The organism is Agrobacterium sp. CCNWLW32 (assembly GCF_037083425.1).
Lineage (GTDB): Bacteria > Pseudomonadota > Alphaproteobacteria > Rhizobiales > Rhizobiaceae > Agrobacterium > Agrobacterium radiobacter.
On sequence record NZ_JBAOJM010000004.1, the window covers coordinates 285,979 to 342,731 of the forward strand.

Here is a 56,753-nt window from a genome sequence, read left to right on the forward strand (position 1 = left end):
GAAAAAGTGACGAGCGGCTTTCCGATCATCGCGGTTTCCACCAGCGCGGCACAGTTTTCCGAACAGCTTTCCGCCCTGATCCTGAGTGATTCCGGCCAATTGCCAACCATCGTCGCACTGGCCCAGAAGGTCGGCAACAAGGACTTTTCCGAAGTTGTCGGCGAAGGCCTGGCACTTGCCCACGCCACCGCAATGCGCAATGGCAATACGATACTTGCGGCCGCCATCCAGTTGCAGACAAAAGGCGCCAACGTGCCCGCCGATCTTCTCATTGCCTTTAGCGAGAATATCGAGGGAACGGCTGCCGGCCCGGCCGCTCCTGCGGCTGCCGCGGCGGCTGCATCGCCGATCGGCGGCGCCGGCTCCTCGCCGGCCAGCGCCAACAGCATCGGCGGTTCGGGAACCGCAGGTGTCGCAGGCGGCACCGCACAGGCAGGTGGCGGGAGCGCACCCGTCGGCGGTGGCGGCAGCGGTGGCGGCGGAACAACAGGCGGCACGGGCACGTCGTTCTTCACCACGATCAATAACTTCTTCTCGACCGGCAGCACCACCACGCCTGTCAGCACAAGTCCCGTTTGAGTTTGGCTTATTTGACTTCCCGAGAGGGAAGGCTGCCGCCAGTTCTGTGATGCAACCGTGACTTGGCAGGCCTTGCGCCTGCCGAAAAGAGCGAGGCTGACAGTTGTTGCAAAGGCACGATCCCCTGACGATGGCCGATTACGATAAAAGCGGGCTGACGGCCGAGTTTATCGACATCGATGCCGCTCTTGCGATAATCCGCCGGCAATGGCGCATCGTCCTTGCCGCGATCGCGGTTGCCGGGGCAATCGGCCTCGCCTTTGCCGCGACGGCCGTGCCGGTCTATTCGGCTACGGCGACCCTGCTGATCGACCGCAACAATAGCCAGATTGTCGAACAGCTTTCGACGATCGGCGGCGTCATAGAGGATGAGGCCTCCATTCTGAGCCAGGTCGAGGTCCTGCAATCGGAAACCATCGGGCTTGCCGTTGTCGATAGTCTCAAACTCACGGAAAATCAGGAATTCAGGGCAACGCGTGCGTCGCTTCTGAGCTCGATATTTGGCACTATCCGTTCGCTCGTCAACGTTTCGCAATGGTTCTCGCCGGCAAAAAAAGAGTCTGTTGTTGACGATGGAACCCTGAAGAGATCGCTGTCGGACCAGCTGCTTAACGGCCTCAGCGTCAAGCGCATCGGCCGAACCTACGCGCTGGAGCTCACCTATAATTCGACATCGCCGGTTCTCGCCGCGCAGATCGTCAATGCCGTGGCCTCGGCCTACCTGCTGGACAAGCTGAACTCCAAATACGAGGCGACGCGGCGGGCCAGCGACTGGCTGTCCGACCGTATTGCGGAACTGCGCCAGCGCGCGCTTGATACCGATCTTGCCGTGCAGAAATTCCGGGCCGAACACAATCTGATCTCGACCGGCAATAACAGCCTGCTTTCCGATCAGCAGCTGGCCGAATCCAATAGCGCCCTTATTCTGGCGCAGTCGGAGACGGCAAAGGCGCGGGCGCGCGTGCAGCGCATCGAGCACATTCTCGCCACCGACGATGTCGACGGGGTCGTCACCGATATTCTCGACAGCTCCGTCGCAAACGATTTGCGCAAGAAATACCTTGAGTCCTCGAAGATCGAGGCGGAAATCACGAGACGCCTCGGCAGCAACCATATTCAGGCCGTGCGTCTGCGCAATGAAATGCAGGAATACCGGCGGTTGATGTTCCAGGAAATCAGCCGCATCGCGCAGAGTTACAAAAGTGATCTGGAGGTTTCGGAAGCGAAGGAAAAATCGCTTGCCGAGAGCGTCGCCAAAGCAACCGACATCAGCAACTCGGCCAGCGAAACACAGGTTCAGCTGCGCGAATTGCAGCGCGAAGCCGAAACCTACAAGAACATGTACCAGACGTTCCTGCAGCGTTATCAGGAAGCGATGCAGCAGCAGTCCTTCCCCGTGACGGAAGCGCGCGTGATTTCCAAGGCGATGCCGCCCAGGATTCCGAGCAAACCGAACAAGCCCATCATCCTGGCGCTGTTCATGATCATGGGTGCGGCAGCCGGCGGCGGCATTGCCATGTTCCGCGAATTCCGCGATCGGTTTTTCCGTACCGGCGAACAGGTTCGCGATGTCCTCGGACTGGAATTCCTCGGCAATACCCCGCTGATCCCGAACAAGCCGGTGACAGAGGCTCCGGAAAGCGGCCATCCCGGGCTGACGCTTCCCACCAGCGTTGCGCGTTACGCAGTTGACCACCCGCTCTCCTCCTTCGCCGAAACCCTGCGCAGCACCAGACTTGCCATCGATCTCGGCATTTCCGCCAAAAGCGGGGCGCGGATTGTCGGTGTTGTCTCGGCCTTGCCGAGTGAAGGCAAATCCACGATCTCCATCAATCTGGCGCAGCTGCTCGCCGGGCAGGGCGCTCGGGTCCTGCTGCTGGATGCCGATATCCGCAATCCCGGCGCCACGCGCGCCATGGCGCGTCACGCCAGCGAGGGTCTGCTCGAAGTATTGCTGGAAGGCCGCAGCGTGCAGGATGTGCTGCTTCGTGACGAAAAGACAAAGCTCGCTTTCCTGCCCACAGTGGTCAAGCAGCGTGTCCCTCATTCCTCCGAATTGCTGACCTCGGCGCAAATGCACAAGCTGCTGGCTGAAGCGAGCAACGCTTTCGACTACATCATCGTCGACCTGCCGCCGCTCGGGCCGGTGGTCGATGCGCGCGCCATGGCGGGACGGATCGATGGTTTCATCTTCGTCACGGAATGGGGCAAGACCGCTCGCAGGGCGGTGCGGAACACGGTGGAAAATGAGGTCCATATCCGCAAGAAGTGCCTCGGCGTCATCCTCAACAAGGTGGACACCGAAAAGCTGAAGCTTTATCGCGCCTATGGTTCAAGCGAATATTATCATTCGCGCTATACACGATATTACCATGACTAGGCGTGGTGGCGTGATGCGCCTGCGGAAAATCCTCGCGGTCGTGCCGGTCCTCGTCATTTCCGTCTTTGTCCTGTCTGTCGCGGCGCAGGCATTTTCCCAAAGCCGGCGTTTTTCCGATATCGTCGCATTGGCGAGAATCGCCGATGAAAATAACGGTCTTGCACCTGAACTGCTTGCAAAAACCGTCGCTGAACTTCACCCCATCGTCACCGAAAAAATCTGCCGTTCGGATATCGTCAAAGCCGGGCTAAGGCTCGTTCTGGCCGATCTCGATGCAAATGGCGCCGATCCGGCACCCGATTCCGGCGCGGCGCGCCTCGGTTTTGCCGAGACCTTTATTCGCCATTCGCTCTCCTGTTTTCCCGCAAATGGCGATGTCTGGCTGCGTCTTGCCATGGTTCGTTCACTGCGCAACGCCTCGCCCATGGAAGTCGCCGTGCTGATGAATTTCTCCCAGCTCTACGGGCCTGCCGATGCCAATCTGATCCGTGGGCGTTTCGTGATGTGGCAACAATTTCCGAAAAACACCTTGCCCGAGGCCGAAGCGGCCCGCGAGGCGGACACGGCCATCGTCTGCGGCAGGCAAGGAGAAATCCTGCGATGGACCCTGGCGGAAGTCTGCCCAAAGCCGCCATCGGAAGGCGCGACACGCCTGACGCTGCCATGATCTGAAACAGCAAGAGAACAAACCCCGTCCGTCGTTCGGGCATAACCACCACAAACAATTCCGACAAAGCCCAAAGACATGTCGCTTACCGAAGCCCGATCAGAACCGCTCTCCTCCCCGCAGCCTCCATCGGCGGCAGTTCGGGACCGTGTCCGGCCGGTCGCAATCGTCGCGTTCTGGGCGATCTTTCTGCTGGCGCTTCTCAATCGGGGCGCAACGGAAATCGAAAGCCGCATCGTTGTCACGGCCGCCATCTATCTCCTGCTGGTGCCATCGATCCTCCTGTTCGGACCTCCCAAGGCCGGTGCAGGCAAGGTACTTGCGGCGGCCTGCCTTTTGTTGGGAGCGCTTATCGTGCAGATGCTGCTGCAGGCATCCCCCCTGCCCGGCATCGCGCGCGCCAACCCGGCCTGGTCCACCGCTGCCATGTTCATGCAGAATGCGCCAGCCGCAACGATCTCACTGACGCCTGCGGATGACCGACTCGGCCTCATGAGCGCCGCCCTGCCTTTCGGCGTCTTCATGACCGGCCTTGTGATTTTCGATACCGACGAGCGTGCGGCCAAGACGCTGCGATGGTTTGCAATCGCCGGGGGCTGGCTCGCGCTGTTTTCGATCGTGCAATTCGTGCTTTTTCCCGAAGCTCTCGGCTTCATCCAGAAACGCTTTTATCTCGGCAGCCTCACCGGCGTCTTTGTCAACCGCAATACCGCCGCAACCTTCTTCGGTCTCATTCTTCTGACGCTCGCCGTATTATTACACAAAAGTCTCCTCGCTCCGGATTGGGCGAGAGTAAAGGCGCTCGTGGCAAACCGCCTGACCGTGCCGACTGAGCAGAAAAAACTCATCCGCAGAGCCGCTTTTCTCGGGGTACTAGCGGGCTTTTGCTTCATCGCATTGATGCTGACGGGGTCACGCGCCGGGATCGGATCAAGCCTCGCAGCGTTGATTTTCCTGATCCTTCTGATTGTGTTCAATTCTCCCGCCAGAACCGGCCGCAACGGGGTCTCCGGCCGGCGCAGGCAGCGTGGGACGAGACGTCGCGCCGCGCTCCTGATCGCGATCGCCATCGCCCTGTTTGCACTTTTCGCCAACCGGGTGGCGCTTCGCATGGAAACACGTTTGGAAGATGACATGCGCTTCTGCTACATGCCGGGCATCGCGCGCGCCATCGCCGACAATTGGCCGCTGGGATCGGGTCTGGCAAGCTTTACGGACATCTATGCGCCCTATCATGCCGCGCGATGCGGGGTGGACGCCGTCGTCACCCATGCCCACAATGTCTATGCCGAGGGGCTGCTGACACTCGGCGCGGCCTTCCCGTTTTACCTCGCTTTTTTTGTGCTCATCCAACTGGTGATCTTTATTCGCGGGGTACGGAAACGCAGAAATTATCGTTATGCCTCTCATCTCGGCCTTGCGGCGCTGCTGCTTGTGCTGCTGCATTCGACGCTTGATTTTTCGCTGCAGATTCCCGGCTTCGCCATGGCCTATGCCGTTTTCCTCGCCCCGGTCGTCACGCTTTGCCTGAACCCGCCCGGAATGGAACGGGAAGGACGCAAAAGGCAGAGACAATCTCCGGCCGAAGCTGCAATGCCGGCACCGATCCATTCAAGCCGGACGGCACAAACTCCGCTTCGTCTGCCATGACAGGAGTTTGGCATTGGTTCGCGGATGCAACATAATTGTCGTGATCTTAACGCCATGGGCGCAGGAATTTGAGCATGCGGATATTGCAGATAACCTCGCTATTTGCTCCGGATCGGGTGGGCGGTGCGGAAATATTCGTGGAGGACCTCGCGCGTGGACTTGCCGATAAAGGACACACGATCGCGGTGGCCGCCATCTCCCGTAAAGAGCAGGCAGCGGAACAGCGCGACGGTTTTGCCATTCACCGCCTAGGGCACACCACGCCGTTCTTCATCGGCGACTGGGGGCAACAACCGGAATGGAAGCGGAAATACTACAAGATCGCCGTGCAGCTGGATCCGCGCCTCGTTCGCCGGCTTGCGCGTGTCATCGATGATTTCCGGCCGGACGTGGTCAATACCCACTCGCTCTCGGAACTGACGCCGCTGATATGGCCGATGATCCGCAAACGCGGCATTCCGCTCGTTCATTCGCTGCATGATTTCACGAGCATGTGCACCAACGGATCGCTGTTTCACGACGGGCATATCTGCGATGGCAGAAGCAAAAAATGCCGCGCCTTTTCTTACCTCCATCGGCGTTGCCAATGCGCGGTTGATGCGGTTGCCGGCGTTGGTCGCGATATCGTCGAGCGCCATGTGCGGGCCGGCTTTTTTACCCAGGTGCCCGAAAACCGCCGCACGGTGATCTGGAATGCGATTTCACCACCGGCTTCGCCGCAACCGCGCCTCCCCCGCGCGCCGGGAGAGCCGCTCGTCTTCGGTTATCTGGGCCGCATCGAAGCGGCGAAGGGAGCGGACCTGCTGATCGAGGCCCTGCAGCTCCTGCCGCCGCAAGGCTGGCGACTGGTCATGGCGGGCCGCGCGCCTGATGGTATCGAGGCCTATCAGCAAAAGACAGCCGGCCTTCCGGTAACGTTTCCGGGCTATGTGGAGGCCGATCATTTCTTCGCCGGCATAGACTGCCTCATCGTCCCGCCCTTATGGCCGGAGGCTTTCGGACGTACCGTCGCCGAAGCCATTCTGCGCGGCGTACCCGTCATCGGCGCAAATCTTGCGGGCGTTGCCGAACAGATCGGCGCGGACAGGCCGGAACGCCTGTTCGCGCCGGGCAATGCCGCCGAACTGGCCGCGCGCATGGCGGAGGCCATGCGCAATCCCGCCATGCTCGAGGAAACCCCTGAAACCCGGGAGCGAATTCGGCAAGGTGTCGCACCCGAAGGGGTCGTCGCAGCCTATGAAAAGCTCTATTCGGATGTGCGTAGAACCGACGACGCATGAACCGTCACTGTCGAGACAAGGCGCTTGGGCATCCCCTGGTCTCAACGCCGCGCTTGAAAAAGCTGCGCGTAGCTCTCCGCCGCCTTCTGCCACGAATATAATTTACGGTTCTCATAACCTGCCTGGCGAAGATTGTCTGCGAGTTCCGGATTCCCCAGAAGCCGCTCAAGCGCGTCAACAAGGCTTTGAGTGTCCGCCGGATCGAAAGTCAGGGCGCCATTGCCGGCGATCTCCGGCGTTGCGGAACGGTTGGAGCAGACGACCGGGCATCCCAGCTGCTGCGCCTCCAGCACAGGCAGGCAGAACCCCTCATAGGTAGAGGGTACACAAAGGCAGGCGGCATGCCGGTAAAGTTCGGCCAGCTGCCGATCATCTATGCCGGAAAGCCGGATCAGCCGGGTTTTCAATTCCGGATCAGCCAGCGCGCAGGCGATTTCCTCCGCCTCGTCGCGGCCGACATGCACGACACGCAGATCCGGCCATTTTTTTCCGAGTATGGCAAAGGCTTTGCCAAGGAGGGAAAAATTCTTGTTGGAAGTCGCGTTTCCGACCACCAATATGTAGCGCCCGGCAACAGGCGGTACCAAACCAAGAGTCTCGGGATCGACATTTAGCGTACTGTCGGAATGAATGGTAAGGCTCTTATTGGCAGCGGCAGGATAAAAACGCGCCAGATCCTTCCGCGTCGCGTCGGATACGCAGATAACCTGATCCGAGCCGGCCATCATCAGCTTGAAGATGAAATCGGTCGTCAGGGTTGCCCGCCAGCCGATCTGTTCGGGAATGGTTTTGAAATAAAGATCGTGAACAAGGGTGAGACGCCGTTTGCCGCCGAGGGGACTTCCGAAAGGATCGGCGTTAAACAGCACATCAATGCCATGCTGGCGGCAAAGCGCGGGCAGCATGGCGGCCTGATGCACCACGTCAAAAACCATGATGCGGGGCCGCGGAGTCTCGATAAGCTGCAATCGGCTGTCGCGCAGGCTTTCTGGCAGTTGCGCCCGCGTCCACGGAGAGCGCAGAATATAATCGTCACCTGTCTGCTCCAGCAGCCGCTCCAGCAGGCTGAAGGTGACGCGGGCGACACCTGAAGCCTTACCGCCATATTGGCTCGGCATGTTTACGAGAATGCGCATCCTGGCCCTTCCGCCTGCCGGCATTGCCTGTTCCTGTCGATCACCGAACGGAAGCTCACGCTGCCTCCTCCAGCAGCGCGGAAACGGACCTGCAGGTTTCCTCCAGCGAGAAACGTTGGCTCACATCCTCCCTCCCCTTTTGCGCCAGCCTTTCCGCCAGAGCCGGATCGGACAGGACGCGGCCGAGCGCTGCGGCCAGCGCAGATGGCTCTCCCGGCGGCACGAGAAGGCCCGTTTCGCCGTCACGGATGATTTCGGTAACCCCGCCGCCGCGCGTGGCGACAACCGGACGCCCGCACATCATGGCCTCGACAACCACCCGGCCGAAGGGCTCGGCAACAATTGAGGTGTGAGCAACCGCATCCATCGCCGCCATCAGTTCCGGCACATCCGAGCGGAAACCGAGGAAGCGGACACGGCCGTCGAGACCGAGACTGGACGCCTGTTCGCGGATGCGCGCCTCATAGGCCTCCTGCCCGAAAAGCGCTCCCCCGACGATCACCGCCTGCACGCCCTCCATCGCCGCAATCGCCTCCAGAAATACATGCTGTCCCTTCCATTCGCTCAGCCGGCCAAAAAGGCCGACAAGCGGTTGCGGACCGAGGCCCAGTTCCGCTCGCAGCCGCGCGGCCTTGCCCGGCTCGTAGACCTTTGCCCTGGCGGGATCGAAGCCGTTGTAAACGATGCGAACCTTATTCGCCTCACCGCCGGCTTCGATGAAAGCCCGGCCCGTCTCCTCGGAGTTGACAGCCACCAGCCTGGCGAAAAGGCGCGCAAATGCCAGCGAAGCCCGACGGTTGGTGGTGCTGAAAGCGGGATCGGTGACGATATCGTGCAAAATCCAGACGAGCGGGCGACGGCTGAGCTTCGCGGCCAGCGCGCAGACAAAAAGCGCCTTTTGCGAGTTGGCGCAGATCACATCATAATGCCGCGCCTCCCGGCTCAATTGCCAGGCGACCGCCATCACATCAGCCGCTCCGCGTAACAGGGCGCCGAACGACGCATTGCGGCGGATCGACAGCATTTTTTCTCCGGCGGACAGCATGACCGGAGGCCGCCCGGCGTCAACCAAATCATCTGCGGCCGCACCACCACTGAGAAAACAAGCGCGCCAGGAATGCGGTCCACCCTTGACGAGATCAGCCAGAAAAAGTTCGGCGCCGCCCTTCTCTCCGGTATGGCTGACAAAAAGAGCGGATGTCATGGCGTCTCCCCTGCCGTAGGAGAGAACCCACGATGCGTCTGGTTTTGATTGCGGGCATGAACAGCACACCTGCGAAAAGAACCATCCTGCGCGATAGCGACAGGGATATCTTCGTCGGAGATTACAGAGAAATGCACGTTGCTAGATAAAAATACCAGCATCAGAACCTTTATTAGTAATAAAATTCAAAAATAGCAAAAGTAAAATACAAATATTCTATTTTCATACTTCAGACGAAATGCAAGAAAAATTCATGACGTTTGTTTTTATGCGCTGATCGCCATTCCGCTCCGGCATTTTTTCCCCGTGCCTCACGGCGGAATTATCCTGAGGCCAGACCAGGAGAACGAACGATGACAGCGCTCGGATACAACATATGCATATATATGGCACGAACGGAAGAGGTGGCAGCATGATCGGCGTAACGCTCGGCATCCGCCCCCGGACCATGGGCGCCATCGGTCTTTCCTTGACGGCGTTCTCTGTCCTGCGCGCCCGGCTGGCAGCGGGTCAGAATGCCACGCTGTTCGTGAACGGCGACAGCACCGCCCATGCCGAAGCCGGACCATTTCATCAATTTGCGATGATGCTCGGCGAACTGCACGATACGACGGTGGTGTTACATCGCTGGGCGGAATGGGAAACGAATGCCGCCACCGGGCCAAAAGCCTATGCGGAACCGGTCACGCTGCGCGCCGGTAAGGGGGCGAGGCTGGCGGTCTATCTCGCAACGCTGCCCGGCGGCATGGCGGGTTACATGCTCGCGGAACAGCGCGCAGCGGCGCTGAACATCCCCCGTCCGGATCTTTGCATCCTGCATCAGGGCCATAATATGCAGACCTTCGAGGTGCCTGGCGGCATTTTGAGCTCCGGGCGATCCACCCTGCTCGGCCCGCTCGGCATGACCGAATGGCAATGGCCGGGCACGCCACAGCTCATCACCACGCAGAACCCGTGGCGTGATGGGACGGGTTACGACAAGGTCTATCAGGCAATCCTCGATTTGGCCCGAGCACATCCGAACCTTACGCTGGTGGATACGCATGCGGCGTTTCTGGCGAAGGCCAAGGACGCCGCCCTTTATCGGGACAATATCCACCCGAACGATGCTGGATCGCGGCTCATTGCCCGAACCCTGTTCGATTCCTACCTCGCTTCGGCATCCGACAGCGGTTTTCAGACACCTTGCTGGCCGAAGCTGCCTGCCGCCAATCTCATAGGGAATGGTGACTTTACCGACTGGTCGGGCTCCGCTCCGACGGGCTGGGGCCTGATTGCGCCGGGCTCAGTTACCAAAACTACCGACGTCATTTTTTCTCCATCCTTCACCAGCAGCCTTGCCCTACATGCAAATGGCAGCCAGACGGCAGGACTCACTCGCTATTTCCGCAACGCGGAGGCCGCAGCAATGATCGGCAAGACCGTCTCCTTCGCCGTGCTTTACAGGAATAACGAGAGGCAGCGACTTCCATATGTCACGATGGTCGTGAAAAGCGGCGGCGCAGTCCGGACGATCGCTTGCTCCGCCCTGCAATTTGGAGGCGCCAACATCTCCGGTAACAGCGGCTGGATGTGGGCGATCGCCAACGGGATCGCCATAGATCCAGACATGAGCCCGACCGGGTATAATTTTTATCTGCGCATCCTTCCCGCATTCGGCACCAGCGCGCCCACCTCAAATGAGCCAGTTCACATTCAGCGCATCATCGCGGTCGAAGGGGATTTGCCGAAAGGCAATCTTGTCTAATGGAGAAACGGATAAAATTATCTTGCGTGGCGACGTCATCGAGCCCACTAATGGTCGCCATATTATATTTATTGCCGCGCGGTAACGCCCCTCTCTAAGGGACCGTCGAAATCCGCCTACAAAAGATAAAGGCCGCGAATGAAAAAACGAAAAAATCATGCGGCATCGCGCCTGCCCGCCCTACCGGGTTTCGTTTTGGCAATGCCGCTTTATCCTTCAAAAACAATCAATATTCCCGGCATCTTTCTGGCTATATTCGTTTTTTCCATCGGTTTCTTCATTCAGTGCAACGTGGTGACCAGCAATATCGGCCTGCGTTTCCTCAACATTACCGACATGCTGGTGCTGATGACGCTGCCCGTCATTGCGCTGCTTTACATTCGCTGCCTGACACCGTCGATCGCCCTGTTTTACCTCCTGCCGCTGACGGTCCTGTTTGCACTGACGGCCCTGTTTGCCGACGCGCGTGGCGATGGCGAATTTTATACGACGGCGATGACCTATTTTTATGCGGTCTATTTTCTCTTCTTTGCCTACATGCTGTTCAAGGAGAACCTTCTCGAACTGTTCTGCTGGGGCATGTTCGCGGGCTTCATAGCCGTGACTATCCTGCTTTTCCTTGACATCGTCATTCATGACCAGCTCGCCTCCATCGGATTGTCCTTCATGTTCGATGAAGCGGGCGTCCTGGAACTCGCGGCAAAAGGTGAAATAACGCCGCTGCTTTTGCGCGTCGAAAAGGCAGGCGGCATCTGGCCTGTGGGAAACACCGCTGGACCAGCCTTCGCACTGGCCGGAGCAGCCGCTGCCTATCTCGCCGAACGCCAAAGACGGCCCGCGCTGTTTGCGGTGTTTCTGCTCATATACCTGGCAAGCTTTACGCTCACGCTCAACCGCTCGGGTGTGTTTGCCGTGCTCGCCATCGGACTTTATTTTTACGTCCGGAATTTTTCGGTCAAAATGCTGCTCAGCACGTATTTCGGCTTTGCTTTATGCGCCCTTGTCATCGCCGCCGTTCTGCCGCTCGGCGCTTTCGACTTCGCGGGAGAGGTATTTTCGAAACGTTTTCTCGAGGACAGCAATAGCAGCAACAACTTGCATGAGCGGTGGGAGACGATCACCGGCGGTTTTCAGGTCATGTTCCTGCATCCGTTGGGCATCGGATTTACCGCTCGATATGAAGAGCTTGCGCGTATCGCAAAGATCGGTACGCCCCATAACGGCTTTATGGCCACCGCCTACGCTTCCGGCCTGGGATTTTGCATGATGAGCGCCTTTGCGCTGTTTTATGCAATTTTCCGAAAACGCAAGATCGGCTTTTTCGTCTATTCGGCGATCGGGATCATTATCGGCTATCAGTTCGAAGAGCTGAATTTCAATCCCGTCTTCATGGCCCATGTGGGGCTTGCCCTCGCCTACGCCGCCATAGATCTGGACTTCAGGCTCTTCCTGAAGACCACAGTGATGCGGATGCTGGGAACAGCAGATGACGCTCGCCACCGAGAAGAAGGAATCGTTATCGGTAATCCGGGCCTCAGCCCCTTATTGTCTGACGGCAGATAGCAACAAGAAGGCCCTTATTTTTGAGGGCCCATTTTACCCAGTCCGGCCCGGGCGTCAGGCGACTTCGATGATTTCGATCTCCCTGCCGCCCAAACTGACCAGATCACCAGCCATTTTTCCCGTCAGCACCCTTGCAACCGGGGAGACATAGGACATCGTTCCGGCAGCCGGGTCGGCCTCATCTTCGCCGACGATCCGAAACCGTTGCGTTCGTCCGTCATCGCGGCTGAACGTCACCAGACTGCCGAAGGCGACGACGCCGTCCGCTGGCGGATCAGGCATCAGTTGCGCGGTGCGGACCCGCTCGGAGAAATATCGCAGATCCCGCAACGGATTGGCGGAAATGCGCCGTCTTTCATTGATGTCTTCAATGGCATTGGCCGCCTCACAGGCTTCGCGCGCCAGCCGCAACTGCTCTTCCAGCGCCTTCAGCCCGGACTGCGTTACCAGATTGGGATGAGGCGAGATTACCCGATCCGGCAGAACGGTTTCGGCTGCGGTTTCCGCGCTGTCTTCCTTGGTAAAGGCTACGCTCAATCCTGATACTCCATTCCTCAGATGCCGCGCGGACATCTGCAATCCGCCCCGATCTTGCCATCACCCGCAGGGGTACAGCAAGAGCGCGCAGATGGTTCAAAACCCGACATATAACAGGCGGAACCGACCGATGACAACGCGCCCGTTCAACGGCTGAATGCAACCGCAGGGGAACATACCCCTTATATTTCGGCCTAACAGGAGGCTTTTTGCCCTGTTAGGGTGTGCAGCAGGAGGAGTGAGGACACCAACGCTAACGGACAGGAGACGGTTCATGGCCCGGACAGTAGTGAATGCGCTTGGAGACACACTCTATTACAGCGGCAGTTCCACCGGATTTTTCTCCGCCACGGGCTCCGGCCCGCGGCTCGCCGGCACCGCCGGCAATGATTCCATGTGGGGTGACAGCTCCGTCAACGTGACCATGGCGGGCGGCACCGGCGACGATATCTATTATCTCTATTCCGGTATCAATCGTGCCGTCGAAAATGCCGGGGAGGGCATTGACACCATCGATACCTGGATGAGTTACACCTTGCCCGACAATTTCGAGAATCTCAGGGTAACGGGTGACGGTCGTTACGCCTTCGGCAATTCACTCGACAATATCATCACCGGCGGATCGGGCAGCCAGACGATCGATGGCGGGGCCGGCAACGACGTACTGATCGGTGGCGGCGGGGCCGACACTTTCGTTTTTACGAGCGGTAACGGTACAGATCTCATCATGGATTTCAGCGCCAATGACACGATCCGGCTGAATGGTTACGGTATCACATCCTTCGATCAGCTGGCCGGCAACGCCACGCAGCAGGGCAGCGACCTGTGGCTCAATTTTTCAAATGGCGAGGCCATCGTTCTTGCAGGAAAAACCATAGACGACCTTCAGGCCGACCAGTTCGAGCTCAGCCTCGATCGATCCTCTCTCACCCAGACCTTTGCCGATGAATTCGACGCGCTGTCCCTGCACAGCGGCAATCAGGGCACCTGGGACGCCAAATATTGGTGGGCACCCGAAAAGGGGAGCTCGCTGACGACGAATGGTGAGGCGCAATGGTACATCAACCCCTCTTATGCCGGCACGTCGGAGGTCAATCCGTTCAGCGTTGCAAACGGCGTCCTGACGATAACCGCCGAGAAAACCGCGCAATCGATTGCCGATGAAGTCGAGGGTTACGATTATACCTCCGGCATGCTGAACACCTATTCCTCCTTCAGCCAGACCTATGGATATTTCGAAATTCGCGCCGATATGCCGACCGACCGGGGCGCCTGGCCTGCCTTCTGGCTCCTGCCCGAAGACGGCTCCTGGCCGCCGGAACTCGATGTCATCGAAATGCGCGGCCAGAATCCCAATACGCTCATCATGTCCGCCCATTCCAACGCCACCGGTGAACAGACATCGGTCATCAACAATGTCAGCGTGCCGAGCACGGAAGGGTTTCACACTTACGGCGTGTTGTGGGATGCCGAACACATAACCTGGTATTTCGACGATGTCGCCGTGGCGCAGACGGAGACGCCTGACGATATGCATGACCCGATGTATATGGTCGTCAACCTTGCCGTCGGCGGAACCGCGGGAACACCATCGGATGCTGATTTCAGCGACGGCTCGCAGATGATGATCGATTATATCAGGGCCTATTCGCTCTCCGACTGGGCAGCGTAGACCAAAAACACCGGCAGTCGCATCGGGACTGCCGGTGTTTCAAACATCAGCCTGTCGAATTACACCTTGTTCAGGCCATCACTCGGCTGCGAGTTGGGTGCGGGCGGCATTAAGCGACATCAGATGCCGCGCCGTTTCGAGGCTTGCCGGCTGCTCGGCGCGGTAACGGCGGCCGATTTCCATCATCAGCACGGTATCGGGCAGGAACGAAAGTTCGGAGAAGATGCCCTGCCAGTCGATATCGCCCCAGCCGAGCGGCATGTGCAGATCGCCGATGCCAAGCGCCGTGTTTTCCTGGGCAAAATAAGGCTGATAAAAGCCCTGCGGGCGGCCGAAGGAATCGTGCACATGCAGATGGCCGGCAACCGGCGCCATGGCGCGAAGCTCATCGCGGAAATCGAGGCCACGATAGGTGGATTCGAGATAGGCATGGCTGAAGTCGATCAGCGCCACGACATTGTCGTGACCGACAGCCTTCACGGTCGCAGCCACTTCGGCCGGCGTCTGGCGGTATTGGCCGGGCTCGGTGGAGAAGATATTCTCAAGGGCGATACGCACGCCATAGGGCCTGCAGAACTCCGCCAGTTCGAAAAGCGCTTCCCGCTCGCGGCTGTCGGCATCGGCCCGTTCGGCGATCTGGTCGGCACGCAGGGCGCCGCTGTGCTGGACGAGGATGCCTGCGCCGATACGGTCACAGAGAACGGCAAGCGCCTTGGCCGCATCGATCTGGTAACGGCATGTCACCGGGTCCATGAAATTCGAAGAGACGAGACCGTGCACGGTGTAGCGGAAGTCGAACTGCTTTGCGAGCGACACGAAACGGTCGGCGCGCTCCTCGATGATCCGGCCGCCAGCGATCATATCGAGGCTTGTTGCGGCGATTTCTACGGTGTCGCAGCCAATTTCGGCAAGCGCGCGAAGATCGCTTTCAAGGGTGGCCAGTTCGCCATCGTCCGAGCCGGCGTTGAAGCCGGTACCTATAAGATTGCTCATGTCATGATCTCCAAGGGGAAGGAAGGTTATGCGAATTCAGGGAGCTGCGCGGTACGGCGCATCGTATCGAACAGGTCCGGGCGGTCGATGTTGACGTAGTCTACCCCGGCCAATGCGATCTCTTTATGAAGGTCGATGTCATCACCGCCGTAATAGACCATGATTTCGAGACCGGCCTTGCGGCATGCCGCGACAAGACCGGGCCGCCGCATCTGTGCCGGCGTGATCTCTATGATCGAGGCATGGTGCACGGCCGTCGCCAGCGAAGGCGACTTCGCAATGTCGAGCGTCATCATCTTGCGGAATTCGGGTGCGATGGCCTGCAGACCGCGGCGCATTTCCTCGGAAAAGGAGAAAAAGAAAGTATCGCGCAACATGCCGAGATCGCGCACCAGGGCGGCGACCTTGACGGGATCGCAATATTTCAGCTCGACATAAACGCCGCAGCGGCCGCGCAAATGGCGAAGATAGGCATCAAGACGCGGCACCACAGCGCCCTTGAAGTTTTCCCCGAACCAGCTGCCCGCATCCAGCGCATCGATCTCGCTCGACAGGGCATGGCCGATAGGCCCGGTACCGTCGGTCGTGCGGTCAAGCGTTTCGTCGTGAAAGACATACAGTATGCCATCCGCACTCTCGCGCACATCAAGCTCGATATAATCCGCACCCTGCTCTAGAGCGAGATCGGCGGCGGCAAAGGTGTTTTCGGGCGCGAAACGGTTGGCGCCGCGATGGGAGACAATTTTGGGCATGGAATGTCCTGTCAGTTTACGGGTTCCGGCTGACGCGCCGGCGTGGTCGAATTGTGGGAAAGATCGGCGTGCAGTCCGGCAATGCGGTTGCCGGCTGCGTCAAAAACAAGGGTCAGACCGGATTTGCAGCTGATGCCAACCCGCTCACCGGGCGCATGCCTTATCGTCTCGCCATATTCCAGCGCATGGATGACACCTGCGGGTGTGTCGATGCTGTAGAAAACCTCGCGCGCCATCGGCTCGACGGTGGCGACCGCCCCTTCAAGCCACGCTTCGGCTGGCTTGGTAAGGGTGATATCCTCGGGGCGCAGCCCGAAGGTGATCTCACCGTCGCAACGGGCATTGATGTCGAGGCGGGCATCGCCGATCCGCAGCTGCTCGCCCTGCGCCTGCCCCTTCAAGAGGTTCATCGGCGGCGTGCCGATGAACCCGGCGACGAACAGGTTGTTGGGCCGGCGATAAAGATCGTCTGGCGTACCGATCTGTGCAATGGCGCCATTATTCATGCAGATGATCCTGTCCGCCATGGTGATCGCCTCGATCTGGTCATGGGTGACGATCAGAGTGGTGATCTTCAGCCGCTTCTGCAGGTTTTTCAGCTCGGCCCGCATCGTGATGCGCAGGGTCGCATCGAGATTGGAGAGCGGCTCGTCCAGAAGCAGGATATTCGGTTCCTTGACCAACGCTCTAGCCAGCGCCACACGCTGCTGCTGACCGCCGGAAAGCTGCGAGGGCCGCCGGTCGAGCAACGCGCTGATCTGCACGAGGCTTGCCGCCTCCTCCACCCGCCGCGCCGCCTCCTCGCGCGGCACATTCTTGAAACGCAGCGGAAAGGCGATGTTCTGCCGTACCGTCAGATTGGGATAAAGCGCATAGGACTGGAAGACGATGCCGACATTGCGGTCGCGCGCATCGATGCGGTTGACGTTGTGGCCGTCGAAGGCGATCTCTCCGCCGGTCGGCGCGTAAAGCCCGGCGAGCAGGAAAAGCGTGGTCGATTTTCCGCATCCCGACGGGCCGAGAACGGCGACGAATTCGCCGTCTTCGATCGTCAGCGTCATGGGTTGCAGAACCCGGGTGTCACCCCAGCTTTTGGTGACTTTGTCGAGGGTGATCCTGGCCATGGCGATTATCCTTTGATCCCGCCGAAACTCATCTGGGTGATGTATTTCTGGGTGAAGATGTAAATGATCAGCACAGGCAGCAGATAGATGATGCCGACAGCGGCGATCATGCCGTAATTCACGCCCACGCTGTCCTGTGCCACGAAGAAGAGGTAGAGGCTCATCGTCATCTGGCTTTTTTCGATGAGCAGGGTCTGGACAAAGACATATTCTTCCCAGCCCCGCAGAAAGGTGAAGGTGGCGACAGCTATCAGCCCGCTTCTGACCTGCGGCAGAACCACCATGCGAAAGGCCTGGAAACGGGTCGCGCCATCCGTGACGGCACTCATCTCGATGTCCCAGGGGACATTGTCGAAGAAGCCCTTGAGAACGAAGATCGCAAAGGGCAATTCCAGCGCGCTCATGACCAGCACGACACCGAAGAGATTGTTGAGCAGCCCCATGTAGTGCAACTGCACGAAGATCGCGACAGTCAGCGCCAGTGCGGGAAATGCGTGGAGCAGCAGAAGTCCGCGCAGGATGTTTTCACGTCCGGCAAAGGCAAAGCGCGACAGTGCATAGGCAGCCGGCGTGGCGACCAGCGCAACGATCAGGGTCTGGGAAGCGGCAAACAGCAGCGAGCTGCGCATGGCTGTCCAGACGGACGGCATCAGCGCAATGCGGGTATTGCCGGTTTTCTCGATGTCACGGCTCCACAGGAAGCTGTAATTCTCGATGGTCAGATGCGGCAGCACAAGCACGAAGACCAGCGCCGCCACCACGACGCCGAGCGCGAGCCAGAGCAGTGCGGGGTTGCGCAGGCGTGCTGAAAACAGCGCGATCGCAATCGCCCCGAAATAGGCCAGCGCGGCAATCGCGCCGCTGCGCCACAGCACCAGCCGGCTGAGATTGTCGTCGGAACTGGTCAGCGATTTCACCAGCAGCCAGAGATAGGGCAGGAGAACCGGGACGGAGACGACCGTGAGAAACACGAGGATGACGGGAAGGAAGCCGACACGATGGGCGCGGCTGCGTCTTTCAAGATGCGCCCAGTCCGGTTTCAGATCGGAGGCGCGCCGGGCGTGGCTTTGAACGAGCGTCATCACAGCACCTCGATTTTGGCGGGGGCAAAGGTCGCGCGCATGTTGCTGACGCGCCATTGAACGAGGGTCACGGCGACGCCGATGGCCATCAGGCCGAGCGCCAGCGCCGCGCCATAGGCGTAAGCACCGTTTTCGAAGGCGCGCCGGTAGATATAAAGCGCATAGGTGGTGCTGTCGTAGACAGGGCCGCCGCCGGTGATCAGCAGGATATATTCATAGGTCGTCATCAGCGACAGCGCCTGATAGAGCGTGATGAAACGGATCGGAGCCGAAAGCGCCGGTGCGATAACGTGGCGGAGCACGCCCCATTCGCTGGCGCCATCGACGCGCGCCGCATTGGCGAGATGCGAGGGTATCGAGCGGATCGATGATGTCAGGATGACCATGGCGAAGGATGCGCCGACGACGCCGTTCGCCACCACCACCAGAAACAGCGGAAAGTCGTTGCGCAGGTTGAGCGCCGGTGCGCCGAGCATACCGAGGAACTGGTTGAGCAGGCCGGAGGAGGTCGGATCGGCAATCCATATCCAGAGCACGCCGTAAAGCACGGCCGGGCTCATGCGCGGCAGCAGCCACAGGCCGCGGAAGAAATTGCCCAGCCTGTCGGGTATCGCCGTCGTCGTGACCGCCAGAAGCGCGCCGAGGCCGATATTGAAGAGAAACAGCGTTGCGCCGACATAGATGAATGTCGTCAAAAGCACGACCGGCAGGCGTACATCACGCTGCACCATGCGCTGGAAATTCTCGACCGTGAATTTGCCGACCTTCAGATTCGCGCCCATATCGGTAAAGGCGATCACCAGATTGACGACGATCGGCGCCAGGAAAAAGACGCCGAGCAGGGCAAGAGCCGGCGCCAGATAAAAAATCGGCCGGGCCGGACGACGCGCCCTGAGCTGGAACTGAGACATTGGGATATACCGGTGGGAACACGGGAAAGCCGCCCGGCGTAACCGGGCGGCGTGGTGTCTGATAAAACTCAGTTGCTTGCGGCTTCGCGGATTTCGATATCCGCGCCAAATTGCAGTTCGAGTTCGTCGGCGATGAAATCGACCGCCTGTTCGGCCGTCATCTTGCCGGTCTCGACCGCCTGCAGGCCGCTGAACAGCACCTTGTTGTAGCTGCCGAACTTGGTGTGATTAGGCACGAACCGTGCGTCCTTCATCATCGGCGATGCGGCGGAAAGAACCCAGTTGTCGCGGTATTTCGGCATGGCCGTCTGCGCGTTGCTGATGGCGGTGTGATAGGAAGTGACGGCGTGCTCGTTGTTGAAATAGGGCAAGGTCGCCAGCGCCACGAGATCGGCGGCAATATCGGCATTGGCACTCTTCGGGTTGACGGTATAGAGCAACGGATGCGACAGGTTGACCGGTTTGCCGCCCTTTTCGGCTGCCGGTGCGGAAATCCAGCCGATCTTGTTGAAATATCCTTCGCGATCGGTCGGCCAGGTTGCGCCGTTCTTGTCACCAACCTGCCAGGCAACGGCCCACACGCCCTGATGGAAGATGAAGGCCTTTTCCTGTTTGAAGGCGGTCTGGATGGCTTCCCAGCTCATGGCGGTATTGTCGACCGGCGTGACGCCCTGCTTGGCGTTGCGCTCATACCAGCCGAGCGCCTTCACCATTTCCGCCTTGGGGAAGACAAGCTTGCCGGTCTTTTCGTCCATGAACTTCACGCCATAGGACTGAAACACCATCAGATAGTCGATACCGACATTCGGGCGATGCAGCATGCCATATTGAGCGGCCTTGCCGTCGACCACTTCCTTCGACAGCGCGGTCAGATCATCGAGCGTGAATTCACCGGCATCGACCTTGGCCGGCAGGCTTTCGATAAAGGCCTCGTCCTTGCCGATCTTGCGCAGCATGTCCTTATTGTAGAAGAACATGCGGATTTCCGCGTCCTGTGGAATACCGTAAATCTTGCCGTCGGTGCCCTTGGCCGAATTCCAGAGGACCGGAAGAATATCGCCATAGACCCACGGGCCGGCGGCGATCCTGTCTTCCATCGGCATGGCATAACCGTCCTGCGCGAACTGGCCAATCCATTCATGCGGCAGAATGTAGATATCCGGCCCCTGCCCCACCGAAAATGCCTTCAGCGTATCGAGAGCGAAACCGTCCCAGCCCTGCACGCTGCTATTGTTCGTGTCGATGACGATGCGCTTGTCGACGCCGGCGGCCTTGAACTGCGCGTTCATGATGCCGGCCGCCGCTTCAATGTTGGTGACGCGGGCGGGCGCGTTCTTGTCGGCGAGCGTCCAGAGTTTGACGTTGATGTCTTCGGCAAAGGCAATGGCCGGCAAAAGTGCGCCGATGGCGACCGTGGCCGCCAGGGAAAGAGATTTAAACATGAGGTGCATTCCCGTTGAAACTGATTATTTAATTAAGTTGCTTAATTTACAGCTTTATGACATTTCCGGCACTAAAGCTGGGAGAGCAGAACTTTGGCTGAGAAACGAAACGGCGGATTTGCGGGTATCGGCGCGACACAGGGCGCACTTCTGGGTTACATCAGGCGCAAGGGCTCGGCATCGCGGGTCGAACTTGCGGAATATTGCAACGTCACACCGGCGGCCGTGAGCATGGTGACTCGCAACCTGCTGGAACGCGGTCTTATCGAGGAAGGCGCGCGCCGGCAGGAAGGCCGCGGCGCTCCCCATATCGACCTCATGCTCAAGAAAACCGTCGGTTATGCCCTCGGCGCCCATGCCAATCGTTATTCGGTGATGCTGACGCTGCTGAATTTCGGCGGGGAGATCGTTGGCGAATTGCAGATGCGCGGTTCCTATGACGCGTTTTCCGATGTCCAGCGGGCACTTGAGGAAGGATCCGAAGAGCTGCTTTCAAAAAACGCGATTAGCCGCAACGACCTGATCGGTGCGGCGATTGCCATGCCGACCCGCTTTCGCAACGAGGCGATGTCGCTCGATCTTGCTGACGAGGTCATTTCCTGGGCGGGCTCCGACCTTTCCACCATGCTGCGCGAGGCGCTGCGCTGCCCGGTGATTATCGAAAACGACGCCAATGCGGCGGCCATGGGCGAACTCACGCTCGGCAATACGGCGGGGCACGAAAATTTCGCCTATCTCTACCTATCCGAAGGTATCGGCGGCGGCATCATCATCAGGAACGAACTTTATCGCGGTTTTCTCGGCAATGCCGGCGAGATCGGCGCCCTGCGTGGTCGCGGAAACTCACGGCCCTCTTTCGAAGATTTGGCGGCCTGGTGCCTCGAGCATGTCGGCGAAAAACCCTCCGGACGGGCTCCTGACATCTGGACGGACTACCTGTCCCGCAACACCGCCGTGCTCGACGCGTGGCTGGACCGGGCCGGGCCACAGGTTGCCCGCCTTGGCTTTGCCGTCAGCGCGGTATTGGCGCCCGACGCCATCTATGTCGGCGGCACCTTACCGAAAATGGTGCGCGAAAAACTGGCGAAGTGGCTGGATTATGAGGTTTCGGACCCGTTCAGCGGCGCTAAGGTCATCCAGCCACAAATCCTGCTGCCCGGGGTCGTCGCAACGGACCCCGTGGCCTTCGGCGCGGCGGCAATGATCCTGCACAGTATTGGCGAAACGGACTGAGGGCGTGCAAAGGGTGGCGACGGATGTTTCACCCCCCGAGATTGTGCACCATGAAATAAATCAGCCAGCAATGCGCGATCGCCAATATCGCCCAGGCCCATTTTGCCGCCCTGATATCGGAATCGACGACCCTGTTGCGGATCTCGGTCCTGGCCGGCGTCTCCTCCCGCGCTTGATCATCTCCGAGGGCGGGTGAGGGCAATGTCCGGGAAATCGGTTCGCTGACAACATAAAGCCTGTCATTGCGCAGAGGCGGGCACGACTCGTCATCAACGCTCTCCGCATCGGAAAGCGTATCGTCGCTGGAAGCGCAATTCACCGCCGCAAGTTGCGGTGACATCCCCCTGTTACGCACTTTACCTCTATTGAGCATCATAATTTTCCACACAATAAAAATAAAAATATTCCCTGACGACCTCCGATAAAGCCGCGCTTTACCGGGCATGCCGCAATCTGTGCAGTCCACGCCTTCACGCCCCAAAGACGTCCCCGCGATCAGGGCACCAGGGCTCCCGGCAGACCACGCCCGCCCGCATAGGGCTTTGTCTCCCGCTGGATCAGGAAGACGGATTTTTCCACCGGCAGCGGCTCGATCGTCCGATAACGCTGAAACCGCTTTGAGTATTCGAACCGGATGAACCTGTCGTCGAACTTCCCCGCCAGAACGCGATAGCCGTTGACGAATTCATTCAGGATTTCCAGCTCTTCTCCCCACACCCAGCCGCCGTAGGACGTTCCTTCATTCGACCGCAGCACGATCTCGAAAAAATGCCCGCCCGCCACCAACGGCATACGAAAGAGGATATCGAGATTATCCTCGTCCTCCTCATCGCCTTTCTTCGCCGACAGCCTGGCATGCGCGACCTTCGCATGGACCAGCGCCGAGACCGGATAGAACGGACGGCCCTTGAACCACATGAATTCACTGACCGCATATCCGACATCGTCGGCACGCTGATAAGGTTCGATGCGCGGCTCGAAGGCCATGTAGCTTCCGTTAAACGCTATCACTTTCGAAAAATCCCGATGCCTGCCTGCCGCATGTCCGCTGTTTTCCACCCGTCATTCATGCTTCTGTCTGCGACAATAGGCAGGCCGCGTCACACCAGCGTCAAATGGAATGCTATGATGACTTTCAATTTCCCGGGCACGTTGTTAGATGATGATTCATGAGGGGACGAAAGTGGCTGGGAACGCTGAACTGATACCGATCCGGCTTTTTGGCACCCCGCGCTGTGATGCGGTGCGGGAGGCATTTTTTCCGTCCAAGGGCTTCGCCCTCACTGCCGCCCTTATCCTTGCGCCGAACCAGTCCCTTTCCCGCCAGCATGCCGCATCGCTGCTGTGGGAAAATGTCGAGCAGAAAAGGGCTCTCGGCAATCTGCGGCAGCTGATCCTGCGCCTGCAGAAGCTTCCCAACGAGGATGAGGCGATCCTTCTGACCGAAGGAAACGATCTTAAGGCCGGCAAGCTGGCGCAGCGAACCGACCTTGCCATCTTCCTTGCCGGCGCAAGGGCCGAAGACCCGATGCGGCGGCTCAATGCGCTGCTTGAATTCGGCGGCGAGTTGCTGGAGGGGTTGGAGGCCGGACAGGATCATCTTTATCTCTGGCTGCTTTCCGAGCGCCGTCGTCTCAGGGACCTGTTCTTTTCCAGCTACACCCAGCTTCTGGAAGAATTGACGCGTTTTGGTCGCGCCAGTTCGAACGATATCGCCAGGCTTGCCGAATGCGCCTGCAAGATCGAGCCGGAGCGCGAAGAAACCTACCGCGCCGCCATGGCGGCCTATGCGCGGATCGGAAACATCAGCGCCTGCGAGGGCATGCACCAGCTTCTGATGGAGCAGCTCCGCCAGGAGGGGCGTTCCCCGGAAGCGGAAACCGTGGCGCTGAGGCGGAGAATACAAAGTCTGACCGCCACGATAACGGTCGCCGCCGAGCCGGAAGAGGGCAACCGCCGAAAATCCCAGACTAAACCCCGCGTCGCATTCGTTCGCCCGGCAAGGGTTGACGGGCAACCGGTCTCGCCGGTCATGCAGGCCTTCGTCGAGGATGTCGCCAACAGCCTTGTCCGATACCGGACCTTCACCGTCCTTTCGCCGCACAGCACCTTTGCACTGGCGCATCAGCGGGCCGATGACAGCTACGCCATGCTGCGGGCGGATTACCGTATCATTTCGACCGTGTTCGACGAAACCCGCATGTCGGTTGCCTTGATCGAGGATGCAAGCGGTGAAATCGTCTGGTCGCTGGAGGCAGTCCTGACCGAGCGGCATATCCACGCCGCCTTCCGGCTGCTGTCCAAACAGGTGGCCGCAGCACTTGCCCGCGAAATCGAGCGGCTTCAGGTGGAACCCGACCGCAACCATAGCGGCGAGGCCTATCGGCAATTGCTGGAGGGCCAGCAGCTTCTGCGCGGCAAATGCGACCTGCCGCTTCTTCGAAGAGCCCGCTCGATGTTCCGCAAGGCGGTCGATCTCGACCATAGCCTGGCGGTTGCCCGCGCCCGTGTGGCGCAGAGCCTGCAGCTGGAATGGCTGATGCTTGGCGGCAATGATCCCCATCTCCTGCATCGCGCCAAGGCGGAAGCGGATTCCTCCGTCGAGATCGACCCCGCTCTTGGTGTCGGCCACTGGATGTGCGCAGTGGTGGCGCTCTACCAGCGGGATTTCGACATCTCCGCCGAAAAATTCTTCGAGGCGGAGGCGCTGGCGCCTAACTCCGCCGACCTCCTGCTTCAGCATGCCGATGCGCTCGCCCATTTCGGAGATGCGGAAATCGCCTGGGAGAAATTTCAGCAGGCCATCGACCTCAATCCGCTTGCGCCCGACATCTACTGGTGGGCCGGCGCCAGCATCGCGTTCAAGCGCGAGGATTACGGCACGGCGGTGGAACTGTGCGGGCGGATGGAAAATGACGAGCCGGCGCTGCGCGTTCTGACCGCAAGCCACGCTTTGCATGGCGATTTGGTCGCCGCCCGCGAAACCGGCAGCAGGCTTAAGGAAAACTATCCGGGTATGACGGCGAGGGAGATCAGCAGCCTGTCTCCAGACCGGGACCCGGTAGCGAATGAAAAATTCTATCACGCACTTCGATTAGCTGGGATCAAATAGGAGATATTATGTCCTCGCATTTCTTCATTGTCGGAAAAAAGGGTTTCGGCGTTCTCTTCATTCGCACGGCGCCGCTGCGGGTTGCGTCCGTGTCGCATGAGACGATTGCCGCCTATGAAGCCAACCATCCCGGCGTGGATGGTTATGCCCGCGTGGCAGCGGCCGCAAAGTCCATGCTCGTTCGTCAGAACGGCCAGCCTGAAGCGGAACTGGACCAGGTTCAGATTCAGGGCATCGAAGCCCTCGTCGCCGGTGGCGCCGTGGTTTCCGAAGCCGATTTCGCCTTTATCGGCGAAGTGAGCGACGCCGGCTGGGATTTCAACCGCATGGTACAGGCGCCGATCGAAGCCGCCCTCAAGGCTGTCGGCCCGGCCGGCTCCGTCACCGGCGAGCTGTTCGACGCCATCCTTGCCGACGACGGCAACGCGGCACCCTGATCGCGGTCGCGCAGCCTTGACCGGCGCCGATGCTCCCATGTCAGCGACCGCGGCTTCAAGGCAGGCAGACGCTTCATTCTTCGATCCCGGACTGCTTCGGCGGTTCGGGATTACCCGTGTCGGCGATGTCACCGGCCTCGACATCATCGGCATTCCCGTCTGGTTCGCCACCCGGCCCAATTCACGCGGGCTGTCGGTATCGCAGGGCAAGGGGCTTGTCGCGGAACAGGCCCGGCTATCGGCGATCATGGAGGCAATCGAAGGCGCGGTTGCCGAAGACACCCGCAAACATATCGCCATTTTCGGCTCCATTCAGGAGATGCGGGACAAAGGCGTTCCCCTGGTTCCTTTCGAAACCGTCGGCCGGGTCGATCCGGACACTCTCCATCCGCAAAAAGAACGCGCCTGGGTAAAGGGAACATCCATTCGCCACCAGCGGGAGGTTTTTGCCCCTTATGAACTCGTCGGCATGGATTTCCGCGTGGATTTCCCATGGGACCGGCGAGCCTTGCGCATGAGTTCCCAAGGGCTCGCGGCCGGATTCGACCATGACCATGCGGTTCTCCATGCCCTGCTCGAACTCATTGAAAATGACGCCTGCTTCCTCGTCGACACTTTCGAAACACGCGCCATCGCACCTCAACCGATCCTCATTCCGGCGGGCGTCGATCCTTCCCTTGACGGTCTTGTTCAACGCCTGTCGGATATCGGGCTGCTGCCGTCCTTCTTCGACATGACGAATGGGCTTGGCGTGCCGGTGGTGATGGCGAGCCTGTCCCGCTCTCTTCAGGCTAAGGACGGGCCGACCACCCGCAGCGCCGCGGGCGCGGCCTGCCGGCTTGATATGCATGGCGCTGCGATTGCTGCGCTGCTGGAGGCGATCCAGTCGCGATTGACCGATATCAGCGGCGCGAGGGACGATCTTTCCCCTCTCCGCTACCAGCGGGATATGGTTGCGGCCGGGCCTTCGGCCTCCGGCGCACCGCCGGTGGAAAGGGTGCCGGTCAATCTCGATTTTGCAGATAGTGCCGTGTCTTCGCCGCCATGGCGCCAGCTTGCGACGCACCTTTTCGCCGGCGGCATCGAGGATATCTATGTCTTTCCTTTGGAAACGGACGTAGCCGGCCTGCATGTGGTGCGGGTTCTGGCAAGTGGCCTTGCCCCGGCCGGCGGCGGGCTCCAGCACATCTCGCAGCGCACCCTCGATCACTTGCTGACTGTCGGAGGCCTCGGATGAAGCCGGTGGTTTTTGCAGGCCCGTCCATCCACGGCATCGCCGGCGAACATATGTCCGGCCTCGATCTTCGCGGTCCGGCGGCTTGCGGCGATATTTTCGATGCGGTCCGGCAAGGCATCGGGGCAATCGGGCTGATCGACGGGCTTTACGGCGATTGCGCCGCCGTCTGGCACAAGGAAATCCTCTATGCGCTGTCCAGCGGCGTCAGCGTTTTCGGCGCCGCCAGCATGGGTGCGCTCCGGGCGGCGGAATGCGCTTCCTTCGGTATGATCGGCATCGGTGAGATTTTCGAGGCCTACCGGAACGGGCAACGTTTTTCCGATGCCGATGTGGCGGTGAGCCATGCACCCGGCGAACTCGCCTACCGCCCGCTGACAGTCGCGCTGGTCGACGCCGAAGCGACGCTTGCGGCCTGCCGTGAAGCGCTCACCCCGGAGCAATATGACGCGCTCGCGCGTGCCGCCAGCAACCTGCATTTTACCCGCAGGACATGGCGCTCCATCGCTGCCGAAGCCGGCCTCGGCTCTGTGACGGCAGATTTGCTCGCGGCCAATGCGGTTTCCGTCAAGAGAAACGATGCGACGAGGCTTCTGGCGGTGCTCTCGGGCGAGACGCTGCCATTCCCGCCGCCATCATGGAAACTGCAGAACACGATGTTTTTCCAGCAATTGACTGCACGGCAGACGGCAGGGGACAAGACGTCTTGAACGCCGTCCAGTCCACGGCACTGCCTTTGGTGCCCGATTGCGGTGGGCTGATCCGCACGATCGCGTTCGCATTGCCTGCCGCCTTTTTTGCGGACAACGGACCCGCTGACACCGTTTCTCCGCTCATTCCCATCGGAAACCTGCTTTCAGCCCTGCCTGCGGATATCGCTGCCGCTATCGTGGTCGATCGCGCCTGTGTTGCGCCCGCACAAAGCTGGCTCGACGGCCTGCCAACCCACTGCCCCACCGAGTTGATACCCCTTGCCGGAAACGACAGCGTTTCGCATCCATGGCTGCAGGATATGCTCCATGTGCGGAGAAATGATCGCGACGGATATGCCAGTGCGGAGTTTGTTTTGGCGGCGGAAAAGGCCGTCGGGGTCAGTCTGGCCGAGCATCTGGGAGCGGCAACTAGGTATTCCGATGTCGCCTTGGCGGGGGGCAATCAGCTCGTCGGCCCGGATTTTCGGCTGGTGGGCCATTCTAGCCTGCAGGATGACAGTGGGATCGGAAGAAATGCGGCCATCCCGTCGCAACGATGGCGAAAGGTTGAGGCTCTCGACGACCGAAGCGTGTTCAGTTTCGGGTATCGGCCGGAGGATCTCGGCACTATCCCGGCATCTCTGACTCCTTCCGCGACTCCAATTTGCGGAGCGGAGATTGCCGGCGAAAGAATGCACCAATGCGGCTTCCACGTTGACCAGTTCGTTTCCGTCACCGGTCTGAGAAGCGGGGGCCGGCCGTTATTGCTCGTTGCCGATCCCGTCGCGCATGGCGGATGCAATGCCCGCGCCGCAACCGATCTGAAACGAAAGCTGGACGCCTCGGCCCTTTCGCTTGTGCGGCAAGGCTTTGCGATTGAACGAAATCCCATCCCGGTTTCACCGGCCATCGATACCAACAAATGTCTGCCCAGACTTTACAACAATGTCCTTCTTGAAAATGTCACACGTTCCGGTCAGAAACGGCCATTCGTCTGGATTCCGCATTTCGGCGATAGGGAAGCGCTTGAGGAATTCGACGCGATGAATCGGAAAATTTGGGACAGATTCGGCTTTCAGGCCATCGGTGTGGCCGGATGGAGCCATCTTTCAAGCCGCAACGGTGCGTTGCGTTGCGCGACAAAAATAATAAATCGCGGCCCGGACACGCGATTATGAACAAAAAACCGTGCTATTTTGTCAATAAAGCTTCATAATACCCGTGGAAATTGTGTTGAATGTATACCTTCAACAATATTAATTGATAATCATCGGATTTAAGAACCTCAACCGGAGGAATTTGTAATGCAGGCCAAACTACCCAGCCCGATCGACGTCCATGTCGGCGCACAGATCAGAATGCGCCGCAAGTCGCTCGGCATGAGTCAGAGTGCGCTGGCCGGGCGATTGGGCATCACCTTCCAGCAGGTCCAGAAATATGAAAAGGGCGCCAACCGCGTCGGCGCGTCCCGCCTGCAGGCCATTGCATCGATCCTCGGCGTGGAGGTCAGCTCCCTGTTCGCCAATGCCACGCCCGATGGCGACCCGTCAAATCCGGCTCTTGGCACGATCAACGCCATGCAGACCTTCGTGGCTTCGAATGAAGGCTTTTCGCTCAACCAGGCCTTTTCGCGCATCAAGAGCGCCGCCGTGCGCAGAAGCATCGTCGCCCTCGTGACATCGCTTGCGGCGACTGAAGCGGCGGAAAATGCCAGCGCGCCGGCAGACAAAAACGACAATTGACGCAGGTGTGACGCTCGCGTGACGCTCGATGTGGTCAAAAATGAACAACGCAACATCAAAGCGTTTTCATACTGTCGACTGTCGAGAGGGAATCATGGTGGCGTCTACCACAGCTATACTTGAACAGGACAATGCAGACGAGATTCTGGCGCTCGGGCGGATGGTTTCCTATCTTTGCCAGCGCTCGAAGTCTCTGGAACTGGGCATGTCGACCTATTTCCTGGAAATGGCATTGCTGTCGCTGGCCCAGGACATCAATCAGCAGGGTCTGCCGCTGGTAAACGCAGAAATCAATGTCAGCGCCTTGGCACAGGCCGACCTGCATTGAACGTTTTCGCAACGGCATGAACCTGCAGGCGTGATCGTTTCCGCGCCGGCCTCCAGTCGTGAAAGCCTGGGAACGTCTTGTCTGTCCGGCTGGCTCCATCCAGCAGGAGAGTCATTCACATATCTTCCTCCACATTTTATTGGCGCAAGCCATGAGTGAGGCCCGGTTTTGCCAGGCCTCACTTCATATCAGGGCGCCGCGCGGCGAAGCTCGACGGCGGCGGCAACCATGTTGACGAGGGCCGGCCTGACCTCCTCCCACTTGCGGGTCTTCAGGCCGCAATCGGGGTTGATCCAGAGCTGCCGGTCGTCAAGGCGCTCCCGCGCCAGCGCCAGAAGATCGACCATTTCTCCAACATCAGGCACACGCGGCGAATGGATGTCGTAAACGCCGGGACCGATCTGGTTCGGATATTTGTAAGTCCGAAACGCATCCAGCAACTCCATCTTCGACCGCGAGGTCTCGATGGAGATCACGTCGGCATCCATCGCCGCAATGGCATCGATGATCTGGTTGAATTCGGAGTAACACATATGGGTGTGCACCTGTGTGCGATCATCCACGCCGCCGGAGCAAATACGGAAGCATTCCACCGCCCAGCCGAGATAATCCTGCCAGTCCCGGTGCCGAAGCGGCAGGCCTTCGCGAAGAGCTGCCTCATCGATCTGGATCATTTGTGCACCGGCTGCCTCGAGATCGTTGACCTCATCGCGGATGGCGAGCGCGATCTGCCGGCATGTCAGGCTTCTGGCGATATCATCGCGGACAAAGGACCAGTTAAGGATCGTCACCGGTCCGGTCAGCATGCCCTTGACGGGCTTGTCGGTGAGCGACTGGGAATATTCCCACCAGCGGACCGTCATCGGTTTCGGCCGCGACACATCACCGAAGATGATGGGCGGACGCACGTAACGCGAGCCGTAGCTCTGCACCCACGCATGCTGGGTGAAGGCGAAACCGGAAAGCTGTTCACCAAAATATTGCACCATGTCGTTGCGCTCGAACTCGCCATGCACGAGGACGTCGAGACCGATATCCTCCTGCCAGCGAATGGTTGCTTCGGTTTCTTTCTGCAGGAAGCTTTCATATTGCGCATCTGTCAGGACACCCTTCGAATGCGCGGAGCGGGCCTTTCGCACCTCCGGCGTCTGCGGGAAGGAGCCGATGGTGGTCGTCGGGAAAAGCGGCAGCGCAATAGCCTGCGACTGCACCTTCTGCCGCTCGGTAAAGGCATTCGCCCGCTTCCTGTCGGCATCGCCGATCGTTGCGATGCGGTTCTGAACGGCCACATCAGTCACCTTTGACGAGGATGCGCGTGCGACAACTGCCCTGGAGGCGGCTTCCAGTTCCGCCGCGACGATGGCCTTGCCTTCACCGAGCGCCCTGCCGAGCGTGGCAAGCTCGCCGAGCTTCTGGGTCGCAAAGGAAAGCCAGCTTTTCAGATCGGCATCGAGACCGGTTTCCAGTTCAAGATCGACCGGAACATGCAGCAGCGAGCATGAAGGCGCGATTTGAAACGCTTCCGCACCCCGCACGGCAATTGCAGCTTCCAGCCGGTCGATAATCGCGGCGAGATCGGCGCGCCAGATATTGCGGCCGTCGATGACACCGAGCGACAGGACACGGCTTTCGGGCAACGCCTTCAGCACCGCCTCGAACTGACCGGGGCCACGCACCAGATCGACATGAAGACCCGCGACCGGAAGTGCGGCAACGACCTCCAGATTATCCTCGAGACCGCCGAAATAGGTGGCCACGAGGATTTTCAGATCCGGGGCGGCTTTCGACAATTGCTGATAGGCCACAGTCAGCGCGTGGCGTTCCCCCTCGGAAAGGTCCAATACAGCCACGGGTTCGTCGATCTGCACCCAGTCGGCGCCGGCCGCACGCAGGCGGTGTAGCAACTCTTCGTAGACGGGCAACAGTTTTGCCAACAGATCGAGCGGCTTAAAGGCTGCCTCACGCACCTTGGCAAGCTTCAGGAACGTGACCGGCCCGAGAATGACCGGGCGCGTATGAATGCCGAGCGCCTTCGCCTCGAGAAAATGATCGACCGGCTTTTGCGAGGTGAGCGCGAAATGCTGATCCTCGGAGACCTCCGGCACCATGTAATGATAATTGGTGTCGAACCACTTGGTCATCTCCAGCGCCGGAACGCCCTGACCGTGGTGCGCATGTCCTTCATGCACATGACCGCAACTTGCATGCGCCTCGCTCTGGCTGCCGCGCGCCATGGCGAAATAGGTCGACATGGACACCTCTCCGCCCGTCCATCCGTAGAGGGACGGGATGGCACCGACCATCGCAGCCGTATCGAGGACGTGGTCATAGAGGGAAAAATCGTTGGACGGGATATGGCTAATCCCCTTTTGCTGCTGAAGCGCCCAGTTTTCGGCGCGCAGCTTAGCGGCGGTTTCGAGAAGTACTGCTTCGGAAATCTTTCCCGACCAGAAGCCTTCAATCGCGAATTTCAGTTCGCGACGGCGGCCAATCCTCGGAAATCCGAGCGATGCGACTGGAATGGTCTTGTTTGACATTGTCATACCCCAGATGGTTGTGGGGGCATGGGTAAAGCGGACGCGTGCGGGCCCAGCCGTTGCCGGGCCAACGAGCAACCACCGGGACACCCCGCCCGTGGACGTTATTTTGCCCTGGCAGGTCTCCTGGCTCGCGGGTCGTCACCTTTGCCCGTCTTCCCGGGGCTTTCACCCCAGTGACGTTGATGGACAAAGGCTCACCGCTTACAGTTGCGGGGGCAGCTCCGGTATTGCCGATCCAACGGCGCACCGGATTCCCTCTTAGCTCCGGGATTGAAACAATCAGGCCCGGAGAACCATGACACCCGCATTTCTCACCACGGGCGTCACGATGTCAATAGATATAAAGAAATCTTTATATCTTTATTTCATTCGAAGACAGATGTCAGGACACGACCGCGCCCGGACCTGCCACAGCACCTGATGGCACCTTGCCCAGAATAATCATGCCGAGAACCTCGTCCTTCGTCACATCTTCCGTGCGGGCATGGCCGACCACCTTGCCGTTTTTCATCACGAATACCCGGTCCGCCAGATCAAAGACGTCGTGGATATCGTGGCTGATGAGGAAGATGCCGATGCCCTGCCGTTTCAGCTCCTTGACGAGATCGCCGACCTGCGCGGTTTCCTGCGGCCCGAGTGCAGCCGTCGGTTCGTCCATGATAAGGATGCGGGCGTCAAAAAGGATGGCGCGGGCGATGGCAACGGATTGCCGCTGACCGCCGGACAATGCCTTCACTGGTTCCTTGAACCGCCGGAAATTGGGGTTGAGACGCCCCATGACCTCGCGGGCCGAGGCCTCCATGGCGACATCATCAAGCGTGCCCCATTTCGTCTTCAGCTCACGGCCGAGATAAAGATTGGCCGCCGCATCGACATTATCCGCCACTGCCAGCGTCTGGTAGATGGTTTCAATGCCGTATTTCTTGGCGTCGCGGGGATTGCGGATATCCACATCCTCGCCGTTGATGAGGATATCGCCCCCATCCCGCCGGTATGCGCCGGACAATATCTTGATGAGCGTCGATTTGCCCGCACCATTGTGGCCGAGAAGGGCGACCACCTCGCCGGGGAAAAGATCGACTGAGGCGTTTTCCACCGCATGGATACCGCCGAAGGAAATGGAAATATTGCGCATTTCCACGAGGGGCGTGACTTGGTCCGTCATTGGGGTTCTCCTCGGTTCTTACTTGGCGCGGGCGCGGTAGATGGTGTCGAGCCAGACGGCGACGACCAGAACCACACCGACGACGATGCGCTGGAAAGGCGTATCGATGCCCACGAGCACCATGCCGGATTGCAGCGATTGCATGACGAGCGCGCCGAGCATCGCGCCCGCTATGGTGCCGACGCCGCCGGCGAGCGAGGTGCCGCCGATGACCGCCGCCGCGATCGTATAAAGTTCGTCCAGTTCACCCTGGGCGTTGGTTGCCGCATTGAGGCGGGCAGTGGAGATTGCCGCCGCGATGGCGCACAGAACGCCCATCAGCGTGAATATCTTCACCGTGACCCAGCGGGTCTTGATGCCGGCGAGTTCGGCCGCTTCCGGATTGCCGCCGATGGCGAACACATAGCGTCCGAAGCGCAGCCGCGTGGCAATGAAAGTCATCACTGCACCAACGGCGAGCGCCATCAGCACCGGTATGGCAATGCCGTGCGGAATGAACAGGCCACCATCCGGCCAGGAGATGCCATTGGCATCGGCATAGTTGCGGGCGATGTTGATCGGCCAGGGATAGCTGTTGACCACCGCCACGAAACCGACGACGACGAAGCAGCCGAGCGCCACCAGAAAATATTCCGCCCAGACCGGCCGCAGCGGAAAGCCGAAACGGCGGCGCTGGTGGCGGGAATTGAGGATTGCAGCGACAATGGCGACGCAGGCGACGATGGCAGCGACCCAGCTCCATGTCGCGCCAATCGAGCCGCTGGTGCCGCCGCCCATCAGGCGGAAGGTGGAATCCATCGGCGCCACGGTGCGGCCGCTGGTGACGAACCAGGTGCCGCCGCGCCAGACCAGCAGGCCGCCGAGCGTGACGATGAAGGACGGCACATTCAGGAAGGCGATGATCGAACCCTGCAGCATGCCGATGGCGCCGCCGACGAGAATACCGACCAGAAGCGTGACGATCCATGTCGCCCAATGTTCGAAGCCGAGAAGCTGCGGCAGGATTTCCGCCTGCGTGACACCCATGATCATGCCGGAAAAACCGAGGATCGACCCGACCGACAGGTCGATATTGCGGGTGACGATGACGAGCACCATACCGGTCGCCATGACAGCCACGGACGCGGTCTGCACGGAAAGGTTCCAGAGGTTTCGCGGCGTCAGGAACAGGCCGCCGGACAGGATATGAAATCCGATCCAGATCAGAAGAAGCGCGCCGACCATGCCGAGCAGGCGGGTATCAAGCTCCGTTGCGCTGATGAAGCGCGCGATGGAGCCTGTCTTTTCCGTCTTGGCGGACGCTGGGGAATTGGATTGGGTCATATCGGCCATGAACTGCCGGTGCTCCTCACATCTTAAAAGGCGCTGCGCCATGAACCATGGCGCAGCGCCCGAACCGGGACATAGTCGATCAGTTGCAGGCCTTGACGGATCCGGCCTTCACACCCTGGCAGGCCGTTTCCTTCTTGATCCAGCCGGCATCGATCACGACGTTCAGATTGTCCTTGGTGATGGCGATCGGCTTGAGGAAGACCGACTGCATCGTGACCTTCTTCGGGCCGCCGTCAAAGGCGGTGACGCCCTTGATTTCCGTCATGTTCTTGCCGCCAGCAAGCGCGAGCGCAATACCGGCCGCTTCCTTGCCGAGTTCGCGGCTGTCTTTCCAGACGGAAACCGTCTGCGTGCCGAGTGCGACGCGGTTAAGCGCGGCGAAATCGGCATCCTGGCCGGAAACGGGCACCGAACCCGCCATGCCCTGCGCGGCAAGAGCAGCGATTGCGCCACCGGCCGTGCCGTCGTTCGACGCGACGACAGCATCGACCTTGTTGTTATTCTTGGTCAGGAACTGTTCCATGTTCTTCTGGGCATTTTCCGGCTTCCAGCCATCGGTATAGGCTTCGCCGACATTCTTGATCTTGCCCCCGTCGATGGCGGCCTTCAGCACTTCCTGCTGGCCGGCGAAAAGGAAGTCCGCATTCGGATCGGAAGATGAGCCCTTGATGAAGACGTAGTTGCCTTCCGGCTTCACCTTGAAGACTTCGGCAGCCTGAAGACGACCGACTTCCTTGTTGTCGAAGGTAATGTAGAAGGCGTTCTTGTTTTCGATCAGGCGGTCGTAACCAACGACCGGAATACCCTCGGCAACGGCCTTTTCAACGGCCGGGCCAATCGCGTCGCTGTCCTGCGCCAGGATGATCAGCGCGTTGGCGCCCTGGGAAATCAGCGATTCCACGTCGGTCAGCTGCTTTGCGGCGGATGATTGCGCATCGGCGGAGATGTATTTCGCGCCGGCCTTGTCGAGCGCTGCCTTGATGGCCGCCTCATCCGTCTTCCAGCGTTCTTCCTGGAAATTCGACCAGGAAACGCCAACGACGAGATCAGCAGCAATAGCGGCAGTATGAAGGGAAACGAGTACGGCCGTACCCGCCAAAAGCTTGGCAAAAGAATTCATGATGTCCTCCCGGTAAGGGCGAAGCCTGCACCTCCATGCAGGGAAAACGCCCGGAAAAAGCTGTCGGTCTCTGTGGTTTCACAATTTTCTCGACAGTCGAGAAAATTAATGTCAGAGATTCCCCATGCTGTCAACAACGGCTGCGGGCAGCATCCGGGTGCCTTGATCTTGCTTCTGGCATGCGCCATCAGAGGGGATCAGCACGACAGGAAAAAGGCCGTTCAGGGAGCATGCCCCAGCCCATGTCCGCCATTGCAAGTACGGAACTGGTGCGCCAGAAAAACAGCCTGTCGGTGATGGCGGCACTGCGTCTGCACGGCAGCCTTTCCCACACCGACATGTCGACTTTCACCGGGCTTGCCTCCGCAACTGTTTCCGCCATCACCATGGAACTCGAACGTGCGGGGCTCATTCTCAGGAAAGAGCAGCTTGCCACGGCCGGCCGCGGGCGGCCTCGTATCCTCTTCGGGCCTGATGGTGCCTTCTGCCACGTCGCCATCGTCATCATCTCCTCGGACAGCGTGCAATATTCGCTGGTCGATTATGCCGGCAAGCTGGTGGATCGCTTTACCGAGCAGAGGATCACGGCTGAAAAAGGCTCGTTCGGAGGTTCGATATTGGCGGGCCTTGCGAGGCTTGCGGACCGCTCGCGCATCAACCGCCACGACATTCTTCAGGTCTCGATTAGCAGTAAGGGGCTTGTGGATGCGGCAACGGCAGTGCTCGTCTGGTCGCCGGTGCTCGGCAACGAAAAGATAGATTTCCAGCAGCTTATTTCGCAAGACGGCCGCACCCGCGTGACGCTGAACAACGAAACGCTGCTGGCCGCAAAAGCCATCTGGATACGGGAGCACGCAAAGGACGGTCCAGCACCGGATGCGCTTGTCACCCTGTCGCTCGGCCACAGCATCGGGCTAGGCATTGCCCGTGCCACCGGCGGCGCGATCGAGGTCAGCGCGCCCAACTTCGGGCATATGCTGCATCTGGCCGATGGTGCGTTGTGCCGTTGTGGCACCAGAGGCTGTATCGAGGCCTATTCCGGGTTTTATGCAATCCTGCGCTCGGCTTTCGAGGCCCCACCGCAGGCAGAACCGGCAAAATTCGTGCCGATCGCCGAGGTGGACAAGATCGCCGCTTCGGCTCGCGCCGGGGGCCGAATGGCGCGGTTTGCCTTCCGCACCGCCGGCCTTGCGCTCGGCAACGGTCTTTCACGCCTCTTCAGCCTGCACGGCCATATGCCGGTTTTCATCACCGGCCCCGGCACCCGTTATTTCGACCTTCTGGAAAGCGGCCTGCGCGATGGACTTGCACAGTCACAGGCAGTGCGTTTCGGCGGCATGCCGAAAATCGCAATCGCCCCTCACGAGCCGGAGTTGGTGTTCGAAGGGCATATGGAACACGCCCTTTCCGCCGCCGACGACTACATCTTGAGCGCCGACGGCCCCGAGAGGCCGCCGAGGAGTTCGGGGAATTGACCTAAAACCTGGCGAAAGCTCAGGCCCGCTCCGCCACGGCTTCGGTCTTTTGCCTACCGCCTGTCAGCATGGCAACGAATTCATCGAGACCGGCGGCCTCGTCCTTGCTCAGGCGCAGGCCCTGTTTCGTGCGGCGCCAGAGAATGTCCTCGGCCGCAAAGGCCCATTCGTGCTCAACCAGCCAGCGCACTTCGCATTCGTAAAGCGTGCCGCCAAAATGCCGGCCGAGACTGGACACGTCGGTGGCGCTGCCCAACAGTTCTGCAGCCTTCGTGCCGTAATTTCTGACAAGCCGCTCGGCGTGGCGTCCATCAAGGAAAGGATATCGGGAGACGAGCGCCCGAACCTGCACCTCATATCTTTCCGCGCCGAAATCGCCGCCCGGCAGGTGGGAGCCCGCCGTCCACGGCTTGCCCTTTTCGCCGATCGCCGCGCCGATCTTTTCCAGCGCATGTTCCGCCAGCCGCCGATAGGTGGTCAGCTTGCCGCCGAAAATATTGAGGAGCGGCGCTTCGCCGTCGGCCTGTTCGACCTTCAGCACGTAATCGCGTGTGGCTTCCTGCGCTTTCGAAGCGCCGTCATCAAAGAGCGGCCGCACGCCGGAATAGGTCCAGACGATGTCTTCCGGCCGAACCGGCTCGCTGAAATAGTCGCTCGCCGCGTTGCAGAGATAGGAAATCTCTTCCTCGGAAATGCGAACCTTGGCCGGATCGCCCTTGTAATCTCGGTCCGTGGTGCCGATCAGCGTGAAATCCCGCTCATAGGGAATGGCGAAGATGATGCGGTTATCAGGGTTCTGGAAGAAATAGGCGCGCGGATCGGAAAACTTCCTGCGCACGATGATGTGGCTGCCCTGCACGAGCCGGACATTGTGAACATCCTTGCGCCCGAAGACGCCGGAAAGCACGGTATCCACCCAGGGACCGGCAGCGTTGACCAGCATGCGCGCTTTATGCGTGGCCGAACGACCGGTTTTTTCGTCCAGCGTCTCGATGAGCCACAGCCCGCCTTCGCGCCGTGCGGAAACGACCCGCGTGCGGTTCATGATCGTCGCGCCGCGATCCGCCGCATCGCGCGCGTTGAGAACCACGAAACGGGCATCATCCACCCAGCCGTCGGAATATTCGAAAGCCCTGGCAAAAGCCGGCTTCAGAGGCTTGCCCGCCGGGTCCTTGCGAAGATCGAGCGTACGGGTCGCCGGCAAAAGTTTGCGGCCGCCGAGATTGTCATAAAGAAACAGGCCGAGCCGGACCATCCAGGCCGGGCGTACTCCGCCCTTCTGAATGGGCAGAACGAAACGCATGGGCCAGATGACATGCGGAGCCATGGCCCAGAGGATTTCCCGCTCCATCAGCGCTTCACGTACGAGGCGGAATTCGTAATGTTCGAGATACCGCAAACCGCCATGAATGAGCTTGGTGGCCGCCGAAGACGTGCCGGAGGCAAAATCGCCCTTTTCCGCAAGCGCCACGGAATAACCCCTGCCCACAGCATCGCGGGCAATGCCGCAGCCATTGACGCCGCCACCGATGACAAAAAGATCAAAAATGTTTTCGCCGGACATGAAGCCTCCGCGACAATGCAGGGGAGAAACCCCTTATGGAAAGACAATTATATAAAAACGAAAACAAAACGAATGTCAAAAGAAAACAAACGAACCATCGAACGCAAATGAAAGCGCCGCCGTGAGCGGTGCGTCACAACGTCAGCCTCCTAGGAGATTTATGTTTCAGCCGTGTGTCTGAGAAACCTGCTCAAGCTCATAGAGCACGCCGCCCATATCCTTCGGGTGCAGGAAAAGAACGGCATTGCCATGAGCGCCGATCTTCGGCTGGCCATCACCCAGAATTCGAACGCCCTTTTTGAGGAGGTCATCCCGGGCCGAGGCAATATCCGGCACCTCGAAGCAGAGATGGTGCGTCCCGCCGCCCGGATTTCTTTCGAGAAAGGCGGCAATCGGCGAATTTTCTCCGAGGGGGTGAAGGAGTTCGATCTTGGTATTCTCAGTCTGAATGAAAACCACGGTCACGCCGTGTTCAGGCAGGGATTGCGGCTCGGAGACATCTGCGCCAAGCGCCCTGTATCGGGTGACGGCGGCTTCGAGATCGGGCACCGCGATGGCGACGTGATTCAATCTTCCGAACATGGTCGTCTTCCCCTCACACGTTCCGCCTGACGCCTTCGAGCAGGTCGAGAACCTTGTTGGCCGCGTCCATGACATTGGTGCCGGGTCCGAAGATCGCCGAAACCCCGTGGTCGAGCAGGAACTGGTAATCCTGCCGCGGGATGACGCCGCCGACCACGACGATGATGTCTTCCGCACCCTTCTGTTTCAGCGCCTCGACCAGCTGCGGCGCAAGCGTCTTGTGACCGGCGGCGAGCGACGACATGCCGACCACATGAACCCTGTTCTGAACGGCGAGATCCGCCGCTTCAACGGGAGTCTGGAACAAGGGGCCGGCCAGCACATCAAACCCGATATCGCCAAAGGCCGAAGCAATGACCTTCGCACCGCGATCATGCCCGTCCTGTCCGAGCTTGGCGACCATGATGCGCGGTTTGGTGCCGATCCGTTCAGCAACGCCGGAGAGGCGGGCTGCGAGCGTGGCGAGTTCCGGCTCATCCTTATAGGCCTCGCCGTAGATATCAGTCACCACCTCCGGCACGGCGGCATGGTCACCGAAGACCGCACGCAGTGCATCGGAAATCTCTCCCACTGTGGCGCGGGCGCGGGCGGCGACAACGGCGGCTTCGAGAATATTGCCCTTGCCGCTGCGGGCGATCTCGGAAAGTGCTGCCAAGGCGGAGGTCACGTCCTTGCCATCGCGGCGACGGCGCGTCTCCTCAATGCGGCGGATTTGCGCGGCGCGAACGGCGGCATTGTCGATATCGAGAACATCGATATCTTCCTCGTTTTCGAGACGGTAACGGTTGACGCCGACGATGACCTCCTCGCCCTTGTCCACCGCCGCCTGGCGGCGCGTTGCCGCCTCTTCGATCAGCCGTTTCGGCAGGCCTTCCGCCACCGCCCTGGTCATGCCGCCAAGCGCCTCCACCTCCTCGATCAATGCCCAGGCTTTCTCAGCCAGTTCATCGGTCAGGCTCTCGACATAATAGGAACCGGCCAGGGGATCGACGACCTTGGTAACGCCTGTTTCATGCTGGAGGATAAGCTGGGTATTGCGGGCGATGCGGGCGGAAAATTCCGTCGGCAGGGCAATCGCCTCATCGAAGGAATTGGTGTGTAGCGACTGCGTGCCGCCAAGCACGGCGGACATGGCCTCAAACGCGGTGCGGACGATGTTGTTATAGGGGTCCTGCTCCTGCAGCGAGACGCCGGAAGTCTGGCAATGGGTGCGTAGCATCAGCGACGAGGCCTTCTGCGGTTTGAATTCTTCCATGATGCGTGACCAGAGCAGGCGCGCGGCGCGCAGCTTCGCCGCCTCCATGAAGAAATTCATGCCGATGGCGAAAAAGAACGACAGGCGGCCGGCGAAATCATCGACATTCAGCCCCTTGGCCAAAGCAGCCCGCACATATTCGCGCCCATCCGCCAGCGTGAAGGCAAGCTCCTGCACCAGCGTCGCGCCCGCCTCCTGCATGTGGTAACCGGAAATGGAGATGGAGTTGAATTTCGGCATCTCCTTCGCCGTATATTCGATGATGTCGGCAATGATCCGCATCGAGGGTTCGGGCGGATAGATATAGGTGTTGCGGACCATGAACTCCTTGAGAATGTCGTTCTGGATGGTGCCGGAAAGGGCGGCGCGGGGAACGCCCTGTTCTTCGCCCGCCACGATGAAACTGGCGAGCACGGGAATGACCGCGCCGTTCATGGTCATGGACACCGAGACTTTTTCGAGCGGGATGCCGTCGAACAGGATTTTCATGTCCTCGACGCTGTCGATCGCCACACCAGCCTTACCGACATCGCCCTCCACGCGCGGGTGATCGCTGTCATAGCCGCGATGCGTGGCGAGGTCGAAAGCCACGGAAACACCCTGCTGGCCGGCGGCGAGCGCCTTGCGGTAAAAGGCATTCGAGGCTTCGGCCGTGGAAAAACCGGCATATTGGCGGATGGTCCAGGGCCGCCCGGCATACATGGTGGCGCGCGGGCCGCGCGTGAAAGGCGCAAATCCCGGCAGGCTGTCGAGATGGGAAATCTTCTGCAGATCGTCAGCCGTATAGAGCGGCTTGACCTCGATGCCCTCAGGCGTGTGCCAGACGAGTGTATCCGGTGAGCGCTTCAGCTCTTTTTCGGCAAGATGAAGCCAATCCCGCACCGTTTTTTCACCCGACATGCATCTCTCCCCTTCTGCATTTCATTCTAGCACTGTGGCCGGTGATCGTGACGAAAATCGAACGGCCGCCCGCAGGCCCGACCCCGTAAACCGCTCCGGCCCGCATCCGTTCCGGAAAACGGCAGCGGCTATCACTCGAATTCGAGAATGACTTCGTCCACCGCGAGGCTGTCGCCCGGTTTTGCCGCCACCCTGGCAACGCGACCGCGTTTTTCCGCGCGCAGGATGTTTTCCATCTTCATGGCCTCCACAGTCGCCAGCGCCTGCCCGGCCTCCACCTCGTCGCCTTCGCCCACCGAAATACCGGTGATGACACCAGGCATGGGGCAGAGCAGCAGTTTCGATGTATCCGGCGGCAGTTTTTCCGGCATCAGCAGCGCCAGCTCCGCCACGCGCGGGCTGCGTACGCGGGCAAGAATATCCATGCCGCCCCAGCGCAGGCGAACCGCCGCGCCGGCAAGATCAACCTTGGCGGCGATAACTTCGCCCGCCACCGTGAACAGACCCAGACTCTGGCCCGGAAGCCAGCCGGTATCGATGGCCAAAGCCGCCCCGTCCTCAAAACGGACCACCGTGCCATCCGGACCGGTTTCAACGCTGACCCTTTGGTGCAATGCGCCAAATGAAACCACCCAGTCATGGCCGACAATGCGGCGGTGATTACCGATGGTGCCGGAAATTTCGACCGCGCGGTTCTGTACGCGCTGGTTGATGATGGCGGCAATGGTGGAAAGCTTACGCGCCTCGGCTTCATCCGGCTCGACGCCGGAAAACCCTTCCGGAAATTCTTCCGCGATAAAGCCCGTCGTGAGCCTTCCGGCCCGGAACCGCTCATGCTGCATGACGGCCGACAGGAAGGGCAGATTGTGGCCGATGCCCTCCACCTCGAAACGGTCCAGCGCCTGCCCCATGGCGTCGATGGCCGTCTCGCGATCCTGGCCCCAGCTGCACAGTTTGGCGATCATCGGATCGTAATACATCGAGATTTCGCCGCCTTCGAAGACGCCGGTATCGTTGCGGATGACCGTTCCGTTCTCCTGCGCACCTTCCCGCGGTGGTCGATAGCGCGTCAGCCGGCCAATGGAAGGCAGGAAGTTGCGATAGGGATCTTCGGCATAAAGCCGGCTTTCAATCGCCCAGCCGTTCAGTTTCACATCCGCCTGTGCGAAGGAAAGCTTTTCACCTGATGCCACACGGATCATCTGCTCGACCAGATCGATGCCGGTAACAAGCTCCGTCACCGGATGTTCCACCTGCAGGCGGGTGTTCATTTCCAGAAAATAGAAATTGCGTTCACCATCGACGATGAATTCCACCGTGCCGGCCGAATGGTAACCGACCGCCCTTGCCAGCGCCACGGCCTGCTCGCCCATGGCCTTGCGGGTCGCTTCATCCAGAAAGGGTGACGGCGCTTCCTCGATGACCTTCTGGTTGCGGCGCTGGATCGAGCATTCGCGCTCACCGAGATAGAGGATGGTGCCGTGCTTGTCGCCCAGCACCTGAATTTCGATATGGCGTGGCTGGGTGACGAATTTCTCGATGAAGATGCGATCGTCGCCAAAGGAGGATTTCGCCTCGTTTTTCGAGGACTGAAACCCCTCACGCGCCTCGGTGTCGTTGAAGGCGATGCGCATGCCCTTGCCGCCGCCGCCGGCGGACGCCTTGATCATGACGGGATAACCGATCTGCGATGCGATCCTCACCGCCTCATCCGCATCCTCGATCAGCCCCATATGGCCGGGAACGGTGGAAACGCCCGCTTCCGCGGCCAGTTTCTTCGAGGTGATCTTGTCGCCCATCGCCTCGATCGCGCCGACAGGCGGGCCGATGAAGGCGACGCCCGCCTTTTCCAGAGCCTCGGCGAAGGCAGCATTTTCCGACAGGAAACCGTAACCGGGATGGACCGCATCCGCCCCGGTCTTCGCGATCGCCTCCAGAATTTTATCGATGACGATATAGGACTGCGACGAGGGAGCCGGGCCGATATGAACGGCTTCATCCGCTTGTCTCACATGCAGCGCATTGGCGTCCGCATCCGAATAGACCGCGACAGTGGCGATGCCCATCTTCTTCGCCGTCTTGATGACTCGGCAGGCAATCTCGCCGCGATTGGCGATGAGGATTTTCTTGATCATGCGGTTATTCTCCCCTCGCATCGTCATCATCGTCGCGGAATTTCTTTTCATAGGGCATCATCAGGATCGCCGAGGCGGTGGCCGCCGCGCCGAACAGGGACGCGATGGGCACGACCACCAGCAATACCGGCACAACCGGATTTGCGGCGCGGCCGATGCGCGCGCCCAAACCGCCAATGTCGAGAAAAATCAGCGCTGCACCGACGCAGACGCCGATCAGCACGCCGACCGCCGCATTGAACGCCATGAAACGCAGCATCTGCCGGTGATCGAGCCGGGCAGCTTCCGGCGTCATCTTTGGCTTTGGATCACGACTGCCCGATGCTCTGCCCGCGTTACCGCCGCGACGTTGCCTCACCCAGCGTCGCAGCCATTGCAGGTCCATATGGAGTATGTCGACAATCATGTTCCTCCTCCCCCTCAGGAAAAATGCCGTCGCCTGCCCTCAAATCTCGAAAAAATTCTCGAATGATTCCGGGAAATTCTGCCGGGCAACGCGCTCATCGATGACCAGCATCGCCTGATAGGAAAGCGGATCGAAATTCTTTTCCGCAGGTATGACCTCACGGCCGAAAAGCAGGTTGAGGCGGGCGGCGTCGAGATTGCCGCGCTCGAAGGGCTCGGCACCAAAATGGTGCCAGAGTGAGTGCAGGAAGGCGGCATCGATGCGATGCTCCTTGGTATCGTTGCGCGCCCGGCGGGGTATCATCTTGATCGGTGTTACCCCTTTGGGGTTGGCGCGACGGATGGTGAACTGGACGCCCGTGCTCGGCATGCCGGAGGGAAATCCCTTGTGTTTGGTCATTTCGGGCAGGTTCGCCATCTTTAGTCCTTCCAGAACATTTCCAGTAAAAGCGGAATCGCTTTTACGTCCGGAAATGCGTCAATTCAAATAGTTAGAGCGCTTTTAGCGCTCTAATCTTTTCGTTATGCCTTGCCGATCCTGTCCTCAGTCTTCGTTTCGAAGTCGGAGGCATCATGGCGTTCATGCAATTGTTCGGACGGATCGCCCGAGGTTTTGTTGACGATCACACCGCGCTTGACCGCCGGGCGCTCGCCGATTTCAAGCGTCCAGCGCATGACGTTCTTATAGCTGTCCGCTTCAAGGAACGCACCGGCATCGCCATAGGCCTGACCGAGCGCGATCTTGCCATACCACGGCCAGACGGCCATATCGGCGATCGTATATTCCGAACCGGCGAGATAACGGTTGTCGGCGAGGTGCCGGTCCAGCACGTCGAGCTGGCGTTTGACCTCCATGGCGTAACGGTCGATCGCATATTTGATCTTCACCGGCGCATAGGCGTAAAAATGGCCGAAACCGCCGCCGAGGAAGGGGGCGGAGCCCATCTGCCAGAACAGCCAGTTCAGCGCCTGCGTGCGGGCATTGCCCTCCTTCGGCAGGAAGGCGCCGAATTTTTCCGCGAGATAAACGAGAATGGAGCCACTTTCGAAAACACGCGTCGGCTCAGGGGTTGAATGATCCATCAGCGCCGGGATCTTGGAATTCGGATTGACGCCGACGAAACCGGAACCGAACTGGTCGCCTTCGCCGATCTTGATCAGCCACGCATCATAATCTGCGCCCTTGTGGCCGGCAGCCAGCAATTCTTCCAGCATGATGGTGACCTTCTGGCCGTTCGGCGTCGCCAGCGAATAAAGCTGCAGCGGGTGCTTGCCGACGGGCAGTTTCTTCTCATGGGTGGGACCGGCGATCGGACGGTTGATATTGGCGAACTGGCCGCCATTGCCCTTATCCCAGGTCCAGACCTTGGGCACTTCATATCCGGCGGGGAAATTATCTGCGGAGGAATTTTCGGCCATGAAAAACTGTCCTTGTGCGTTTCGGGAGGACATCCGGAAATCCGGGCGCCTGAACATCCATATAGTAAGGTGGCCGAAGCATTTTTCCAGCCCTGCAGCAAATCAGAGCGGAATGGTGTCGTGTTTCTTCCAGCGGGTTTCGACGCTCTTGTTGCGCAGCGACGCGAAGGCGCGGGCGATGCGGCGGCGTGAGGAATGCGGCATGATGACCTCATCGATGAAACCGCGTTCCGCCGCCACGAAGGGATTGGCGAAACGCTCCTCATATTCTTTCGTGCGCGCGGCAATCTTCTCGGGATCGGCAAGCTCGGAACGATAGAGGATTTCGGCCGCTCCTTTTGCTCCCATCACGGCGATTTCCGCCGTCGGCCAGGCGTAGTTCACATCCGCACCGATATGTTTGGACGCCATCACGTCATAGGCGCCGCCATAGGCCTTGCGGGTGATCAGCGTCACCATCGGCACCGTCGCCTCCGAATAGGCGAAGAGAAGTTTAGCCCCGTGCTTGATGACGCCGCCATATTCCTGCGCCGTTCCCGGCAGGAAACCCGGCACATCCACCAGCGTCAGCAGCGGAATGTTGAAGGCATCGCAGAAGCGCACGAAACGGGCGGCCTTGCGCGAGGCGTCGATATCGAGGCAGCCGGCCAGCACCATCGGCTGGTTGGCGACAACCCCCACCGTCTGGCCTTCGAGGCGAATGAAGCCGGTGATAATGTTGCGGGCAAAGGCTTCCTGCAGCTCGAAGAAGTCTCCCTCATCGGCCAGCGCGTGGATCAGTTCCTTCATGTCGTAGGGTTTGTTGGAACTGTCAGGGATCAGCGTATCGAGACGTGCCTCCAGCCGCGCCGGATCGTCATGAAACGGCCGGACAGGTGGTTTTTCGCGATTGTTGAGCGGCAGAAAATCGAACAGCAGCCGCACATGTTCCAGCGTCTCGATGTCGTTTTCATAAGCGCCGTCAGCGACGGAGGATTTTCTCGTATGGGTGGAGGCACCGCCAAGCTCTTCCGCTGTGACGATCTCGTTCGTCACGGTCTTCACCACATCCGGCCCGGTCACGAACATGTAGGAGGTATCGCGCACCATGAAGATGAAATCGGTCATGGCAGGCGAATAGACAGCACCACCCGCACAAGGCCCCATGATAACTGATATCTGCGGCACGACGCCGGAGGCGACGACATTGCGCTTGAACACATCGGCATAACCGCCGAGCGAGGCCACACCCTCCTGGATACGCGCACCGCCGGAATCGTTCAGCCCGATCACCGGCGCACCATTGCGCACCGCCATATCCATGATCTTGCAGATCTTCTGCGCATGGGTTTCCGACAGCGAACCGCCGAGCACGGTGAAATCCTGCGAGAAAACATAGACCTGCCGGCCATTGATGGTGCCCCAGCCGGTGACGACGCCGTCACCTGCAATCTTCTGGCCCGCCATGCCGAAATCCACCGCCCGGTGGGTGACGTACATGTCGTATTCTTCGAAGGAACCTTCATCCAAGAGCACGTCGATACGCTCGCGCGCCGTCAGCTTGCCCTTGGCGTGTTGCGCCTCAATGCGCTTGACGCCGCCGCCGAGCCGCGCCTCTTCCCGCCGCGTTTCCAACTGCTCCAGAATGCCGGGCATGTTTCCTCCATGCGTTGTCATTACGATCCATAGCCCAGAAAATAGTCTGCCAGAAGCCTTGATCGTGCGCGTATGCGTGCCATAAATATTTGCAATATTTAATTTTGCAAAGTTGCAATATGGCGACGGAAAAACTCTTCATCGGCCGCAAGGTGCGCGGCCTTCGCGAAAACGCCCGCGCCACGCAGGCGCAATTTGCCGAGCGGCTGGGCATCTCCGCGAGCTACCTGAACCAGATCGAAAACAATCAACGCCCGGTTTCGGCCAGCGTTCTGGTGACGCTCGTGGAAAAATTCCAGCTTGATATGGCGGAACTGGCGACGGGCGAAAGCGACCGGCTGGTTTCCGCCGTGCGTGAGGCGCTGAAAGATCCGCTCTTCATGAACTACGAACCGGGCCTTCAGGAACTGAAACTGATCGCCCAGAACGCGCCGGGTTTTGCCCATGCGCTGCTGCGCGCCCATCAGGCCTATCGCCAGAACAGCGAGCAGCTGGTGCAGCTGGATGACCGGCTGGGCCGCGGAACCGCGCAGGTGGAAAGAACCCCCTATGAGGAGGTGCGCGATTTCTTCCACTTCGTCGACAATTACGTCGCCGAGATCGACCTTCTGGCCGAAGAGCTGGCGGAAGAACTGGAGATAGAAGGCGGCGAGACCTACGGCATTCTGGCCGCGCATCTGCGCAACCGTTACGGCATCCATATCACAAGAACGGAGGCGGCAGGCGGGTTGATCCGGCATTTCGACCCCGCCGGCAAAACGCTCGCTCTCAGCTCCTACATGGCCGCGCCGACCCGCTGTTTTCAGCTTGCATTGCAGATCGCCCAGCTTCACGCCGGCGCGACGGTGGACAGGGTGCTGGCCGGTGCCGGATTCCGCAATGTGGAAGCGGCGGAAATCTGTCGTATCGGACTGCACAATTATTTCGCCGCAGCCCTCATCCTGCCCTATGGGCAATTTCATCGGGCGGCTCAGGAACTGCGTCACGATCTGGAGCTTCTCGCCGTGCGCTTCGGCGCGAGCCTTGAGCAGGTGGCCCACCGGCTGAGCACCTTGCAGCGCCCGGGCATGAAAGGCGTGCCGATCTTTTTCGCCAAGATCGACCGCGCCGGCAACATTACCAAACGCCACAGCGCCACGCGGCTGCAATTTGCCCGTTTCGGGGCGGCCTGTCCGCTTTGGAATATCCATCAGGCTTTCGAAAGCTCCGACAGGATCGTGCGGCAACTGGCGGAAACGCCTGACGGCGTGCGCTATCTTTCCATCGCCACGCAAATCGAGAAAGCTGGCGCGGGTTTCGATACGGAAAGACCACGTTACGCCATCGCGCTTGGCTGCGAAATTTCCCATGCGCAGAATTTCGTTTATGCCGATACGCTCGATCTCGGCAATGCGGCATCCTTCAAACCGATCGGCATTTCCTGTCGGGTCTGCGAAAGGGTGGATTGCGTGCAACGCGCCGTACCGCCGTTGAAACGCAAGCTGCATTTCGATCATCTGTCGCGTGGCGCGCTGCCCTACCGGATCGCCGACTTCTAGCGCCGCGGGAACATCACGGCAAAGGCACCATGGCGCGCCGCATAATGTTGGCATAATAGCCCCAGAAAAGCCGGGCGGCGACGGAGCGCCAAGGCGACCAGAGTGCCGCACGCTCCGCCAGCCATTTCGCTTCCGGCCTCACCTCCAGATCAAGCGCGTGGGCCACCGCCGATCTCAGCGCCACATCGCCGACCGGGAAAATATCCGGATGCCCGCCGCAAAACATCAGGTAGACTTCCGCCGTCCACGGGCCGATGCCACGAAGCGCTACCAGCTCGGAGAACGCCGCACCCGCCTCCTGGCGCACCACGCCGTCAAGGTCGATCTGCCTTTCCGTAACGGCGCGCGCCAGCCCTTCCAGCGTCGTCGCCTTGGCCCGGGAAAGGCCGAAGCCAGCGCGCAATTCCTCGGGTGCGCCGAGATAATTTTCCGCCGTGACCACGCCGCCGGTGCCGGTAAGGATACGCGCCCATATGGCGTTGGCGCTGGCGCGCGACACCATCTGCGACACGACGATATGGGCAAGGCCGGCAAAGCCGGGCTCGTGAATGCGCAGCTCCAGCGGACCGGCTTTTTCGATAATGAGGCTGAGAGCCGGATCGAGGTGGGCGAGATGCTCCAGCCCTTCGCTGATGTCATCCATCCCGGTAATGATTTTCATATCCGTCATTCCATATGCCGCCAGCCGGCTGGTGGGGCGCTTTAAAACATGGCAGAAGAAACCATGCCTTCGCCTTTCCGTCAAAAACCGGTTTACCGTTTTGCGCCAAGCCCCAACGGCCTGCTGCATCTCGGCCACGCGCTTTCCGCCTTCCTGAACCATGACATGGCGCAGGACAATGGCGGCCGCTTTCTGCTGCGCATCGAGGATATCGACCAGACGCGCTGCACGCCGGAGCTGGAACAGGCGATCCATGATGATCTCGGCTGGCTGGGACTTTCCTGGGAAGAGCCGGTGCGGCGGCAATCGGAACATTTCGATGAGTATCGCGCGGCGCTGGACATGTTGATCGACGCGGGCCTCGCCTATCCGGCTTTTCTCAGCCGTGGGGAAACCAAGGCCATCGTTCGTATTTTTGAGGCGGAGGGAGGGCTCTGGCCACGCGATCCTGATGACGCGCCGCTTTACCCGGCCATAGACCGGGAGAGGCCAAAGGCGGAGCGGGATGCGCTGCTCGCCTCCGGCCGACCGCACGCCTGGCGGCTCGACATGGAAAAGGCGATGCACGCCGCCGGCATCCCTCTGTTCTGGCAGGAGAGCGGCGACGGCGGGACCGGGCAGATCGAGGCCCTTCCCGCGCTCTGGGGCGATGTGGTGCTGTCGCGTTCCGACGCGCCTTCGAGCTATCATCTCTCCGTTGTGGTTGACGATGCGCTGCAGGGCATCACCCATGTGGTGCGCGGCATGGATCTCTTCCACGCAACCGCCATCCACCGGCTGCTGCAACACCTGCTGGACCTGCCGCAGCCCGCCTATCACCATCACCGGCTTATTTTGGGCGCAGACGGCCGCAAGCTTTCGAAAAGCGAAGGCAGCACCGGCCTTTCCGCCCTGCGGGCGGAAGGGGCGACGTCCTCAGATATCCGCCGGCTTGTCGGTCTCTTCTAGCGCCCGCTCCCGGCGCGCGCCGCTGCCGCCGATATTGCGGCGGATGATCTGCCGCACCTTGTATTTCATCAGCGCGGCATTGACCTCCGCACCGAGCATGAAGATGACGCCGACCATATAAAGAAACACCAGAACCACCATGACGGAGGCAAGACCGGCATAGGTGGCGGCATAATTGGCGAAGGTGGAGAGATAATAGGCGAAGATCGCCGCGCCGATGACCCAGAAGATCATCGTCAAGAGAATGCCCGGCCAGACATCCCAGATACGGCGTTTGCCGGCGGGCAGCCAAAGATGCGCGGCCACCAGCCCCGCCGTCAGAACCACGATGGTGCCGTAAAGACCAAGGCTGGAGATGGTGTTCAGCACATCCGTCAGCCACGGGAACCGCTGCTCGGCAAAAGAGGTGGCAACCGGCACGGCAACAAGCACGATGCTGATGCCGGCAAAGACGACCACGGCGATCAGCACATAAAGCAGGCTGAGCAGGCGGGTGATATACCACCATCGCGTTTCGGTGACACGATAGGCGCGGTTGAGCGAAATTCGGAGCGCCTCGACGCCATTGGAAGCAAAATAGGCGGCGGCCAGCACCGAAATCGTCAGCAGCCCGCCGCGCGGAATGGTCAGCACCTGCTGCACCTGCGCCGCCAGCGGCCCGGCAATCGCCTCAGGCCAGGTGTCGAAAATCAGATGCACCGCCGTTTCGGAAAACTGGTCAGCGCCGAGAAAACCGGCAAGCGCCGTACCGAAGATCAGAAAGGGGAACAGCGCCAGCAGGATGGAAAGCGCCATATGGCTCGCCATCGCCCAGCCGTCATCCTCGGCGAAATGGGAATAGGCATCGAAGGCAACCTTGCCTGCCAGGCGCACTGCGGCAACCATGTCACCTCCATTCATCGGCATTTCATTTGTAACTTCGTCCCGAATATGGGAAATCAGCTTCGCTTTGTACAGCGCGCAAGCCCGGCTTTCGGTTCCGTCACTGAGAAGGATTTTGCGCAATGCGTTTTCCATGGGCCGGTCAAACGGGCCAGAGCGATAGTCGGTTTCCCGGAGCGGCAGATGTCTGAAAAGCCCGTCATCATCATCACCGGATGTTCCTCGGGCATCGGCGCTTATTGCGCCGGCGCGCTCCACCGGGACGGCTGGCGGGTTTTCGCCACCGTGCGCCGTATCGCCGACATGGCCGCGCTTGAAAATCAGGGCATCGAAACCCTGATCATGGATTACACCAAGCCCGAAACCATCGCCGCGCTGGTGGATACCGTCGCCGCCCGAACCGGCGGCCGCATCGATGCGCTTTTCAACAACGGCGCCTATGGCCAGCCGGGCGCGGTGGAGGACCTGCCTGTCGAAGCGCTGAGAGCCCAGTTCGAAACCAATGTCTTCGGCTGGCACGATCTGACACGGCGGGTCATTCCCTTCATGCGCGCCCGCGGCGTCGGCCGCATCGTGCATTGCTCCTCCATTCTCGGCCTCGTGCCCTATCGTTATCGCGGCGCTTACACCGCTTCGAAATTCGCGCTTGAGGGGCTGGGCGTCACCTTGCGCATGGAGCTTCAGGGCAGCGGCATCCATGTGAGCCTGATCGAACCCGGTCCCATCACCTCGAAATTCACCACGACGGCGCTTGCCCATATCAACGAGCATATCGATCTCGAAAATTCGGCCCATGCGGCGGAATATAAACGCCAGCTGGCGCGCATGGATGGCTCCGGTCCCGTCAACCGTCACAAGCTTGGTCCCGATGCGGTTTATGCCGTGCTGAAACACGCCCTGACGGCGGCAAAACCGAAGCCGCATTATCCCGTCACGGTGCCAGCCAAACAGGGGCTTATCCTGAAACGGCTCTTGCCTGCCGGACTTTTCTATCGTCTGCTGCGCAGATTCGATTGAGGAGGAGTAATACCGCATGTCCGGCTTCACCACCGTTCTGGCCCTTATCGTCATGGGCCTCGTCGTCATCGTGCTGATACGCGGCCTCTTCAACATGCTGAAGGGGCAGGATGCCAACCGGTCCAACAAGCTGATGCAGCTTCGCCTTCTCCTGCAGGCCGTCGCCATCGTGCTGATCATGCTCACCCTCTGGCTCACCGGCGGTGGCCGTTGACATGGTGAAACTGAATAAGATCTACACCCGCACCGGCGACAAAGGGACGACCGCGCTGGTTTCCGGCCCGCGCCGGCTGAAGCACGATCTTCGCGTCGAGGCCTACGGCACGGTGGACGAGACCAATTCGGCCATCGGCGTCGCGCGACTGCATACGGGCGGGCTGGAACGGCTGGATGCCATGCTCTTCCGCATCCAGAACGATCTGTTCGATCTCGGCGCCGATCTCGCCACGCCTGATAGTGGAGAGCCGCTTTCTTATGAGCCGCTGCGCATCGTCGAAAGCCAGGTCACCCGGCTGGAAAATGAAATCGACGAACTCAATGCCGCCCTCGAACCGCTGACCTCTTTCGTGCTGCCGGGCGGCAGCGCGGCAGCGGCCAATCTGCACTTGGCGCGCACCGTCTGCCGCCGGGCGGAGAGGCTGATGGTAGAGCTTTCCGTTTCCGAGAATGAGATCGTCAGCCCGGCGGCGCTGAAATATGCCAATCGCCTGTCCGATTTCCTGTTCGTCGCGGCCCGTTTCGCCAATGATGCCGGCAAGGCCGACATATTGTGGGTTCCGGGCAAGAACCGCTAGATCGCATCACTTGCGCAAATGAAGGACGTTCCATGTTCATACCGCTGCACGATGCGAACTCCCTCAAACATATCCGGCTGCAATATGTCACCATCGGCCTGATTGTGGTCAATGTGCTGGTCTGGCTGTTTACCGGCGTGCTTGCCAGCGATACCGAGGCCAATGCCGCAGCGCTCGGCCTTGGTTTCATTCCGGCCGTGGTGTTCGACTACGCCTATCTGGAACCGGCCCTGCAGGTGGTGCCCGACGATCTGACCGTTGTCACTTACGCATTCCTGCATCTCGATTTCTGGCATCTGGCCGGCAACATGCTGTTTCTCTGGGTCTTCGGCGACAATGTCGAGGACGCGCTTGGCCATTTCCGTTTCCTGATCTTCTATCTTGCCTGCGCCATTGTCGGCGCGCTGTTTCACGGCGTCGTCTCACCCACATCGGAAGGGCCGCTGATCGGCGCTTCGGGTGCGGTTTCCGGTGTCGTCGCGGCCTATTTCCTGCTGCATCCCAGGGTGCGTGTCTGGGTGCTGGTTCTCATGCGTATTCCGCTTCCTTTGCCCGCCTTCATTCCGCTGGCGCTGTGGATTGGCCAGCAGTTCCTGATGCTGGCGCTGGGGCTTGAAGAAAACGTCTCCTGGGGCGCCCATGTCGGCGGCATAATTGCAGGTGCGATCCTGGTGGTTTTCATGCGCAGGCGAGGCGTGCCCCTGTTTGACCGAACCATTGTTGCGCCGAGGGCGGCGCAGTTCAAGAATACGTCGCAAACAACAGGGTTGTCGCAAATCGAACGGGGCTATGACGGGGGTAGATGAGACCCTGCGTCAGAGATAGAGTATTTACGTTAACGTCAACGTAAGATATGCCTTACGTGCATGTGATAATGAAGATTGCTCCGTTGTATTTGCGGGAAAAATGCTTATCCATGTCGCCAACCTGTTTTTGGAGGTCCGCGCGGTCAACTGGCCAAAGCGGACAGGAGTTTGAGGAAAGCCGCCGATGAAAATCCTTGTCCCCGTTAAACGAGTCGTCGATTACAACGTGAAAATCCGCGTGAAAGCGGATGGTTCTGGCGTTGAGCTTGCCAATGTGAAGATGTCGATGAACCCGTTCGACGAAATCTCGGTGGAAGAGGCCCTTCGCTTGAAGGAAGCCGGCAAGGCCGAAGAAGTCGTGGTCGTCTCCATCGGCCCGGCCAAGGCGGAAGAAACGCTGCGCACCGCGCTCGCCATGGGTGCCGACCGCGCCATCCTCATCGAGACCGACGAAACGGTTGAGCCGCTCGCCGTCGCCAAGCTGCTGAAGGGTGTCGCTGAGGCTGAACAGCCCGGTCTCGTCATCGTCGGCAAGCAGGCGATCGACGACGACAGCAACCAGACCGGCCAGATGCTGGCCGCCCTTCTCGGCTGGGGCCAGGGCACGTTTGCCTCCAAGGTCGTACCATCAGATGGCAAGGTCGCGGTCACCCGCGAAGTCGATGGCGGTTTGCAGACGATCGAGCTGAAGCTTCCCGCCGTCGTCACCACCGACCTGCGCCTGAACGAGCCGCGTTATGCTTCGCTGCCGAACATCATGAAGGCGAAAAAGAAGCCGCTCGACAAGAAGGCTCCGGCCGATTTCGGCGTCGATGTTTCGCCGCGCCTGAAGGTGCTGAAGACCGAAGAACCTGCGGGCCGCAAGGCCGGCATCAAGGTTGGCTCGGTTGCCGAGCTGGTCGAAAAGCTTAAAGCCGACGGCGTCCTCTAAGGTTTCGGAAAAGGGAGATATTCTTATGGCCATTCTTCTTCTGGCAGAACACGACAACGCAACCCTTTCCGACCTGACGGCGAAGACGCTGACGGCGGCAACGCAGATTGGCGGCGACGTCCATGTGCTGGTTGCCGGCGCCAATGCCAAGGGCGCTGCCGACGCTGCCGCGAAACTCTCCGGTGTTTCCAAGGTGCTGCTCGCCGAAGACACATCTTATGCCAACGCGCTCGCCGAACCGCTGGCAGCGCTGGTTGTTTCGCTCAGCTCCTCCTATGACGTCATCATCGCCCCGGCGACGGCATCCGCCAAGAACGTGACGCCGCGCGTTGCGGCCCTTCTCGACGTGGCCCAGGTCTCGGAAATCATCGAGGTCGTCAGCCCTGATACCTTCAAGCGCCCGATCTATGCCGGCAACGCCATCCAGACGGTGCAGGCAACCGACGCCAAGAAGGTCATCACCGTGCGTCCGACCGCCTTTGCGGCAGCGGCCGAAGGCGGTTCGGCACCGGTCGAAACCATCGGCGCGGCGGCAAACCCCGGCCTTTCCAGCTTCGTTTCCGATGCTCTGGCGTCGTCCGACCGTCCGGAACTGACCTCTGCGAAGATCATCATCTCGGGCGGCCGCGCACTTGGTTCTTCCGAGAAGTTCAAGGAAGTCATCCTTCCCGTCGCCGACAAGCTCGGTGCAGCCGTTGGCGCATCGCGCGCAGCCGTCGATGCCGGTTATGCGCCGAACGACTGGCAGGTGGGCCAGACCGGCAAGGTGGTTGCCCCGCAGCTTTACATCGCCGCCGGCATTTCGGGCGCCATCCAGCATCTGGCCGGCATGAAGGACTCGAAGGTTATCGTCGCCATCAACAAGGATGAAGAAGCGCCGATCTTCCAGGTTGCGGATTACGGCCTCGTCGCCGATCTGTTCGAAGCCTTGCCGGAACTCGAAAAATCGCTGTAATTTAAGCATAAATTGGAGGCGGCGCGTTTTTTAAACGCGCCGCCTTCTCTTTTTCGGCGATATGCGTAACATCGCCGGCAATAACGCAGACAAAATCCCTGAGAGGAGACCAACCTATGACCGCCCCCTTTAAAAACATCGGTGTCATCGGAGCCGGTCAGATGGGATGCGGCATTGCACATGTCTCCGCCATCGCCGGTTACAGGGTCCATATCTACGATCTTTCCAAGGAAGGCATCGAGGCCGGTCTCGCCACGATCAACGGCAATCTCGCCCGCCAGGTCACCAACGGCAAGCTTTCGGACGACGCCCGCAAGCAGGCGCTGGCGCTGATCAGCGGATCGACTGATATCAATGATCTGGCAGCCATGGATCTCGTCATTGAGGCCGCGACGGAAAATGAAGAGATCAAGCGCAAGATTTATGCGCAGGTCTGCCCGGTCCTGAAGCCCGAAGCGCTGCTCGCCACCAATACGTCTTCGCTCTCCATCACTCGCCTTGCATCCGCCACCGATCGTCCCGAGCAGTTCATGGGCATCCACTTCATGAACCCGGTGCCGGTCATGAAGCTGGTGGAACTGGTGCGCGGCATCGCCACCAATGAAAAGACTTTCGACGCGGCAAAGGATTATGTGCGGACGCTGGAAAAGGCGATCACCGTCGCCGAGGATTTCCCGGCCTTCATCGTCAACCGCATCCTGCTGCCGATGATCAACGAGGCGATCTACACGCTCTATGAAGGCGTCGGCTCGGTGGAAGCCATCGACACCGCCATGCGCCTCGGTGCCAACCACCCGATGGGACCGCTGCAGCTTGCCGATTTCATCGGTCTCGACACCTGTTTGTCGATCATGCAGGTACTGCATGACGGTCTCTCCGACAGCAAATACCGTCCCTGCCCACTGCTGGTCAAATATGTCGAGGCCGGCTGGCTCGGCCGCAAATCAGGCCGCGGATTCTACGACTATCGCGGCGAGACGCCGGTCCCCACGCGCTGAGCCCGGACCAATATCGTCTCTGCCTTCGGCTGAACTCTCAGGCAATCAGCAGATAAGTGACCGCTCCGGCGCCGGCGGCGAGGACGGATGCGGCCGTGAGCAACCCGCAATAAACGAGCGTTCCGGAAACGGCCGCGACGAATACGCGGCCTACCGCGTTTGCGGCGAGAGCGGCGAGAATTGCGCTCGCCACGATATC

At 60.0% G+C, this 56,753-nt stretch carries 52 protein-coding genes and 1 riboswitch (2 of these 53 only partly in view); of the genes, 26 read left to right on the top strand and 26 right to left on the bottom strand.

Annotated elements, in window-relative coordinates:
* The 5 genes from V6R85_RS11740 to V6R85_RS11760 all read left to right on the top strand — a co-directional run.
* A protein-coding gene (locus tag V6R85_RS11740; RefSeq protein WP_111833901.1) for a hypothetical protein crosses the window boundary here: on the top strand, positions 1-579 show its 3' portion. 333 nt of this gene lie to the left of the window's left edge; the window shows 579 of its 912 coding nt (coding positions 334-912); its start codon lies off the left edge, out of view; it ends in the stop codon at positions 577-579.
* A gap of 130 nt (positions 580-709) precedes the next feature.
* Positions 710-2,959 (top strand): polysaccharide biosynthesis tyrosine autokinase, encoded by a 2,250-nt coding sequence (locus tag V6R85_RS11745; protein ID WP_111833902.1) that lies wholly within the window; start codon positions 710-712, stop codon positions 2,957-2,959.
* A 13-nt stretch (positions 2,960-2,972) separates the two neighbouring features.
* On the top strand, positions 2,973-3,626 hold the full coding sequence (locus V6R85_RS11750) for a hypothetical protein (protein WP_087745879.1): 654 nt from the start codon (positions 2,973-2,975) through the stop codon (positions 3,624-3,626).
* A gap of 78 nt (positions 3,627-3,704) precedes the next feature.
* Positions 3,705-5,276 (top strand): O-antigen ligase family protein, encoded by a 1,572-nt coding sequence (locus V6R85_RS11755; protein WP_099087287.1) that lies wholly within the window; start codon positions 3,705-3,707, stop codon positions 5,274-5,276.
* A gap of 74 nt (positions 5,277-5,350) precedes the next feature.
* Positions 5,351-6,556 (top strand): glycosyltransferase family 4 protein, encoded by a 1,206-nt coding sequence (locus V6R85_RS11760; RefSeq protein ID WP_111833903.1) that lies wholly within the window; start codon positions 5,351-5,353, stop codon positions 6,554-6,556.
* Positions 6,557-6,597: 41 nt separating this feature from the next.
* Here V6R85_RS11760 and V6R85_RS11765 read toward each other — a convergent pair whose 3' ends face one another.
* Together V6R85_RS11765 and V6R85_RS11770 are read right to left on the bottom strand one after the other, a co-directional pair.
* Positions 6,598-7,692, bottom strand: a complete 1,095-nt coding sequence (locus V6R85_RS11765; protein ID WP_099087289.1) for a glycosyltransferase family 4 protein — start codon at positions 7,690-7,692, stop codon at positions 6,598-6,600.
* A gap of 55 nt (positions 7,693-7,747) precedes the next feature.
* Positions 7,748-8,896, bottom strand: coding sequence for a glycosyltransferase family 4 protein (locus V6R85_RS11770; RefSeq protein WP_111833904.1), 1,149 nt, complete (start codon positions 8,894-8,896; stop codon positions 7,748-7,750).
* 412 nt (positions 8,897-9,308) lie between these two features.
* On the opposite strand from V6R85_RS11770, the gene V6R85_RS11775 reads away from it, so the two are divergent.
* Together V6R85_RS11775 and V6R85_RS11780 are read left to right on the top strand one after the other, a co-directional pair.
* Positions 9,309-10,643, top strand: coding sequence for an SGNH/GDSL hydrolase family protein (locus V6R85_RS11775; RefSeq protein WP_162695479.1), 1,335 nt, complete (start codon positions 9,309-9,311; stop codon positions 10,641-10,643).
* Between the two features lie 138 nt (positions 10,644-10,781).
* The gene (locus V6R85_RS11780) at positions 10,782-12,206 is read left to right on the top strand and encodes an O-antigen ligase domain-containing protein (RefSeq protein ID WP_162694578.1); all 1,425 of its coding nucleotides are present in this window, start codon (positions 10,782-10,784) and stop codon (positions 12,204-12,206) included.
* 54 nt (positions 12,207-12,260) lie between these two features.
* On the opposite strand, the gene greA is transcribed toward V6R85_RS11780, so the two are convergent.
* Positions 12,261-12,743, bottom strand: coding sequence for a transcription elongation factor GreA (gene greA, locus V6R85_RS11785; RefSeq protein ID WP_003509544.1), 483 nt, complete (start codon positions 12,741-12,743; stop codon positions 12,261-12,263).
* 274 nt (positions 12,744-13,017) lie between these two features.
* Between greA and V6R85_RS11790 the strand changes: the two genes are divergently transcribed.
* On the top strand, positions 13,018-14,415 hold the full coding sequence (locus tag V6R85_RS11790; RefSeq protein ID WP_035213495.1) for a family 16 glycosylhydrolase: 1,398 nt from the start codon (positions 13,018-13,020) through the stop codon (positions 14,413-14,415).
* 78 nt (positions 14,416-14,493) lie between these two features.
* Here the strand turns inward: V6R85_RS11790 and V6R85_RS11795 are convergent, their stop codons facing one another.
* The 6 genes from V6R85_RS11795 to V6R85_RS11820 all read right to left on the bottom strand — a co-directional run bounded on the left by V6R85_RS11795 (position 14,494) and on the right by V6R85_RS11820 (position 20,719).
* A complete protein-coding gene (locus V6R85_RS11795) occupies positions 14,494-15,408 on the bottom strand; it encodes a TIM barrel protein (protein ID WP_003509546.1) in 915 nt (304 codons plus the stop codon).
* A 26-nt stretch (positions 15,409-15,434) separates the two neighbouring features.
* Complete coding sequence (gene ugpQ, locus V6R85_RS11800; RefSeq protein WP_003509547.1) at positions 15,435-16,160, bottom strand: glycerophosphodiester phosphodiesterase; 726 nt, start codon at positions 16,158-16,160, stop codon at positions 15,435-15,437.
* An 11-nt stretch (positions 16,161-16,171) separates the two neighbouring features.
* A complete protein-coding gene (locus V6R85_RS11805; RefSeq protein WP_111833906.1) occupies positions 16,172-17,284 on the bottom strand; it encodes an ATP-binding cassette domain-containing protein in 1,113 nt (370 codons plus the stop codon).
* Positions 17,285-17,289: 5 nt separating this feature from the next.
* Positions 17,290-18,366, bottom strand: a complete 1,077-nt coding sequence (locus V6R85_RS11810; RefSeq protein ID WP_003509549.1) for a carbohydrate ABC transporter permease — start codon at positions 18,364-18,366, stop codon at positions 17,290-17,292.
* Positions 18,366-19,277 (bottom strand): carbohydrate ABC transporter permease, encoded by a 912-nt coding sequence (locus V6R85_RS11815; protein ID WP_003509551.1) that lies wholly within the window; start codon positions 19,275-19,277, stop codon positions 18,366-18,368. Before V6R85_RS11815 ends, V6R85_RS11810 begins: the two co-directional genes overlap by 1 nt.
* A 68-nt stretch (positions 19,278-19,345) precedes the next feature.
* Positions 19,346-20,719 (bottom strand): ABC transporter substrate-binding protein, encoded by a 1,374-nt coding sequence (locus V6R85_RS11820; protein WP_111833907.1) that lies wholly within the window; start codon positions 20,717-20,719, stop codon positions 19,346-19,348.
* A gap of 93 nt (positions 20,720-20,812) precedes the next feature.
* On the opposite strand from V6R85_RS11820, the gene V6R85_RS11825 reads away from it, so the two are divergent.
* Positions 20,813-21,952 (top strand): ROK family transcriptional regulator, encoded by a 1,140-nt coding sequence (locus V6R85_RS11825; RefSeq protein ID WP_336377055.1) that lies wholly within the window; start codon positions 20,813-20,815, stop codon positions 21,950-21,952.
* 28 nt (positions 21,953-21,980) lie between these two features.
* On the opposite strand, the gene V6R85_RS11830 is transcribed toward V6R85_RS11825, so the two are convergent.
* Both V6R85_RS11830 and V6R85_RS11835 read right to left on the bottom strand, forming a co-directional pair.
* Positions 21,981-22,397, bottom strand: coding sequence for a hypothetical protein (locus V6R85_RS11830; protein WP_223567331.1), 417 nt, complete (start codon positions 22,395-22,397; stop codon positions 21,981-21,983).
* 50 nt (positions 22,398-22,447) lie between these two features.
* On the bottom strand, positions 22,448-22,939 hold the full coding sequence (locus tag V6R85_RS11835; RefSeq protein WP_003509559.1) for a hypothetical protein: 492 nt from the start codon (positions 22,937-22,939) through the stop codon (positions 22,448-22,450).
* 172 nt (positions 22,940-23,111) lie between these two features.
* On the opposite strand from V6R85_RS11835, the gene V6R85_RS11840 reads away from it, so the two are divergent.
* The 7 genes from V6R85_RS11840 to V6R85_RS11870 all read left to right on the top strand — a co-directional run bounded on the left by V6R85_RS11840 (position 23,112) and on the right by V6R85_RS11870 (position 29,497).
* A complete protein-coding gene (locus tag V6R85_RS11840; protein ID WP_065695112.1) occupies positions 23,112-25,064 on the top strand; it encodes a BTAD domain-containing putative transcriptional regulator in 1,953 nt (650 codons plus the stop codon).
* Positions 25,065-25,072: 8 nt separating this feature from the next.
* Complete coding sequence (locus V6R85_RS11845; RefSeq protein WP_060724938.1) at positions 25,073-25,501, top strand: hypothetical protein; 429 nt, start codon at positions 25,073-25,075, stop codon at positions 25,499-25,501.
* A gap of 37 nt (positions 25,502-25,538) precedes the next feature.
* Positions 25,539-26,738: a YcaO-like family protein gene (locus tag V6R85_RS11850; protein WP_060724992.1), complete on the top strand. Its 1,200-nt coding sequence runs from the start codon at positions 25,539-25,541 to the stop codon at positions 26,736-26,738.
* Positions 26,735-27,445 (top strand): TfuA-like protein, encoded by a 711-nt coding sequence (locus V6R85_RS11855; RefSeq protein WP_060724939.1) that lies wholly within the window; start codon positions 26,735-26,737, stop codon positions 27,443-27,445. Before V6R85_RS11850 ends, V6R85_RS11855 begins: the two co-directional genes overlap by 4 nt.
* A complete protein-coding gene (locus V6R85_RS11860) occupies positions 27,442-28,605 on the top strand; it encodes a hypothetical protein (protein WP_031234105.1) in 1,164 nt (387 codons plus the stop codon). Before V6R85_RS11855 ends, V6R85_RS11860 begins: the two co-directional genes overlap by 4 nt.
* A gap of 126 nt (positions 28,606-28,731) precedes the next feature.
* A complete protein-coding gene (locus tag V6R85_RS11865; RefSeq protein ID WP_020012131.1) occupies positions 28,732-29,169 on the top strand; it encodes a helix-turn-helix domain-containing protein in 438 nt (145 codons plus the stop codon).
* A gap of 94 nt (positions 29,170-29,263) precedes the next feature.
* Positions 29,264-29,497 carry a hypothetical protein gene (locus tag V6R85_RS11870; protein WP_026364026.1) on the top strand — a complete coding sequence of 78 codons (234 nt, stop codon included), beginning with the start codon at positions 29,264-29,266 and terminating at the stop codon, positions 29,495-29,497.
* Positions 29,498-29,685: 188 nt separating this feature from the next.
* On the opposite strand, the gene metE is transcribed toward V6R85_RS11870, so the two are convergent.
* From metE to xylF, 4 genes are all read right to left on the bottom strand, one after another.
* On the bottom strand, positions 29,686-32,034 hold the full coding sequence (gene metE, locus V6R85_RS11875; protein ID WP_111833908.1) for a 5-methyltetrahydropteroyltriglutamate--homocysteine S-methyltransferase: 2,349 nt from the start codon (positions 32,032-32,034) through the stop codon (positions 29,686-29,688).
* 99 nt (positions 32,035-32,133) lie between these two features.
* A riboswitch (cobalamin riboswitch) is annotated at positions 32,134-32,350 on the bottom strand.
* A gap of 69 nt (positions 32,351-32,419) precedes the next feature.
* Positions 32,420-33,202 carry an ATP-binding cassette domain-containing protein gene (locus V6R85_RS11880; protein WP_111833909.1) on the bottom strand — a complete coding sequence of 261 codons (783 nt, stop codon included), beginning with the start codon at positions 33,200-33,202 and terminating at the stop codon, positions 32,420-32,422.
* Between the two features lie 18 nt (positions 33,203-33,220).
* Positions 33,221-34,534, bottom strand: a complete 1,314-nt coding sequence (locus V6R85_RS11885; protein ID WP_111833910.1) for a sugar ABC transporter permease — start codon at positions 34,532-34,534, stop codon at positions 33,221-33,223.
* A gap of 79 nt (positions 34,535-34,613) precedes the next feature.
* Positions 34,614-35,654, bottom strand: coding sequence for a D-xylose ABC transporter substrate-binding protein (gene xylF, locus V6R85_RS11890; protein WP_336377056.1), 1,041 nt, complete (start codon positions 35,652-35,654; stop codon positions 34,614-34,616).
* 242 nt (positions 35,655-35,896) lie between these two features.
* On the opposite strand from xylF, the gene V6R85_RS11895 reads away from it, so the two are divergent.
* Positions 35,897-37,129, top strand: coding sequence for an ROK family transcriptional regulator (locus V6R85_RS11895; RefSeq protein WP_162695480.1), 1,233 nt, complete (start codon positions 35,897-35,899; stop codon positions 37,127-37,129).
* Between the two features lie 19 nt (positions 37,130-37,148).
* Here V6R85_RS11895 and V6R85_RS11900 read toward each other — a convergent pair whose 3' ends face one another.
* From V6R85_RS11900 to V6R85_RS11935, 8 genes are all read right to left on the bottom strand, one after another.
* Positions 37,149-38,693, bottom strand: coding sequence for a glycerol-3-phosphate dehydrogenase (locus V6R85_RS11900; protein ID WP_111833912.1), 1,545 nt, complete (start codon positions 38,691-38,693; stop codon positions 37,149-37,151).
* Positions 38,694-38,858: 165 nt separating this feature from the next.
* The gene (gene mce / locus V6R85_RS11905) at positions 38,859-39,275 is read right to left on the bottom strand and encodes a methylmalonyl-CoA epimerase (protein ID WP_111833913.1); all 417 of its coding nucleotides are present in this window, start codon (positions 39,273-39,275) and stop codon (positions 38,859-38,861) included.
* Positions 39,276-39,288: 13 nt separating this feature from the next.
* The gene (gene scpA, locus V6R85_RS11910; RefSeq protein WP_087745906.1) at positions 39,289-41,430 is read right to left on the bottom strand and encodes a methylmalonyl-CoA mutase; all 2,142 of its coding nucleotides are present in this window, start codon (positions 41,428-41,430) and stop codon (positions 39,289-39,291) included.
* A gap of 131 nt (positions 41,431-41,561) precedes the next feature.
* On the bottom strand, positions 41,562-43,565 hold the full coding sequence (locus V6R85_RS11915) for an acetyl-CoA carboxylase biotin carboxylase subunit (protein ID WP_099087383.1): 2,004 nt from the start codon (positions 43,563-43,565) through the stop codon (positions 41,562-41,564).
* Positions 43,566-43,569: 4 nt separating this feature from the next.
* On the bottom strand, positions 43,570-43,971 hold the full coding sequence (locus V6R85_RS11920) for a hypothetical protein (RefSeq protein ID WP_003509580.1): 402 nt from the start codon (positions 43,969-43,971) through the stop codon (positions 43,570-43,572).
* 39 nt (positions 43,972-44,010) lie between these two features.
* Positions 44,011-44,388 (bottom strand): hypothetical protein, encoded by a 378-nt coding sequence (locus V6R85_RS11925; protein ID WP_003509581.1) that lies wholly within the window; start codon positions 44,386-44,388, stop codon positions 44,011-44,013.
* A gap of 104 nt (positions 44,389-44,492) precedes the next feature.
* On the bottom strand, positions 44,493-45,389 hold the full coding sequence (gene yghU / locus V6R85_RS11930; protein WP_031234462.1) for a glutathione-dependent disulfide-bond oxidoreductase: 897 nt from the start codon (positions 45,387-45,389) through the stop codon (positions 44,493-44,495).
* Positions 45,390-45,491: 102 nt separating this feature from the next.
* The gene (locus V6R85_RS11935; RefSeq protein WP_080864779.1) at positions 45,492-47,024 is read right to left on the bottom strand and encodes an acyl-CoA carboxylase subunit beta; all 1,533 of its coding nucleotides are present in this window, start codon (positions 47,022-47,024) and stop codon (positions 45,492-45,494) included.
* 119 nt (positions 47,025-47,143) lie between these two features.
* Between V6R85_RS11935 and V6R85_RS11940 the strand changes: the two genes are divergently transcribed.
* Complete coding sequence (locus tag V6R85_RS11940; protein WP_003509584.1) at positions 47,144-48,562, top strand: helix-turn-helix domain-containing protein; 1,419 nt, start codon at positions 47,144-47,146, stop codon at positions 48,560-48,562.
* A 13-nt stretch (positions 48,563-48,575) separates the two neighbouring features.
* Here the strand turns inward: V6R85_RS11940 and V6R85_RS11945 are convergent, their stop codons facing one another.
* On the bottom strand, positions 48,576-49,232 hold the full coding sequence (locus V6R85_RS11945) for a DNA-3-methyladenine glycosylase family protein (protein ID WP_162695481.1): 657 nt from the start codon (positions 49,230-49,232) through the stop codon (positions 48,576-48,578).
* A 39-nt stretch (positions 49,233-49,271) separates the two neighbouring features.
* On the opposite strand from V6R85_RS11945, the gene gluQRS reads away from it, so the two are divergent.
* On the top strand, positions 49,272-50,171 hold the full coding sequence (gene gluQRS / locus V6R85_RS11950; protein ID WP_111833914.1) for a tRNA glutamyl-Q(34) synthetase GluQRS: 900 nt from the start codon (positions 49,272-49,274) through the stop codon (positions 50,169-50,171).
* Here the strand turns inward: gluQRS and V6R85_RS11955 are convergent.
* Entirely contained in the window at positions 50,139-51,056 is a 918-nt protein-coding gene (locus tag V6R85_RS11955; protein ID WP_003509587.1) for a YihY/virulence factor BrkB family protein, read from the bottom strand. The genes gluQRS and V6R85_RS11955 overlap by 33 nt on opposite strands.
* A gap of 180 nt (positions 51,057-51,236) precedes the next feature.
* Between V6R85_RS11955 and V6R85_RS11960 the strand changes: the two genes are divergently transcribed.
* The 7 genes from V6R85_RS11960 to V6R85_RS11990 all read left to right on the top strand — a co-directional run bounded on the left by V6R85_RS11960 (position 51,237) and on the right by V6R85_RS11990 (position 56,554).
* Positions 51,237-52,070 carry an SDR family oxidoreductase gene (locus tag V6R85_RS11960; RefSeq protein WP_111780484.1) on the top strand — a complete coding sequence of 278 codons (834 nt, stop codon included), beginning with the start codon at positions 51,237-51,239 and terminating at the stop codon, positions 52,068-52,070.
* Positions 52,071-52,086: 16 nt separating this feature from the next.
* Positions 52,087-52,284 carry a twin transmembrane helix small protein gene (locus tag V6R85_RS11965; protein ID WP_020812918.1) on the top strand — a complete coding sequence of 66 codons (198 nt, stop codon included), beginning with the start codon at positions 52,087-52,089 and terminating at the stop codon, positions 52,282-52,284.
* A 1-nt stretch (position 52,285) separates the two neighbouring features.
* Positions 52,286-52,864, top strand: coding sequence for a cob(I)yrinic acid a,c-diamide adenosyltransferase (locus tag V6R85_RS11970; RefSeq protein WP_020812917.1), 579 nt, complete (start codon positions 52,286-52,288; stop codon positions 52,862-52,864).
* Positions 52,865-52,896: 32 nt separating this feature from the next.
* Complete coding sequence (locus V6R85_RS11975; protein ID WP_020012151.1) at positions 52,897-53,670, top strand: rhomboid family intramembrane serine protease; 774 nt, start codon at positions 52,897-52,899, stop codon at positions 53,668-53,670.
* A gap of 184 nt (positions 53,671-53,854) precedes the next feature.
* Positions 53,855-54,601 carry an electron transfer flavoprotein subunit beta/FixA family protein gene (locus V6R85_RS11980; protein ID WP_020812916.1) on the top strand — a complete coding sequence of 249 codons (747 nt, stop codon included), beginning with the start codon at positions 53,855-53,857 and terminating at the stop codon, positions 54,599-54,601.
* Between the two features lie 25 nt (positions 54,602-54,626).
* Complete coding sequence (locus tag V6R85_RS11985) at positions 54,627-55,556, top strand: electron transfer flavoprotein subunit alpha/FixB family protein (protein ID WP_111833915.1); 930 nt, start codon at positions 54,627-54,629, stop codon at positions 55,554-55,556.
* 116 nt (positions 55,557-55,672) lie between these two features.
* Entirely contained in the window at positions 55,673-56,554 is an 882-nt protein-coding gene (locus V6R85_RS11990) for a 3-hydroxybutyryl-CoA dehydrogenase (protein WP_003509938.1), read from the top strand.
* A gap of 37 nt (positions 56,555-56,591) precedes the next feature.
* Here V6R85_RS11990 and V6R85_RS11995 read toward each other — a convergent pair whose 3' ends face one another.
* A protein-coding gene (locus V6R85_RS11995) for an MgtC/SapB family protein (RefSeq protein WP_087745919.1) crosses the window boundary here: on the bottom strand, positions 56,592-56,753 show its 3' portion. Its footprint extends 1,086 nt past the window's final position; only the last 162 of its 1,248 coding nucleotides appear in the window; its start codon lies off the right edge, out of view; it ends in the stop codon at positions 56,592-56,594.

What these genes read in the sequence shown, in the direction of transcription:
- V6R85_RS11940 (WP_003509584.1), top strand. Translation starts at nt 47,144, where the DNA reads ATGGCGACGGAAAAACTCTTCATCGGCCGCAAGGTGCGCGGCCTTCGC.
- V6R85_RS11795 (WP_003509546.1), bottom strand. Translation starts at nt 15,408, where the DNA reads ATGAGCAATCTTATAGGTACCGGCTTCAACGCCGGCTCGGACGATGGC.
- V6R85_RS11840 (WP_065695112.1), top strand. Translation starts at nt 23,112, where the DNA reads ATGATGATTCATGAGGGGACGAAAGTGGCTGGGAACGCTGAACTGATA.
- V6R85_RS11920 (WP_003509580.1), bottom strand. Translation starts at nt 43,971, where the DNA reads ATGATTGTCGACATACTCCATATGGACCTGCAATGGCTGCGACGCTGG.
- V6R85_RS11835 (WP_003509559.1), bottom strand. Translation starts at nt 22,939, where the DNA reads ATGGCCTTCGAGCCGCGCATCGAACCTTATCAGCGTGCCGACGATGTC.
- V6R85_RS11855 (WP_060724939.1), top strand. Translation starts at nt 26,735, where the DNA reads ATGAAGCCGGTGGTTTTTGCAGGCCCGTCCATCCACGGCATCGCCGGC.
- V6R85_RS11770 (WP_111833904.1), bottom strand. Translation starts at nt 8,896, where the DNA reads ATGACATCCGCTCTTTTTGTCAGCCATACCGGAGAGAAGGGCGGCGCC.
- V6R85_RS11790 (WP_035213495.1), top strand. Translation starts at nt 13,018, where the DNA reads ATGGCCCGGACAGTAGTGAATGCGCTTGGAGACACACTCTATTACAGC.
- V6R85_RS11815 (WP_003509551.1), bottom strand. Translation starts at nt 19,277, where the DNA reads ATGTCTCAGTTCCAGCTCAGGGCGCGTCGTCCGGCCCGGCCGATTTTT.
- V6R85_RS11985 (WP_111833915.1), top strand. Translation starts at nt 54,627, where the DNA reads ATGGCCATTCTTCTTCTGGCAGAACACGACAACGCAACCCTTTCCGAC.
- gluQRS (WP_111833914.1), top strand. Translation starts at nt 49,272, where the DNA reads ATGGCAGAAGAAACCATGCCTTCGCCTTTCCGTCAAAAACCGGTTTAC.
- V6R85_RS11880 (WP_111833909.1), bottom strand. Translation starts at nt 33,202, where the DNA reads ATGACGGACCAAGTCACGCCCCTCGTGGAAATGCGCAATATTTCCATT.
- V6R85_RS11925 (WP_003509581.1), bottom strand. Translation starts at nt 44,388, where the DNA reads ATGGCGAACCTGCCCGAAATGACCAAACACAAGGGATTTCCCTCCGGC.
- V6R85_RS11775 (WP_162695479.1), top strand. Translation starts at nt 9,309, where the DNA reads ATGATCGGCGTAACGCTCGGCATCCGCCCCCGGACCATGGGCGCCATC.
- V6R85_RS11780 (WP_162694578.1), top strand. Translation starts at nt 10,782, where the DNA reads ATGAAAAAACGAAAAAATCATGCGGCATCGCGCCTGCCCGCCCTACCG.
- V6R85_RS11820 (WP_111833907.1), bottom strand. Translation starts at nt 20,719, where the DNA reads ATGTTTAAATCTCTTTCCCTGGCGGCCACGGTCGCCATCGGCGCACTT.
- V6R85_RS11945 (WP_162695481.1), bottom strand. Translation starts at nt 49,232, where the DNA reads ATGACGGATATGAAAATCATTACCGGGATGGATGACATCAGCGAAGGG.
- ugpQ (WP_003509547.1), bottom strand. Translation starts at nt 16,160, where the DNA reads ATGCCCAAAATTGTCTCCCATCGCGGCGCCAACCGTTTCGCGCCCGAA.
- V6R85_RS11885 (WP_111833910.1), bottom strand. Translation starts at nt 34,534, where the DNA reads ATGGCCGATATGACCCAATCCAATTCCCCAGCGTCCGCCAAGACGGAA.
- metE (WP_111833908.1), bottom strand. Translation starts at nt 32,034, where the DNA reads ATGTCAAACAAGACCATTCCAGTCGCATCGCTCGGATTTCCGAGGATT.
- V6R85_RS11805 (WP_111833906.1), bottom strand. Translation starts at nt 17,284, where the DNA reads ATGGCCAGGATCACCCTCGACAAAGTCACCAAAAGCTGGGGTGACACC.
- yghU (WP_031234462.1), bottom strand. Translation starts at nt 45,389, where the DNA reads ATGGCCGAAAATTCCTCCGCAGATAATTTCCCCGCCGGATATGAAGTG.
- V6R85_RS11850 (WP_060724992.1), top strand. Translation starts at nt 25,539, where the DNA reads ATGTCAGCGACCGCGGCTTCAAGGCAGGCAGACGCTTCATTCTTCGAT.
- V6R85_RS11975 (WP_020012151.1), top strand. Translation starts at nt 52,897, where the DNA reads ATGTTCATACCGCTGCACGATGCGAACTCCCTCAAACATATCCGGCTG.
- V6R85_RS11845 (WP_060724938.1), top strand. Translation starts at nt 25,073, where the DNA reads ATGTCCTCGCATTTCTTCATTGTCGGAAAAAAGGGTTTCGGCGTTCTC.
- V6R85_RS11895 (WP_162695480.1), top strand. Translation starts at nt 35,897, where the DNA reads ATGTCCGCCATTGCAAGTACGGAACTGGTGCGCCAGAAAAACAGCCTG.
- V6R85_RS11970 (WP_020812917.1), top strand. Translation starts at nt 52,286, where the DNA reads ATGGTGAAACTGAATAAGATCTACACCCGCACCGGCGACAAAGGGACG.
- V6R85_RS11755 (WP_099087287.1), top strand. Translation starts at nt 3,705, where the DNA reads ATGTCGCTTACCGAAGCCCGATCAGAACCGCTCTCCTCCCCGCAGCCT.
- V6R85_RS11915 (WP_099087383.1), bottom strand. Translation starts at nt 43,565, where the DNA reads ATGATCAAGAAAATCCTCATCGCCAATCGCGGCGAGATTGCCTGCCGA.
- V6R85_RS11765 (WP_099087289.1), bottom strand. Translation starts at nt 7,692, where the DNA reads ATGCGCATTCTCGTAAACATGCCGAGCCAATATGGCGGTAAGGCTTCA.
- V6R85_RS11810 (WP_003509549.1), bottom strand. Translation starts at nt 18,366, where the DNA reads ATGACGCTCGTTCAAAGCCACGCCCGGCGCGCCTCCGATCTGAAACCG.
- V6R85_RS11865 (WP_020012131.1), top strand. Translation starts at nt 28,732, where the DNA reads ATGCAGGCCAAACTACCCAGCCCGATCGACGTCCATGTCGGCGCACAG.
- mce (WP_111833913.1), bottom strand. Translation starts at nt 39,275, where the DNA reads ATGTTCGGAAGATTGAATCACGTCGCCATCGCGGTGCCCGATCTCGAA.
- V6R85_RS11750 (WP_087745879.1), top strand. Translation starts at nt 2,973, where the DNA reads ATGCGCCTGCGGAAAATCCTCGCGGTCGTGCCGGTCCTCGTCATTTCC.
- V6R85_RS11935 (WP_080864779.1), bottom strand. Translation starts at nt 47,024, where the DNA reads ATGCCCGGCATTCTGGAGCAGTTGGAAACGCGGCGGGAAGAGGCGCGG.
- V6R85_RS11965 (WP_020812918.1), top strand. Translation starts at nt 52,087, where the DNA reads ATGTCCGGCTTCACCACCGTTCTGGCCCTTATCGTCATGGGCCTCGTC.
- V6R85_RS11870 (WP_026364026.1), top strand. Translation starts at nt 29,264, where the DNA reads ATGGTGGCGTCTACCACAGCTATACTTGAACAGGACAATGCAGACGAG.
- xylF (WP_336377056.1), bottom strand. Translation starts at nt 35,654, where the DNA reads ATGAATTCTTTTGCCAAGCTTTTGGCGGGTACGGCCGTACTCGTTTCC.
- V6R85_RS11760 (WP_111833903.1), top strand. Translation starts at nt 5,351, where the DNA reads ATGCGGATATTGCAGATAACCTCGCTATTTGCTCCGGATCGGGTGGGC.
- V6R85_RS11990 (WP_003509938.1), top strand. Translation starts at nt 55,673, where the DNA reads ATGACCGCCCCCTTTAAAAACATCGGTGTCATCGGAGCCGGTCAGATG.
- scpA (WP_087745906.1), bottom strand. Translation starts at nt 41,430, where the DNA reads ATGTCGGGTGAAAAAACGGTGCGGGATTGGCTTCATCTTGCCGAAAAA.
- V6R85_RS11955 (WP_003509587.1), bottom strand. Translation starts at nt 51,056, where the DNA reads ATGGTTGCCGCAGTGCGCCTGGCAGGCAAGGTTGCCTTCGATGCCTAT.
- V6R85_RS11980 (WP_020812916.1), top strand. Translation starts at nt 53,855, where the DNA reads ATGAAAATCCTTGTCCCCGTTAAACGAGTCGTCGATTACAACGTGAAA.
- V6R85_RS11900 (WP_111833912.1), bottom strand. Translation starts at nt 38,693, where the DNA reads ATGTCCGGCGAAAACATTTTTGATCTTTTTGTCATCGGTGGCGGCGTC.
- V6R85_RS11830 (WP_223567331.1), bottom strand. Translation starts at nt 22,397, where the DNA reads ATGCCCGGTAAAGCGCGGCTTTATCGGAGGTCGTCAGGGAATATTTTT.
- V6R85_RS11745 (WP_111833902.1), top strand. Translation starts at nt 710, where the DNA reads ATGGCCGATTACGATAAAAGCGGGCTGACGGCCGAGTTTATCGACATC.
- V6R85_RS11960 (WP_111780484.1), top strand. Translation starts at nt 51,237, where the DNA reads ATGTCTGAAAAGCCCGTCATCATCATCACCGGATGTTCCTCGGGCATC.